Origin of the sequence: Parabacteroides acidifaciens, from assembly GCF_003363715.1 — a bacterium.
Taxonomy (GTDB): Bacteria; Bacteroidota; Bacteroidia; order Bacteroidales; family Tannerellaceae; genus Parabacteroides; species Parabacteroides acidifaciens.
The window spans coordinates 1-47,329 of the sequence record NZ_QREV01000039.1; the positions used below are offsets into that span (position 1 = coordinate 1).

Annotated in this window: 31 protein-coding genes; 14 read left to right on the forward strand and 17 right to left on the reverse strand. The window is 47.3% G+C overall.

What is annotated here, in order from left to right; translation table 11 throughout:
- Positions 1–356: 356 nt before the first annotated feature.
- Genes DWU89_RS14450 through DWU89_RS14460 form a run of 3 tightly spaced genes read left to right on the forward strand, consistent with a single transcriptional unit; the run spans position 357 to position 4,185 of the window.
- Positions 357–680 (forward strand): DUF6922 domain-containing protein, encoded by a 324-nt coding sequence (locus DWU89_RS14450; RefSeq protein ID WP_115500344.1) that lies wholly within the window; start codon positions 357–359, stop codon positions 678–680.
- Between the two features lie 33 nt (positions 681–713).
- On the forward strand, positions 714–1,697 hold the full coding sequence (locus DWU89_RS14455) for a GSCFA domain-containing protein (RefSeq protein WP_115500345.1): 984 nt from the start codon (positions 714–716) through the stop codon (positions 1,695–1,697).
- 22 nt (positions 1,698–1,719) lie between these two features.
- Complete coding sequence (locus DWU89_RS14460) at positions 1,720–4,185, forward strand: bifunctional UDP-N-acetylmuramoyl-tripeptide:D-alanyl-D-alanine ligase/alanine racemase (protein WP_115500346.1); 2,466 nt, start codon at positions 1,720–1,722, stop codon at positions 4,183–4,185.
- Here the strand turns inward: DWU89_RS14460 and DWU89_RS14465 are convergent, their stop codons facing one another.
- Entirely contained in the window at positions 4,186–5,085 is a 900-nt protein-coding gene (locus DWU89_RS14465; protein ID WP_115500347.1) for a sugar phosphate isomerase/epimerase family protein, read from the reverse strand.
- Between the two features lie 174 nt (positions 5,086–5,259).
- On the opposite strand from DWU89_RS14465, the gene DWU89_RS14470 reads away from it, so the two are divergent.
- The 3 genes from DWU89_RS14470 (at position 5,260) to dgt (ending at position 8,164) form a co-directional block, all read left to right on the forward strand.
- Positions 5,260–6,117, forward strand: coding sequence for an enoyl-ACP reductase FabI (locus DWU89_RS14470; protein WP_115500348.1), 858 nt, complete (start codon positions 5,260–5,262; stop codon positions 6,115–6,117).
- Positions 6,118–6,216: 99 nt separating this feature from the next.
- Positions 6,217–6,825 (forward strand): L-threonylcarbamoyladenylate synthase, encoded by a 609-nt coding sequence (locus DWU89_RS14475; RefSeq protein ID WP_115500349.1) that lies wholly within the window; start codon positions 6,217–6,219, stop codon positions 6,823–6,825.
- Positions 6,826–6,838: 13 nt separating this feature from the next.
- Positions 6,839–8,164 (forward strand): dGTP triphosphohydrolase, encoded by a 1,326-nt coding sequence (gene dgt / locus DWU89_RS14480; protein WP_115500350.1) that lies wholly within the window; start codon positions 6,839–6,841, stop codon positions 8,162–8,164.
- Positions 8,165–8,170: 6 nt separating this feature from the next.
- Here dgt and rsgA read toward each other — a convergent pair whose 3' ends face one another.
- From rsgA to pyrH, 8 genes are all read right to left on the reverse strand, one after another.
- Positions 8,171–9,103: a ribosome small subunit-dependent GTPase A gene (rsgA, locus tag DWU89_RS14485; protein WP_115500351.1), complete on the reverse strand. Its 933-nt coding sequence runs from the start codon at positions 9,101–9,103 to the stop codon at positions 8,171–8,173.
- Positions 9,104–9,110: 7 nt separating this feature from the next.
- A complete protein-coding gene (gene frr, locus DWU89_RS14490) occupies positions 9,111–9,674 on the reverse strand; it encodes a ribosome recycling factor (RefSeq protein WP_115500352.1) in 564 nt (187 codons plus the stop codon).
- A gap of 105 nt (positions 9,675–9,779) precedes the next feature.
- A complete protein-coding gene (locus tag DWU89_RS14495; RefSeq protein ID WP_115500353.1) occupies positions 9,780–10,949 on the reverse strand; it encodes an MFS transporter in 1,170 nt (389 codons plus the stop codon).
- A gap of 1 nt (position 10,950) precedes the next feature.
- Positions 10,951–11,820: a carbohydrate kinase family protein gene (locus DWU89_RS14500; protein ID WP_115500354.1), complete on the reverse strand. Its 870-nt coding sequence runs from the start codon at positions 11,818–11,820 to the stop codon at positions 10,951–10,953.
- A gap of 216 nt (positions 11,821–12,036) precedes the next feature.
- Positions 12,037–13,920, reverse strand: coding sequence for a DUF4980 domain-containing protein (locus DWU89_RS14505; protein ID WP_115500355.1), 1,884 nt, complete (start codon positions 13,918–13,920; stop codon positions 12,037–12,039).
- A 21-nt stretch (positions 13,921–13,941) separates the two neighbouring features.
- Complete coding sequence (locus DWU89_RS14510; RefSeq protein WP_244205920.1) at positions 13,942–16,260, reverse strand: TonB-dependent receptor; 2,319 nt, start codon at positions 16,258–16,260, stop codon at positions 13,942–13,944.
- A gap of 360 nt (positions 16,261–16,620) precedes the next feature.
- Positions 16,621–19,326, reverse strand: coding sequence for a substrate-binding domain-containing protein (locus DWU89_RS14515; RefSeq protein ID WP_115500357.1), 2,706 nt, complete (start codon positions 19,324–19,326; stop codon positions 16,621–16,623).
- A 154-nt stretch (positions 19,327–19,480) separates the two neighbouring features.
- Entirely contained in the window at positions 19,481–20,191 is a 711-nt protein-coding gene (gene pyrH, locus DWU89_RS14520) for a UMP kinase (protein WP_005867363.1), read from the reverse strand.
- A 339-nt stretch (positions 20,192–20,530) separates the two neighbouring features.
- On the opposite strand from pyrH, the gene DWU89_RS14525 reads away from it, so the two are divergent.
- From DWU89_RS14525 to DWU89_RS14560, 8 genes are all read left to right on the forward strand, one after another.
- Positions 20,531–20,758: a hypothetical protein gene (locus DWU89_RS14525; RefSeq protein ID WP_115500358.1), complete on the forward strand. Its 228-nt coding sequence runs from the start codon at positions 20,531–20,533 to the stop codon at positions 20,756–20,758.
- A gap of 299 nt (positions 20,759–21,057) precedes the next feature.
- A complete protein-coding gene (locus tag DWU89_RS14530; protein WP_115500359.1) occupies positions 21,058–22,707 on the forward strand; it encodes a trypsin-like peptidase domain-containing protein in 1,650 nt (549 codons plus the stop codon).
- A 305-nt stretch (positions 22,708–23,012) separates the two neighbouring features.
- Complete coding sequence (locus DWU89_RS14535) at positions 23,013–24,704, forward strand: tetratricopeptide repeat protein (protein ID WP_115500360.1); 1,692 nt, start codon at positions 23,013–23,015, stop codon at positions 24,702–24,704.
- A gap of 112 nt (positions 24,705–24,816) precedes the next feature.
- Entirely contained in the window at positions 24,817–25,965 is a 1,149-nt protein-coding gene (locus DWU89_RS14540) for a 6-bladed beta-propeller (protein ID WP_158543387.1), read from the forward strand.
- 38 nt (positions 25,966–26,003) lie between these two features.
- Positions 26,004–26,666, forward strand: coding sequence for a hypothetical protein (locus DWU89_RS14545; RefSeq protein WP_147292122.1), 663 nt, complete (start codon positions 26,004–26,006; stop codon positions 26,664–26,666).
- Between the two features lie 122 nt (positions 26,667–26,788).
- Complete coding sequence (locus DWU89_RS14550) at positions 26,789–29,104, forward strand: GH92 family glycosyl hydrolase (RefSeq protein WP_392391935.1); 2,316 nt, start codon at positions 26,789–26,791, stop codon at positions 29,102–29,104.
- A 16-nt stretch (positions 29,105–29,120) separates the two neighbouring features.
- Entirely contained in the window at positions 29,121–30,770 is a 1,650-nt protein-coding gene (locus DWU89_RS14555; protein WP_115500363.1) for a glycoside hydrolase family 10 protein, read from the forward strand.
- A gap of 91 nt (positions 30,771–30,861) precedes the next feature.
- On the forward strand, positions 30,862–31,101 hold the full coding sequence (locus tag DWU89_RS14560) for a DUF6722 family protein (protein ID WP_115500364.1): 240 nt from the start codon (positions 30,862–30,864) through the stop codon (positions 31,099–31,101).
- Between the two features lie 283 nt (positions 31,102–31,384).
- On the opposite strand, the gene DWU89_RS14565 is transcribed toward DWU89_RS14560, so the two are convergent.
- The 8 genes from DWU89_RS14565 to DWU89_RS14600 all read right to left on the reverse strand — a co-directional run bounded on the left by DWU89_RS14565 (position 31,385) and on the right by DWU89_RS14600 (position 46,772).
- The gene (locus tag DWU89_RS14565) at positions 31,385–32,854 is read right to left on the reverse strand and encodes a glycoside hydrolase family 28 protein (RefSeq protein WP_115500365.1); all 1,470 of its coding nucleotides are present in this window, start codon (positions 32,852–32,854) and stop codon (positions 31,385–31,387) included.
- A gap of 28 nt (positions 32,855–32,882) precedes the next feature.
- Positions 32,883–35,765 carry a glycosyl hydrolase gene (locus DWU89_RS14570; protein WP_115500366.1) on the reverse strand — a complete coding sequence of 961 codons (2,883 nt, stop codon included), beginning with the start codon at positions 35,763–35,765 and terminating at the stop codon, positions 32,883–32,885.
- Between the two features lie 14 nt (positions 35,766–35,779).
- Positions 35,780–36,532: a glycosyl hydrolase family 28 protein gene (locus DWU89_RS14575; RefSeq protein WP_115500367.1), complete on the reverse strand. Its 753-nt coding sequence runs from the start codon at positions 36,530–36,532 to the stop codon at positions 35,780–35,782.
- A gap of 17 nt (positions 36,533–36,549) precedes the next feature.
- A complete protein-coding gene (locus DWU89_RS14580; protein WP_115500373.1) occupies positions 36,550–38,043 on the reverse strand; it encodes a glycoside hydrolase family 28 protein in 1,494 nt (497 codons plus the stop codon).
- A gap of 154 nt (positions 38,044–38,197) precedes the next feature.
- Positions 38,198–39,670 (reverse strand): TolB family protein, encoded by a 1,473-nt coding sequence (locus DWU89_RS14585; protein ID WP_115500368.1) that lies wholly within the window; start codon positions 39,668–39,670, stop codon positions 38,198–38,200.
- A 1-nt stretch (position 39,671) separates the two neighbouring features.
- Positions 39,672–41,507 carry a DUF6057 family protein gene (locus DWU89_RS14590; RefSeq protein ID WP_147292123.1) on the reverse strand — a complete coding sequence of 612 codons (1,836 nt, stop codon included), beginning with the start codon at positions 41,505–41,507 and terminating at the stop codon, positions 39,672–39,674.
- Positions 41,508–41,600: 93 nt separating this feature from the next.
- On the reverse strand, positions 41,601–43,565 hold the full coding sequence (locus DWU89_RS14595; protein ID WP_115500370.1) for a RagB/SusD family nutrient uptake outer membrane protein: 1,965 nt from the start codon (positions 43,563–43,565) through the stop codon (positions 41,601–41,603).
- Between the two features lie 24 nt (positions 43,566–43,589).
- Positions 43,590–46,772, reverse strand: coding sequence for a SusC/RagA family TonB-linked outer membrane protein (locus tag DWU89_RS14600; RefSeq protein ID WP_115500371.1), 3,183 nt, complete (start codon positions 46,770–46,772; stop codon positions 43,590–43,592).
- Positions 46,773–47,329 lie beyond the last annotated feature (557 nt).

The following is a 47,329-nucleotide window of genomic DNA, read 5'->3' on the forward strand; positions in this document are numbered from 1 at the left end:
AAGGATTGCAGGTTTAAAAAGTATGCGTAAATTTGTGACGAATTTAAACGTACGTTTTTTTTCGTCATTTTGCTTTTGCCTCCTATCTTTTTTATTATCAATCAGTTACAAGTCAAAAACAGGTCGTTTTTACCCCTAAAAAACGGGCTTTTCCGCGTTCTCCCGTCTTCGCTCATATATTTCTTATTTATAATCACTTACACCCCTTTCGTTCAAGCAGTGCTCGAAGTACAAATTTGTTGTTTTTGAAGGGATAGGGCGAAAAAGGGGGGAAAAGAGGGAATAAAAACAATGGCGAGATTGTCTGTTCCGGCAAAATATAGTAAATTTGTATAGGCATACAAAAAGGATGTAAGATGACTATATTTGATGAATATAAGACATATACAGGCGACTCTTCGATCTCACCTTCTTTGCTTTGGGAATATGACTTATCCCATTTCGACTGGTGGAAGTCAAGGAAAATCGTGGTTCAACGGGTCATCGAAAGAGGATGGCTAAAGGATTTTTATGCAGCATTCAAGCTGTATGGCGGCATAGAAGGGTTCAGGGAAATAATAAAGGAAGTCCCCAACTTGTCACCTATCGATATAAACTTTGTCTGCATCGTTTTTAATCTAAAAAAGGAAGAACTAAAATGCTACACACGGAAACTGTTGCGGGACCAAAATCTAATATAAACACAAGAGGGCAATTACAAAAGTACTGACAATATGGACCTTTATACCCGTATATCCATCCCCAAAGCTCCGTTTGCATTTTCCTATATGGAACAAACGGTTTTGTTAGGTTCCTGTTTTGCCGAGAATATCGGGAAGAAGTTGGAGGAGAATAAATTCAAGACGGACCTGAATCCGTTCGGTACGCTCTACAACCCTTCCTCCATAGCCGAAGCGATCCGTATGCTGTTACATCCGGAACGTTTTACGGGCGACGATCTTTTCCGGCACGAAGGCGTTTACCATAGCTTCAGCCACCACAGCCGCTTTTCTTCCCCGTCGGAAACGGAATGCCTGGAAAACATCAACGGGAGACTGTTCAGTTCAGCCAAAATAATCAGGAAAGCACGGCGGATGATCATTACGCTCGGAACGGCTTGGGTGTACAGGCTGGGAAGCACGGGGAAAATCGTTTCCAACTGCCACAAACTGCCGGAGAAAATGTTCGATCGCCAAATGCTGTCGGTCGACGAGATTACGACGGAATGGAAAAGCCTCCTTCTCTCGCTATGGGAACAGAATCCGGAACTGAAAATACTGTTTACCGTCAGCCCGATCCGCCACTGGAAGGACGGGGCGCACGGAAACCAGTTGAGCAAAGCGACCCTGTTGTTAGCCGTCGAACAACTGCAAAAGGACTTTCCGGAACAGACCGCCAACTTCCCTGCTTACGAGATCATGATGGACGAATTGCGGGATTACCGTTTCTATGCGGACGATATGCTGCATCCCTCTCTGCAGGCGGTCGAATATATCTGGGAACGGTTCACGGAAACGATGCTCTCCCGCGAGACTCAGGCAATCCTTAAAGAATGGAAGGATATACAAAAGGCCATTAATCATAAGCCTTTCCAACCGGAAAGCGAAGCCTATAAGCACTTCATCTCGCAAACTTTGTTAAAGATGGAACGACTTAACGAGAAATTCCCTTACTTTGATATGACAAATGAGATAGCAGTGATTAAAAAGAAGTTCTAAACCTAATTATAGAGATAGAAGAATGGAATACTCAATAAAAGAAATCGCCGGAATCATCGGAGCTGACGCCAAGAAGTTACATGACGACCGCATCAGCATTTTGCTTACCGATAGCCGTCGCCTTTCATTCCCGGAACAAAGTCTTTTCTTTGCCCTCCAGACTAAAAGCAACGACGGGCACAATTATATACAAGGATTATACAAACTGCGCGTACGCAACTTTGTTGTCAGCGAGGTATTGCCGGAATTCGAGTCGATGCCCGAGGCCAACTTCCTGGTTGTAAAAGACTCGATGAAAGCTCTCCAGAAGCTGGCCATCCACCATCGGAAACGTTTCAACATCCCGGTGATCGGCATTACCGGAAGCAACGGCAAGACGATTGTAAAAGAGTTCCTCTACCAGCTGTTGCATAATGAGTTCAACATTGTCCGTTCACCCCGCAGCTATAACTCACAGTTGGGTGTGCCGCTGTCCGTATGGCAGATGAACGACAAAAACACGTTAGGCATTTTCGAGGCGGGTATCTCGCAGCCGGACGAGATGGAGCGCCTGCAACCGATCATTGCGCCGACCATCGGTGTGATCACGAATATCGGGGAGGCGCATCAGGAGAACTTCATCTCTTCCACACAGAAATGCCTGGAGAAACTCATGCTGTTCAACGATTGCGAGGCTATTATCTATGATGGAGACGACGCCTTCATCGCCAACTGTATCGAATCGGCTTGTTTGTCCCATAAGGCAATCACCTGGAGCCGGAAAGACTCGGAAGCCCCGTTATACATCGAATCGATCAAGAAAAAGGAGTCGGAAACGATTATCCGCTGCACCCTCTTAGGCTTCGACCGTACTTATACGATCCCGTTTACGGATGATGCTTCCATCGAGAATGTGATCCATTGCATGGCCGTGATGTTGTATCTGAAACCGACCAGTGTAAACGACGCCGAGAAGTTCAAGCAACTGGAACCGGTCGCCATGCGGTTGGATGTAAAGCAGGGCATCAACAACTGCCTGTTGATAAACGACACTTACAATTCGGACATCAACTCACTGGACATCGCGCTCGATTTCCAACAGAGCCGGCGCGTAGGCAAAGATATGAAATGCACGCTGATCCTTTCGGACATCCTGCAGTCGGGCACATTGCCCAAATCCCTTTATAAGAAGGTAGCGGACTTGGTAGGCCGAAAGAAGATCGACCGTATCATCGGCATCGGGCGCGACCTGAAAGAATACGGGAACGTGTTCGATATAGAAAAGGAATTCTACCTCTCGACGGAGGACTTTATCCAATCCGCGTCGTTCAAGAAGTTCAAGAACGAACTGATCCTGATAAAAGGCTCCCGCCAGTTCCATTTCGAACGCATCTCCGAACTGTTGGAGAAGAAGGTGCACGAGACGATTCTGGAGGTCAACCTGGACGCCATCGTCCATAACTTCAACTATTACCGTTCGAAGCTGAAACCGGAAACTAAAATGGTCTGCATGGTGAAAGCCTTCGGATATGGAGCCGGCTCCTATGAGTTGGCCAAGACGTTGCAGGAGCATCGTTGCGACTATCTGGCCGTCGCTGTTGCCGACGAAGGAGCGGAGTTGCGCAAAGAGGGGATTTCTATCCCCCTGATCGTGATGAACCCGGAATTCAGCAGTTTCAATGTCCTGTTCGAGAACCAGCTCGAACCGGAGGTGTATAGTTTCCGCCTGCTCGACGCAATGATAAAAGAGACGGAGCGCAGGGGCATTACCTCCTACCCGATTCATATCAAGATCGACACCGGCATGCACCGTCTGGGATTCCAGCCGAAAGACGTGCCCGAGATATGTGAACGCCTGAAGAAACAGAGCGGTGTTGTAGCCCGCTCGGTATTCTCGCATCTGGTGGGCAGCGATTCTTATGTATTCGACGACTTCACAAAGAAGCAGTTGGAGACATTCACCAAGGCGGCTGGCGAGCTTGAAGCGGGATTGGAATACAAGGTGATCAAACATATCCTGAACTCGGCCGGCATCGAACGCTTTACCGATTATCAGATGGATATGGTGCGCCTCGGCATCGGCCTGTACGGTGTCAGTGCGTCCGGCCAGAAAGGGTTGCGCAACGTCAGCACGCTGAAAACAACTATCCTGCAGATACAGAACGTTCCGGCGGGCGACTCGATCGGCTACAGCCGGATGAGTTACGTGAAACGCGACTCCCGCATAGCCATCATCCCGATCGGATATGCCGACGGCCTGGACCGCCATTTCAGTAACGGAGGCGGAGAGGTTTCGATCAACGGGCAGCGTTGCCCGATTATCGGCAATATTTGTATGGATGCCTGCATGATAGATGTCACCGACATCGATGCGAACGAAGGCGACACCGTTATCATTTTCGGCGAGGAGCTTCCGGTCAGCGAACTGTCCGACAAACTGAAGACCATACCGTATGAGATACTGACCTCGATATCGCCCCGTGTAAAGAGGGTGTATTACAGAGAATAGTTATTTGATTTCCGCCCAGGGATATTTACGGAGGAAATCAAAGTCTACTTTACAGCAGGCAAAGCGATCGTCACCGGACTCTTGTTCAACCACCAGTTCTTCGAGGCCCGATTGCTTTGCCAGCGCAAACAAGGCATCGAAATCGACATCTCCCTTTCCCAACTCGCGGCTACCGGAGTTTATCTTATGGTCAGTCGCGTGCCAGCAGGTAAAACGGCCCGGATATTTCTTCAGGTAGGCGACACAATCGGCGCCTGCCTCCAAAGCATGTCCGAGGTCGAACTGGAAAAAGACAAGGGAAGGATCGGTGTTCTGGATCAGGTAATCGAAGATAACATTTCCCTCGACCGTCTTCATCTCGGCGGAATGGTTATGGTGTCCGAACTTGATGCCCGACTTCTTGCAGACTTCCCCTACCCGGTTGTAATGGTCGGCCAGTCGCTTCAGATCGTCAGTCGTTTTTGTTGCCGGCAACCAGGACTGGATGGCACGTTTTCCTCCCGCAGCCTTCAGCTCGTCACAACATTTCTTCCAGGAGTCCCATTCTTTGGCTCCCGTATCAGCAGAAAGGATAGCCGACCCAGTATGGGTTCCGGACAGGGCCATTCCCATCCCGTCCAGGATAGAAGAGACCTCTTTCAGCCTTTTCCCTAAGAACAGATTGCCATCAAAACCGTATGTTTCGACAGAGGAGAAGCCGATGTCCGACAGTTTCTGCAGGCTACCGGTAAAGTCTTTGGCAAGGTCGTCTTTGACACTGTACAGCTGTATGCCGACCCGGTTACGGTTTTTCTTCATCGATTCATTCACAACCGGCATCGCCGACAACGGCAACTTCTGCAATAAACAACAGGAAGCAAAGAGGGAAGCACCTTTCCCGATAAAATCACGTCTTTTCATGGTCTAAATAATTATTTAATATATGGATAATGTTGTATTAGAGACGACTGTACGAGTAGACAAATATAAAGAATTATTTGGAAACGCGCTTTCCCAAGCCGTCGAAATAAGGCAAACCTTTGGGTATCTTGCACATTTTGCGTACTTTTGTGCCGTAATATATAAATAAAAGGTATGAGTCATAATTTATTGAAAGGCAAGCGAGGCATCATATTCGGAGCACTGAATGACATGTCCATCGCCTGGAAGGTGGCTGAAAGAGCCGTAGAAGAAGGAGCGACAATCACGCTGAGTAACACGCCTATCGCTGTCCGCATGGGACAGGTGGACGCCTTGGCTGAAAAGTTGCACGCCGAAGTTATTCCGGCAGATGCTACGAGCGTAGAAGATCTGGAAACTGTATTCTCTAAATCAGTAGAAATATTAGGAGGTAAAGTAGATTTCGTTTTACATTCCATCGGTATGAGCCCGAACGTGCGCAAGAAACGGACGTACGACGACCTGGACTACGGAATGTTGGAAAAGACACTGGATATCTCCGCCCTCTCTTTCCACAAGATGTTGCAGGTAGCCAAGAAGCAGGATGCCATTGCCGAATACGGTTCGGTAGTCGCCCTCTCTTATGTGGCTGCCCAGCGTACATTCTTCGGATACAACGACATGGCGGATGCAAAGAGCCTGTTAGAATCTATCGCCCGCAGTTTCGGTTACATCTACGGCCGCGAAAAGAACGTACGTATCAACACCATCTCACAGTCTCCGACGCTGACAACAGCCGGTAGCGGTGTGAAGGGCATGGATCACCTGTTGGACTTCGCCGAAAAGATGAGTCCGTTAGGTAATGCCACGGCCGACGAATGTGCTGACTATTGCGTCATGATGTTCTCCGACCTCACCCGCAAGGTAACGATGCAGAACCTCTACCACGACGGTGGCTTCTCGAGCATGGGCATGAGCCTTCGCGCCATGAACCAATACAGCAAAGGTTTAGAAGAATATACCGACGAAAACGGACACATTATTTACGGGTAAACCGTAAATGAGTTGAAAGGTAAAAGTTGAAAGTTAAGAGTTAACCTCACGTCCTCTTAAACTTTCAACTCTTAACTTTCAACTTTCAACTATAAAGCCATGCTTGTAAAAATATATCCCGAAAACCCCAACCTCAGGGAAATAGACAAGGTAGTCGGCATCCTGCGCGACGGCGGTCTTGTGATTTATCCGACCGATACGGTCTATGCCATCGGTTGTGATGCGCTGAATGTACGTGCAGTCGAAAAGATCTGCCAGATGAAAGGCGTCAATCCGCAGAAAAGCAACCTCTCCATTATCTGTTACGACCTGTCCAACCTCAGCGAATATGCCAAGGTGAGCAATGCCGCGTTCAAGCTGATGAAGAAAAACCTGCCGGGCGCTTTCACCTTCATCCTGCCTACCAGTAGCGAGCTGCCGAAGATTTACAAGAACAGGAAAGAAGTCGGAATCCGTGTGCCGGACAACAACATCATCCGCACGTTAGTGGGAGAATTGGGAAATCCGATCCTGACCATGTCCGTGCACGACGAAGACGACATCATCGAATACAGTACCGACCCGGAACTGATCGAAGAGAAATATGAGAACCAGGTGGATGTCGTGATCGACGGCGGTTACGGGGGGACAGAAGCCTCGACCGTTGTGGACTGCACGACCGACGACTTCGAAATCATCCGCCAGGGAAAAGGGGAATTAATCTATTAAGCAACAAAACAAGATGAACTGGAACCAATTACTCTCCGGCAAACGCTTCGGCATGGAGGAATATCACGAACGCAAACACGAACGTACCGACTTTCAGCGGGATTACGACCGCCTGATCTTCTCCTCCCCTTTCCGCCGCTTGCAGAACAAGACGCAGGTCTTCCCGCTACCGGGCAGTATCTTCGTGCACAACCGTCTGACGCATAGTCTTGAGGTGTCCTGCGTTGGTCGCTCTTTAGGCAACAATGTAGCCAAAGGGCTGATGCAGAAATACCCCGACGGGAGCGTCAACTTCCCGGAAATAGGCTCCATCGTTTCTGCCGCCTGCCTGGCGCACGACATGGGTAATCCGCCGTTCGGACACTCCGGCGAACGGGCGATCTCGGCTTACTTCTCCGAGGGAAACGGACGGAAATTAAAGGAACAGATACTTGAAGAGGGCGGGCGTTACGACGACTTCCTCCACTTCGAAGGCAACGCCAATGCCATGCGCCTGCTCACCCACCAGTTCATCGGACGCCGCAAGGGCGGTTTCGCCCTTACCTACAGCACGCTTGCTTCCATCATCAAATATCCCTATTCTTCTGTCTATGCCGGGAAGAAAGGCAAGTTCGGTTTCTTCCAGTCGGAGGAAGATGCCTATCTGCGCATTGCCGCCGAATTAGGCATTTGCCGGAACCCGGAAGACGCCAATAAATTCGTCCGCTACCCGCTTGTCTACCTGGTGGAAGCGGCCGACGATATCTGCTACCAGATCATGGATATCGAGGATGCCTGCAAACTGCATATCCTGACAACAGAAGAGGCCATCAACCTGCTCCTGAACTTCTTCGAAAGCGAGCGGCTCGATCATATCACCCGCGTCATGAAGATGGTGGACGATACAAACGAGCAGATCGCCTATCTCCGCTCCTGCATCATCGGACTGCTGGTCGACGAATGTTCCCGCATCTTCCTGGAAAACGAAGAGGATATCCTGAAAGGGACCTATAACACGCCGCTTATCGACAACATCTGCGACCAGGCGAAGAAAGCCTATCAGACCTGTTCGGACACCGCCTATAAAAAGATATACCGCGCTAAAGAAGTGTTAGACATCGAACTGGCCGGTTACCACATCTTCAGCCACCTGATCGACACCCTGACAGAAGCCGTCATGAACCAGGACCACGCCTACAGTAAACTCCTGCTCCAGCGCATCCCGGAACAATACAACACGAACGCACCCACCGTCTACGGCAAAGTGCAGTGTGTACTCGATTATATTTCAGGTATGACGGACGTTTACGCCCTCGATTTGTACAGGAAGATCACAGGTATGAGCTTGCCGGCGGTATAAAGCCGATCAATATTCTTCCCTGTATTTGCTTTCCTGTTTATCATCCAGGATGCTCAGGTAACTCTTGTAGCGCGATTCGCTGATATAATGGTCTTCCACGGCACGCAGCACGGCACAACCCGGTTCGTGGCGGTGGGAACAGTTATTGAATTTGCAGTCGGCGGAGAATTTGAATATCTCGGGGAAGTAATGGGCGATTTCAGCACCTTCCATCTCGATCGTCCCGAAGCCTTTAATACCCGGCGTGTCGATCAGATAACCGCCGTCGGGCAACGGGATCATCTCGGAGAAAGTCGTCGTATGCATTCCCTTGTTATGATATTCGGAGATATCGCCGGTACGAAGGTTAACGCCCGGCACTAATTTGTTGATAATCGTTGATTTCCCTACACCGGAATGGCCGGACAGAAGGGTTATCTTGCCTTGCAGATCGGCTTTCAGCGCGTCCAGTCCTTCTTCCGAACGGGCACAAAGATTCGAGCAGGGATACCCGATCGTCGTATAAAGATTAGTCAACGCATCCAGCAACTCCATATCCTCGGCATTGTAACGGTCTATCTTGTTGAACACCAGTTTTACAGGAACACGGTAAGCCTCGGCGGTCGCCAGAAAACGGTCGATAAAGACAGTGGTGGTAATCGGATAGTTGACAGTCACGATCAGCATGGCCTGGTCCACATTGGCGGCAATGATATGTGACTGCTTGGAAAGGTTGGAGGCACGGCGGATGATGTAATTCTTCCGGTCCTCGATCTCGGTAATGAAAGCGGTCCCTTCCGGATTAATGTCGATATCGACCCGGTCTCCGACCGCGACAGGATTGGTTGTTCGAATATCTTTGAGACGGAAATTCCCCTTGATCTTACTTTCAACATCGCGGCCGTCATCGGTGCGAACGGTATACCAGCTACCGGTATTCTTAACAACCAATCCTCTCATGCTATTACTATACGGTCATTATTTCTTTTTCTTTAGCTGCGTAGAGTTCATCTACTTTCTTGATATATTTGTCATGGATCTTCTGCACTTCCGCTTCTGCATCTTTTTCTACATCTTCGGGAGTACCATCGGTCTTGATGCTCTTCTTCAACTGTTCGATTGCATCGCGACGGGCGTTACGGACGCTGATCTTGGCAGCTTCGGCTTCCTGCTTGGACTGTTTAGCCAGCTGGCGGCGACGTTCTTCCGTCAAAGGAGGAATACCTAAACGAATCACTTCGCCATTGTTTTCAGGCGTGATGCCGACATCAGAATCCATGATTCCTTTCTCAATGTCTTTGATGATCTTCTTCTCCCAGGGAGTGATCATGATCGTCCTTGCATCCGGAATCGTTACGGTAGCTACATTTGTCAGAGGAACAGGAGCACCGTAATACATAACTCTCACGCAATCCAAAATCTTCGGATTTGCCTTACCGGCACGGATATGAGACAACTGCTCGTCGAGATACTCGATTGCAAACGTCATCTTCTCTTCTGCCGCCTTTACATACTCTTTTATATCTGCCATAAGTGATTGTATATTTTTGTTTTCTGTTTTTTGGATAAACAAAAGTAGTAAAGTTTTCTTATTCAGCAAAGAGTTTGCGCCGTATCTATCAAAAAAACAGCCTTATCAATGCTGTTCCCTCAACTTCGGAAACAGAAGAAGCAGATAAAGCACTCCTACAGCCAGAACCAACAGGGCGCCCGTCTGCGAATGGAGCGCATCGGAGGCAACCCCCATCAGCAACGGGAAGACCGTTCCGCCGAACAAGCCCATGATCATCAGCCCGGAGACTTCGTTCTGTCGCTGCGGCATCGAAAGCAACGCCTGCGAGAACAGAATGGAGAACACATTCGAGTTGCCGTAACCGACCAAAGCAATGCTGACGTACAACAGGACTTTGGAATCGAACAACAGGAATCCCGCCATCGACGCAACCATCAGCACGACACTGACAACAAAGAACTTCTTAGGCGACCAGTGCGCCAGGATCAGCGAACCGGTCAGGCAACCGATCGTACGGAAGATAAAGTACAGGCTGGTGGCAAACGACGCCGCGTGTATATCCATTCCCAACCGCTCCATCAGAATCTTCGGCGCCGTCGTATTCGTACCGACATCGATCCCGACATGGCACATGATACCGATGAACATCAGCAAGATGAACGGATTACCTAACAAGGCTATACATTCGGCAAAAGTAGACGGCTTCCCTTCCAGCGCCTCTTCCTTAATATGCGTCGCACCCAACAGGAAAATCGCAATCACGGCAACCACCATATAGACCGGGAAAAGCACACGCCATCCCATTCCTAACGAAGGAATAGCCTGCGTCGCCCCCCACATCGCAATATAAGGGGCCAGGAAAGAGGCGATCGCCTTGACAAACTGCCCGAAGGTCAGGCTGCTCGCCAACTTATCCCCGGTGATAATATTCGACAAAAGCGGATTCAGGGAAGTCTGCATCAACGCATTCCCGATTCCCAACAGGGAGAAGGATGCCAACATCACCACATAGCCATCTCCGAAACAAGGGATCAACAACGACACGAAAGTAACAATCAGACTCAGCATAACCGTCTTTTTACGCCCGATCTTATTCATCAGCATCCCTGTCGGAACGGAGAAGATCAGGAACCAGAAGAACACTAAGGAAGGAAAGATATTGGCTTCCGAGTCAGTCAGCCCCAAATCCAGCTTCACATAGTTGGAAGCAATCCCCACCAAATCCACAAATCCCATCGTGAAGAACACAAGCATCACCGGGATTAACTTCAGATATAAACTCTTCTCTTTCATGTCAGTTCTTATTTGGATAGGCTGGCCATGCACCCTCTTTCGTACAAACGAAAGCCGCCGTCTCGACAGCGATCTGATGGGCTTCGTGCAAGGATTTGCCGGTTAATATGGAATAAACGAATGCACCGGAGAAGGAGTCACCCGCTCCCACCGTATCGGCGACTTCCACCTTTGGAGTGAGGATAGTCGACTGTTCGTCGGGCGAATAGATCGAACTGAATGCCGATCCGGCAGTCAGGATTACATATTTCAGGTTATATTTCCGGAGCATCTGGCGGCAGACTTCCTCGTCCGAACCATCCAGGTCGCACATTCCGCGCAGCAAGACCAGTTCCTCATCGTTTACCTTAAACACATTGGCCTTGTGCAGCAACGTCTCGATCAGATCCTTTGAATAATAAGACTGGCGGATATTGATATCGAAAAAGCGCAACGCATCTTCGCGGGCATACGACAAGAGGGTAAGAATCGTCTCCCTCGAACCTTGCGCACGCAAAGCCAACGTCCCATAACAAACCGCATCCGCTTTCTTCACTAACTCTATCGCCTCCTGCGTCAAAGGGATGTGATCCCAGGCGACACCTTCAATGATCGTGTAGGTGGGAATGCCGTCTTTCAGCTCCACCATTACGTTTCCAGTAGGATATTCGACCGTTCCCAACGAATGGCAGATGCCGTTCTTGTCTAATTCCTGAACTATTTCCGCCCCGAACACGTCGTTTCCGACCGCACTGATCGCATATCCTTCCGCTCCCAACCGGGTGGCATGATATACAAAATTGATTGGAGCACCTCCGGCACGCTTCCCGGTGGGCAAAACATCCCACAGGAGTTCCCCGATGCCGACAACTACTGGTTTCTTATTTTCCATGATATATTGATTTTATTGTTATAAATATAATTATTCCTTTAAGTATCTCTTCATAAACATAGCTTGTTCTTAAAAGTTTCATGCCGGGGAAACAAAAGTTTCTCCACGACGGAACAAAAGTTCCATGCCGATGAAACTAAAGTTTCACGCCCGAGAATATTTGGAACAAAAGTTTCACCTTTTTCTTGGAGTGAAACTTTTTGCAGTTTCCCTTTCCTACAAGCCTAATGCGTACAGCTTGCAAGCGTTGACCTTTGTCGAACCGTTCCGGCTGTAAAAAGACAGACTGTTGTACGGTTCATTCGGGAATACGAGGTTTGTCATGGCGACCTTTCCGCCATCCAGGAAGATTTCGATGGAGCATTTATCGACGAACAGCTGCAACCGATGTTGCTTGTCTTTGGAAAGCGGACCCCAGGTGGCGAGGGCGAAGTCGTCCACATAGTTGATGGAGTTCTTCACGCGGTTGTCATGCGCTTCCTTCTCGTGCGGGATGGCGTTCTTGCCGAAGTCGACTATTCCGCTGTGTACGCGGTCCATCACCAGCTTGCCGTCCTTCATGTCTAAATAGATATCGATATATTCGCCTTTGCTGTTCATCAGTTTGAAGCCGGAACAGTCGGCATTGGTCGTCAGGTCTATGTTCATCTCGAAAGCGCCGTCGCCTCCGTCAAACAGGGTTTCGATAGTAAATTCCTTTCCGTTATCGACCGTGAAGGCGGGTATTTCTTTCGTTTCCTTCCGCAAAGCCTCCAGCTCTTTTACCGGGTTGACGGCCATATAGATATCTTTTCCTTCGGAATACATCGTCAGTTCGCGGGGCAGGGCGTTGGCACTGCGGTATTGCTGGGTCGGGATGATATTGGCGTACTGCCAGTTGCTCATCCAGGGCACGGCAATCACACGTTCGCCGGTGTTCGAGAAACAAACGGTTGCGTAGTGGTCTTTGCCCCAGTCCATCCATTTGACGACTTCGGGTTTCGTGTCGCAAGTGAAGTTCGTGCCGTCGAAGTCTCCTATAAAATATTGTGTGGCGGAACCGCCGAACAGGCAACCGGGATTGATATTGACGATCAGCGCCCACTTCTTATGATTCCCGTCGCCATCGACGGCGAGCTGCACCATATCCGGACATTCGAACTGGCTCGGCTGCATGCCGTAACCTTTGCCGAAAGCGCTCATGTAGGTCCAATCCTTCAGGTCTTTGGAGGAGAAGAAACGCATCTCCTTATCGGCGGATACAATCATCACCCACTTCTGCTGGGGTTCGTACCAGAAGACTTTCGGGTCACGGAAATCCTTCAGCCCGTCGAACGGGGTCAGGACCGGGTTCTTTTCATACTTGGTGAATGTGCGGCCGTTGTCTTTGCTATACGCCATACATTCGATCTGTCCGTTGCGGTCGCTGGCGGAGGTGTAGAAAGAGACGATCGTGCCGTCGCCATATCCTGCCGTATTCGCCAGGTCGACCACCGAGCTGCCGGAGAAGATATGTCCCATCGTGTCGCGCGCCAAGGCAACCGGAAGATGTTCCCAATGAACAAGGTCGCGACTGACGGAATGCCCCCAGTGCATATTGCCCCATACGGAACCGTAAGGATTGTATTGGAAGTAGAGATGATATTCGCCGTCTTTATACACCAGCCCGTTGGCGTCGTTCATCCAGCCGTAAAGCGGCGTATGGTGATAGAGGGGGCGGAACTTGTCGCGGTTTGTAGTGTCGAACGTATCGGACAACTGAATCCGGCTCCAGCAAACGGCGTCCTTCGGTGTCTTGCGAATGCGTACAAGCGCTTTCTTTGCGCCCGCAGGCAATTCGAACGGCACGAAATAGTCGACACGCTGCTTTGCCAGGCGGACATCCATATCCGTATCGGCGGCATCGCCAGTCACGAGGCAGACTTGTCCTTCCAGTGTCTTCTCCTCGACCGGAAGCAGGAGGTATTTGGTCGGATTCGTGATGTGGACAAGCGTCAGGGTGTCGCCCTGCTGTTCCAGTTTAAACTCACTCTTGCCGGACGGCTGGCAGGATACCAGACCGAACGAAACGGCCGCACTCATGACGAGGCTCTTGCTGATGTTTGAAATCGATGCTTTCATATTATGTAATAGTCTTTATTGTTAAAAAGTAATTGTTGCACTGAACTCCACTGTGAACGGGCGGATATAGCTGCCTGCCATCCATGCCCCGTTGTACTTGTCGGCATCTTTCTTCTCGACCAGTTCGGCGCCGGAGATGCTGCCCTTCGCACCGGTCTGGTTCAGGAAGTTGATGACCGTTCCGCTCAACGCCAGATGCTTGTTTACCTGCCAGTTCAGTCCGCCGAAGGTTTCCCACCGTCCGTTGAAGTAATAGGCATCGTTGATGTTGGCATACGTCTTGCTAAAGTAACGGAAACTTGCCCAGACTTTCAAATCTTTCGTAATCATATAGCTCGGGTCGAGTTCAATCAGGACCTTCGGTATTTCGGCCACGATATTGCCTGTCGCATTGATGCTGGAGACGCTTCCGTCGGGAAATGTGACGCCTGTCTCATACTTCTTGTACTTCGGGACCTGGTAGGTGAACAGGAAGTGGAAGTCGAAACCCTTGAACGGCTTAAAGACCGCATCCGTCGTCCATCCCATCGTCTTGATGTCGTAACTCAGCGGAGCCGCCTTGATGTCCTTGCCTGTCGGGTCGTTCGGATTAATCAGGTTCAACGTCGAGTTGTTGTTTGTCTTCGCAATGTAGGAGAACAGGGAAGTCAGGCTCACCCAATCCGTGTTATAATACAGTCCGGCACGTCCTAAAGGTACGGTTATTTTATCTACATTCGGCATATCCGCCGGAGAGAAATTCGACAGGTTCGGACGCTGTGTGATATAGGTGAAGTCACCGGTCAGGCCGAACTGCCCGGTCATCTTATAGGTCAGGGCGGCGGTCAGGGCCGTGTTCAGCCAGTCGTAGCTGAAGTTGCGCGGTGCGATCACCGTCCCGTCGGCAGCGACAGCGCCGATATGGTAATTGTTGAAACGTCCAACCGCATTCCCGTCGGCATTGTAGACGGCGAGGTTCTCCCCTTCCAGGCGCTGGTATTCGAGGCGAGCGCCGTAATAGGCGTTCAGCTTGTCCGTGATATCCCAGTCGTGCGTGGCATAAAGCGCCAGTTTGTTTTCATGCCCCTTATAATATTCGGAGGCGTTCTGGTTGAAGTTATAATAGGGCGTATCGCCGTAATAGTGCACCTTGTCGGAGCCTGTGTTATAGAGCATCTGCGGGTACGCCTCGACCGTGTGGTCGTACATCGTCGTGTTGGAGGCATAGTCCACATCGTAATACCATTCGTTCAGCCCGACGCGCCAGGTCTGGTTGCCGTACTTACGCGACAGTTCGGTTGTGAAGAACACCTCGTCTACCTTGCCCCGGTTGAAGCAGGACATACGGCTCTGCACGTATCCGCTGTAAGGCTGGAACGCGCCGTCCGCCTGCCGGGTCTGATAGCCGGCGGAGGCATCCTGTTCTTTCATGTCCATCGGCGTCTGGTAGAGGTATGAGCCTTGCGAGTGGTCGTACTTCATATTGACCTTCCATTCCAGCCCGTTATCCCATTTGTAGGAATGAAGGAGCGTCACCTGGTTGCCCCGGCTGGCGGTCGCATCATAGAGGTTGACGGTCCCGACTTTTCCCGTCCGGATATCCAGGTAAGGGATTGTTCCGACATTGGGCAGGTAAGAAGATGTTCCGAGGCTGAAGCCGGGAATCTCTTTCACGCTTCCGTCGCCGACATAGATGAAGGGAGCGCCGGTGGTCGCGTTGGATAGCCAATGACTGTTACTGTAATGATAGATGACGGAGAACTGTCCGCGCCCTTCGTTGTAAAGCTTGCTCAGGGCGAACTTATAGATTTCCGTCCGGTCCTGATACTGGGCGAAGCGCAGCTTGAACGAGCCCGGGTCGAAATTCTGGTAGATGCTTCCGCTGTAGAACCAGCCTTTCCCCAATCCTCCGTTCAGGTTCAGGTCGAACTGCTGCCGGCCGAAATGGTTGGTGTTGTAGTTCAGCGTGCCGTTGAAGGCTTTCTTCCCGTCGAGCCCCAGTTGGGTGAACGAGTTGACGGCATAGCCGATGTTACCGGTCGTGATGGCTGTCTCGGATATCTTCATCAGTCCGATATGCGAGAGGCTGCCGTCGCCGCGCCAATGCGTGTTTACGTTATGGGGATTCGAATTATAGACGACCGGAAGGCCGTTCTCGAGTACGTTGACATCTCCGCCGGGCAGGCCGATCGAGATCTCGCGGGGACCATTTGCACTTGCTGCGTTCAGCATGACGTTACGGCTGTTCGTCTCCCCCTTCTTTTCGCTACCGGAAGGGATCGTATCCTTTACAGCTTCTTGTGCATAAAGAGCAGATGTAAGGAAACAGCCGGCAAGGGACGCGATAAAATACCTTTTCATGGCAACAGTTTTCATATAGATTGTTTTAAAATGTTTTCGTGGCAATGCGTTTTTACGGAGGCAAAAGTAGGGTACTCCGGACAGGCGGGCGATAACAAATGAAGCAGGAAGTATGACAAATGTCTCATCCCATAAAAAAGTTTCGGGTCTTGTCAAATCCGTCCTGTTTATGTGACAAATGTAATAGGCCGTATTGCTTCTAAGCAATAGGGTACATATGGTTCTAAGCAATCAGTCGTATTGGTTCTAAGCAATAGGGTACCTGTGGTTCTAAGCAATCGGGTACGATTAGTTATAAGTAATCGGGTATGTGTCCTTACCAGTAATCGGGTGCGATTACTTATAAGCAATCGCATCCGATTAATTCCCCTGGTATTCGGTAGGCGTCACGTTATAGGCCGCCTTGAAGCATTTGGCGAAATAGGCGGAGGAGGAAAAGCCGGTCTGGTAGGCGATTTCGCTTACGTTATATTGCCTCTGTTTCAGCAGGACGGCGGCTTTCTTCAAGCGGTAGTTGCGAAGGAAGTCGACGGGGCTCGTACCCGTCAGGTCTTTGATCTTCCGGTGAAGATGTCCGCGGGAGAGTCCGAGCGTGTCGCTCAGCCGTTCGATGTTATATTCGGGGTCGGCATAAACCTGTTCGATCTGGATCAGGAACTTACGCAGGAAGAAGTCGTCCATGTTCTCGACCTTCTCCGGCTCGCCCATCAACAGGTTGCTGCTTTGCAGCTTTTGCAGCAATGTTTCGCGGAGCTTCTTGCGTTCTTCGAGGATACGGATGATGCGGAGCTTGACGAAGTCCATCCGGAAGGGTTTCTGTATATAGCCGTCCGCACCGCCGGAGATGCCGTACATACGCTGGCGTTCGTCGGTCAGCGCCGTCAGGAGGATAAGCGGGATGTGGCTGGTGGCGAGGTTTGTCTTGACAGCCTTGCAGAGTTCGAAGCCATTCATTTCGGGCATCATGACGTCGCTCAAGACAAGGGATATCTCTTCCGAGTTCAGCAGTTCCAACGCCTCTTTCCCGTTCGCGGCTGTCAAGCAGCGGAAGTTGGCCGTCAGTTCTTGGCAGAGGAACGTGCGGACCTCGTCATCGTCCTCGACAACCAGGACGGTGTAGGGATATTCTTTCGCAAGCAACTCCTTCTGTCCGGAATCGTCGAGGCAGGAGGCGTCGTAGGCAAGGGGTGAAACGGGTATCTCGGTGATGTATTCGCCTTTCAGCTGCGTCTTGTCGCGGTGGAGGCTGAAGGTGAAGGCGCTGCCTTTGCCGGGCATGCTCTCCACGTCTATCCGGCCGTTGTGCATCCGGATGTATTCGTTCACCAGATGGAGGCCGATGCCCGTCCCCGTCCGGCTGTTCTCGGAGTAGAAACGGTTGAACAGATAGGGGATGTTTTCAGGCTGGATGCCGGAGCCGTTATCTTCGACGACAATCGTCACCCAGGCTTCGGAGGCGGAGAGCTTCACCGCGATGCGCCCTCCTTCCGGCGTGAACTTGAAGGCGTTGGAGAGCAGGTTGACGATTACCTTCTCGATCATATCGGGGTCGAGCCAGACACGGCATTCTTTCGTATCGGCGGTAAAGAGGTAGTCGATGTTGCGTACCTTCGCCATGCTGTTGAAATAGGATTTTACTTCGCCGGTGAAGGAGACGATCTCCGTCTCGCGTATCTTCAGTTTCTCCTGCTTGTTCTCGACCTTGCGGAAGTCGAGTATCTGGTTGATCACCCGGAGCAGGCGACCGGCATTCTTATGGACCAGCTCGAGGTCCGGCAGGTAGGGCGAGTCGTGGAGCAGGCCGATCAACTTGTCCAGCGGTCCCAGGATCAGGGTGAGCGGCGTACGCACCTCGTGGGAGATGTTCGTGAAGAACTGGAGCTTGGAGGCGGTCACCTCTTCTATCTCGGCATTGAGGGAGATCAGCTTGCGGCGCTGCTCCTCCTCTTTCTTGTTTATCTCGCGCAGTTCGCGGTTGGCGAGCCGTATCTTCCGGTTGATATAAAAGACATAGACCGACAGGGAGATAAAGCCGATCATCAACAACGTAATCACCCAGACGGAGCTCCGGAGGAAGAGGAAACGGTTCAGCAGCTCGTCCATACGGGTACGCTGTGTCTCGATACGCTGCTGGTAATTCAGCAACCGTTCGGTTTGCAGCAGGAGGCTACGGGCGGCTTCCTTATCGACGATGCCGCTATGCAAGGGGATAAAGGGGTCGACCGTTTCGCCGTTGATCAGCCGCATGGCGGTACGTACAACCTGTTCGCCTCCGGTCGGATAGAGGAAAGAGGCGTCGATACGTCCGTCGGCTATTGCTTGCAAACCGGCTTCGGCTACGGCGTCCATGCCGATAACCGGCAGGCGTTTCCCTTGGGCGGAGTCTGTCGAGAGGAAATACTCGCGGGCGGCGATCGCCATGACATCGTTATGGGCAAACACAAAGTCGACCGGCCCGTCAAACGTCGTTTCCCGGAGGTGTCCGGCGGCTATCTCCTGTTTCCATTCGCCTTCCACCGGGACGAAAGTCAGGTCCTTGCGCTCTGAGAGGGCATCCCGGAAACCGTTGTGACGCTCTTGTGCCGGGGAAGAGCCTTTCGCACCCCATATTTCGAGGATAGTGGCATTGGGCGGCAGGTAACGGGCGGCATATTTCCCGGCGGTAACGCCTAATTCGTAGTTGTTGGCTCCCACAAAAGTGGTGTATTGGCTGGTGTTGACTTTCCGGTCGGTAATGATTGTCGGAATACCGGCGCGGTAGGCCTCTTCGGCAACAGCCGTCAGCGGGGCTGATTCCAGGGGGGAGATGACCAGGACGTCGACCTTCTGCCTGATCAGTTCGCGTATCTGTTCGATCTGGCGGTCATTGTTGCTGTCGGCATCTTTAATAATGACTTTCAGATTATCATAGTTGGATGCCTCGATCCCTACTTCCCGGATCATGGCTTGCCGCCAATCATCGTCGGTCATGCATTGCGAAATACCTATCACATACGTCTTTTCCTTCCCGCCACAGGCAGAAAGGAGTAAAGAGAGAAGGAGCGCTATGTAATAGATGTGTTTCATGTATTTGCAGAACTGAACTATCCCGTTCCCGCGCTCCGACGCGGGATCGCAAGGAAACAGGCGTTATCCTGAACCTATAAATGAAGATTAAGGATGTGGCAGGCTATTTTGCGATCCCGCGTCGGAGCGCGGGAACAAGATAGCTCATTATTTCTTAATTATGCACCAACGTCCCAATGTTCTCACCGCTCATGACCTTTTTCAGGTTACCGTTGGTGTCCATGTCGAAGACGATGATCGGGAGGTTATTTTCCTTGCACATCGTTGTGGCTGTCAGGTCCATGACCTTCAGACCGCGTGTATAGATTTCGTCATAGGTGATGTCGGAGAACTTGGTTGCCGTCGGGTCTTTCTCCGGATCGGCCGTGTAGATACCGTCGACGCGGGTTCCTTTCAACATCACGTCCGCTTCGATCTCGATACCGCGCAGGGAAGAGCCTGTATCAGTCGTAAAGAACGGGTTGCCTGTTCCGCCGGACATGATCACGACATTGCCCTGTTCCAGCAGCTCGATAGCCCGCCATTTATTGTAGAACTCGCCGATCGGTTCCATGCGGATAGCCGTCAGCACTTTCGCCTTCACCCCCTGGGCTACGAGCGCAGAACTCAAGGCCAAGCTATTGATGACGGTAGCCAGCATCCCCATCTGATCGCCTTTCACCCGGTCGAAGCCTTTGGAAGCCCCGCTCAGCCCCCGGAATATATTACCGCCACCGATCACAATACCGATCTGGACACCCATTTCGGCAATCTCCTTGATCTGTGCCGCATATTCATTCAGACGCACTTCGTCTATACCATATTGTTTTCCTCCCATAAGCGACTCACCGCTTAACTTTAACAGGATACGTTTGTACTGAGCCATAATTATCTTTATCGTTTGATTGTTATACCCACAAAAATACAGCATTTAAATGATCCTACAATACTCGTTCCCTGTTTTAGTAAAAGATTTTAATATTACTGTATACCGATTGTAACAGCTTTGTAACATTGCAACCCTACCTTTGTTACTTACCAGGACCTTATTCCTAACTTTTTATGCGGCAACCCTCTTTCAGCGGAAAGAAACGGGTTGCCGTATATTTTTCCTAAACAATGCCGCAATACTTATAAATACTTTAAAAACCGCAACAATACGGATTCGCCCCTTGTTTTCAATGCACGAAACTAAATTATAGTAATCATTTAAAATGTATTCAGTATGAAAGATTTATTAATCGGTATGGTAGTCGGAGTGGTAACAGGTTATGTACTCCGCAAAATGGAAGACGACGGGAAATTCCACTGCATGCACGAACATATGCACAAATTTGCATCGAGAATGAAAGACGAAGCCGAAAGCCTGAAAGATGCCGGCCTGAATAAAGTCGAATATGTAGCCGACCGTGTCCACCAGGCAGCCGAACAGGAAAAGAGCAAAAAGAATTAAAGTTCGCCATTACGACCGTCTTAATCTTTGCGAGGTGCCGAGTGCATACCTCCATTAGGAGGGGATGTGTCAAAATAGCCCTATTCCCGCGCTTGACGCGGGATCGCATTAAAACCGACCGTATAAACAACTGATTGATAAAGTCTGTTCTTTTGCGGCCCCGCATCAAGCGCGGGGACAAGGGACTTTTGACACATCCCCTTATGCCTAAAAACCACAAAAGGCAGACATCAGATACGATTTTAAAATGGAGTTGAAATAAGTATATTATTTCTTTAAAATCGTATATTTGTGCCATTATGATAAAGGATTCTATTATTTACATCGGGTTATGCCTGCTTCTTTGTGTTTCCGGCAAGGCACAGATCAGTCATGGCGGACAGCCATTGCCTCTTTCTGCCACAAAAAGCCAGACGGACGAGATGTTCATACAAATGCCGGAATTCGACCTGTCGGAACAACTCCGCCTCGATTCGCTCGAAGCGACCGACCTGCGCAGCGGCTATCGTTTCGCCTATAAGTTTATGACAGATTATACTCCAGATAATTCAGGTGTCCACTTTACCCTGCCTGACGGCACAAAAGTCTGGAGGCTCGGAATCCGTTCCCGTAACGCTCTTTCCATTAATATAATGTTTAGCGAATACCATTTGCCCGAAGGCAGCCGCCTGTTTCTATACAACAGCGACCAGACGGAAGTATTGGGTTCTTTCAATCATCTGAATAACTCCGAATTGGGATTATTGCCTGTCGCCCCGATTACGGGAGACGAACTGATCGTCGAATATCAGGAACCGGCCGATGCCGCTTTTCCCGGCAGACTCATCGTCGGCGAAGTGAATCATGGCTACCGCGACTTCCGGGTGTCCGAACCGATACCCGACCAGCCTTCCTATTGGTGCATGCCGCCTGTAGCCTGCTATCAGGATACGACAACACGGTACGATGATATCGAGCGCAGCGTCCTCCTGCTGATCATCAACGGGACAATAGGGTGCACCGGCACACTCGTCAACAATACGGCAAACGATGGAAAGCCCTACCTGCTCACGGCGTCTCATTGCCTGAACAATCAGTTCAGTATAGAAAACCCCGATTATGAGGAGGTTGCCGGCAACATCGTCTGCTATTTCAACTACAACAGCCCGCAATGCGATCCGGTAGAGCCAGGGCGCACCGACCAGACTTTGGCATCGGCCCATTTCCGGGCGGTGAATGAAAAGACCGACATGACGCTGCTGGAATTGTTGGATACGCCTCCTGCCGACTACCGGGCTTACTATGCCGGTTGGAATGCACAGGACGCAGGCGCAGCTCCTTACGTATGCATCCACCATCCGGGCGGATCGCTGAAACGGTTGAATCTCGTCGAGGGAGACGTGGAACTTACAACCTATAAGATACCCGTTACCGAATTTAACGAGAATACCCATTGGAAAGTAAACCGTTGGGCGACCGGCTGTACTGCCGGAGGTTCGTCGGGCTCTCCCCTCTTCGACGGAGACAACCTTCTCATCGGAGGGCTGACCGGAGGGGCATCGCAATGCGGGAAGCCGGTCGAAGACTATTTCTTCTCCATACAAAAAAGCTGGTCCGATCCGGAAGACAGCAGCCGGCAGCTCAAATACTGGCTCGATCCCATCGGACTCGACTCTCCTGTCTGCGAAGGGTTAGACCCGAATAATACGGGAACAGCCAATGAGCGGATAAAGGCTGAAAGCGGTGTAATCCTGTTTGCCGACAAGTACCACCGGACAATCCGTATCGACTTTGCAACGCCTGTAAGCCATGCTTCGCTTGCCCTGGTGTCGTTCGACGGAAGGACTGTCAGACAGTACCCGCTCGACGGACAACAAACAACCCTGAAAATAGGTTCCATCCCTGCCGGAGCGTACATTGCGAAAGTTGTTTATAATAACAAACTTTATACTCAAAAGGTGCTGTTTTGATTAAAATTTGACAATAACCCCTGCCTGAATAGCAGAAAGATTGCAGTCATAACAGAGCGGTCAAAAGGTATATTTGCATAAGAGATTTTACTCGAACAACCGCATTTAGCCCAATTTATCGTATATTTAGGTTACTAAAACCGCTAAACGATCCTCATAATTCATTAATAAGTATTAATTAGAAAGATTTTATTTCTTCTTTGCTCTTCATAACAAAAAAATGCTTTAGTTTTGCACTTTGATGGCTAAGGAATGATTGAAAGTGAATATATAAACATAGTAACATTTTAAACTTACATCAAATTATGAACAAAAAGTATTTATTGCCTTTCCTTGTATTGGCAGCAATTCTGACTTTTTCTTCTTGTTCTAACAAGTTGAAACCGTTAGCTGAAGAGTACATCAAAGCTGAACCGCAGCCGCTTGAGGCCATCGGAGGCAAAGTTCCTGTGACTATTAATGCCACATTCCCTGCAAAATGGTTCAACAAGAAAGCAACTGTAACCGTAACTCCGGTTCTGCGTTATGCCGGTGGTGAAGCATGGGGAACATCTTACACTTACCAAGGTGAAAAAGTAAAGGGTAACAACCAAGTTATCCCGCAGAAAGAAGGTGCTAACGTAACCATGAAATCTGCTTTCACTTACAAACCGGAAATGAAGAAATCCGAATTGTATCTGACTTTCGACGCAAAGATCAAGAACAAAACAGTTAAATTGCCGGATGTAAAAATCGGCGAAGGCGTGATCGCTACTTCCGAATTGGCTGATGCAGCTACTGCTAACGCAGCTATCGCAGCAGACAAATTCCAGCGTATCATCAAAGAAGCTCACGATGCTAACATCATGTTCCTTATCCAGCAGGCTAACCTGCGTGCACAAGAGTTGAACTCTGATGCTATCAAAGAATGGAAAGAACTTGTTAAGAATGCTGACGAAGCTCCTAACCAGAATGTAGCAATCGAAATTTCTGCTTACGCTTCTCCTGATGGTGGTGTTAAGTTGAACACTGGTCTGGCTGAAAATCGTGAAGGCAACACAAGCAAATATCTGTCTAAAGAGTTGAAGAAAATGAAAGTTGACGCTCCGGTTGACGCTCGTTACACAGCTCAGGACTGGGAAGGTTTCAAAGAATTGGTACAGGCTTCCAACCTGCAGGATAAAGACCTCGTACTGAGAGTTCTCTCTATGTACCAGGATCCTGAAACAAGAGAAAAAGAAATCAAAAACATCTCTGCTGTTTACTCTGACCTGGCTGAAACAATCCTGCCGCAACTTCGTCGTTCTCGTTTGACTGCCAATATCGAAATCATCGGTAAGTCTGACGACGAAATCAGTGCTTTGGCTAAGAGCAATCCTAAAGAACTGAACATCGAAGAAATTCTGTACGCTGCTACTCTGACTAACAACGACGCTGAAAAGATGGCTATCTATACAAAAGCTTCTGAACTGTATCCGAACTGCTACCGTGCTTGGAACAACGTAGGTATGATGGCATTCCGCGCTGGTGACCTGGCTAAGGCAGAACAGATGTTCAACAAATCAAACTCAGTAAAAGCTAATCCGGAAGCTAACATGAACTTAGGTTTGATCGCTCTGACTAAGGGTGACCAGGCTAAGGCTCAGCAGTTGTTCGGTAGCGCATCAGGCGTTGCTGAATTAGGCGAAGCTCTGGGTGTTCTGTATCTGGAACAGGGCGAATGGGCTAAGGCTGCCAACTCTTTCGGTTCAGTTAAGTCTAACAACGCTGCTCTGGCTCAGATCCTGACAAAGGATTACAGCAAAGCATCTCAGACTTTGAACGCAGTTGCTAAACCTGACGCAACAACTTCTTACCTGAAAGCTGTCGTAGCTGCTCGTACAAACGATGCTAACGGTGTTATCAGCAACCTGAAAGCTGCTATCGCTGCCGACAAATCTATGGCTAAAGAAGCTGCTATCGATCTGGAATTTGCTAAATATGCAACTAACAGCGAATTTGCATCTTTGGTTAAGTAATAACAAACTTATTCCATATACTTTAAAAGCCGCCTCCGTAAAAAGAGGCGGCTTTTTTTGTTATATCCAAAACAATACGTATCTTTCGGAGCACATTATAACACAATGTAATATGACAAAGAATATACTGTATCTCCTTATTCTTTACTTATTGCCGGCTTGTTCAGGTAAGCAACAAGAGCAAAGCGAACCCGCTCCGCAGAAAGAAGACAAGACCGAATTGCCGGTATTGGATCTGGCAAGTGTTATCGACAAGCAAATGCCGGATACGTTTACATGGAACAGCCTTGCTAAAAACATCCGCCTCGTCCCTATTTCGACTAATAGCCGTACTTTAATGGGCATGTCCAGGGAATTGATTTATTGGGGTGATAACTTCTACATTGCAACAGACCTCCAAACCCAGACCATCTACAAAATAGATAAAGACGGTACTATCTTGAAAGCATTCCGCCATGTCGGAAACGGCCCTGGCGAATATGTATATCTCTCACGTATCGACTACAGTCCGCAAGACTCGCTGATTCAGGTTTTCGACAATGGAAACAAAAAATGGATTTTTTACAACACTGACGGAAAGTTGATAAAAGAAATATCTTTTTCGGAATCTGAAATAAGCCACCCCCTCCTGTTCAAAGAGGATTATGTAATCTGCCGGGGGACTTCGGAAGCTCCTAACCAGTTATATATTACAGATAAGAACTTAAACATTCTTCAACGATTATGTCCGTTCGACACCTCATGGACAACTTGGGAAAAAGCAGCCACTATATTACAAACAAGCCGGTGCAATAACCGGGATATACTATTGGTTAACCATGCTACCTCAGACAGTGTCTTTTCCGTAACGGACAAAGGACTTATCCCGCAGTTTATCCTGAGCAAAGGAAAAAATACGATTCCAGCCGATGAAGTAAAGAAATTCATAGAACTGGTACAACAGGGAAGCCCCTACATCCTGCAATTGAGAATCCACTCTTTACCAGGATACTATCTGATTTGTTATGCCCGGGATAAACAAGGGATCGAAGAGATCTGGAGCAAATCAGACAATCGGCTCGTCTCCCGGTTCTTCAATACAAAAGAGGGAGTTGGCATTCCTTTCATACTGCCTTCCGGTAAAAAGATACGAATCGAGGATTTTGCCCTATACACCAACGGGAACCGTATCGCCTTGTTCATCCCGGCAGAAGACCTGGTCGGAGAGATCGAAGGGGTGAAAGAAGATGACAATCCGGTTTTATTACTCATTGAGACATAAGATAAGACACAGAAATTCTAAATTTAATAGATTGAATTATGAAAACAGTCCTATACATATTATCAACCTGTTTACTCAGTATGGTATTCACGTTGTCCGTACACGCCCAGGGAGGCGAATCGGAATATTTGTTCAAAGACTTCCAGCAAAGCCTGGTCTATTACAAGGATGGCAGGGTGTTCAAAGTAAAACTCAACTACAGCTTGGCAAGGAATGCTTTTATGTTTATTGACGAGAACGATAAGAATAATGTCAAGCTTTTTGCCGAACCGGAGATGGTACGGGTACTGAAAATAGACAACCGTACCTTCCAGTTAACACCAAAAGGGCTGGCACAGGAACATCTAAACCAGGATCCTTACCTGGCAGTCACCTATAGAGGAAGATCCCGCCCACAAGGGAAACAGGTCGGCTACGGAGGACGTTCGGAAACAGCTTCCGTCGATTCCTATTCCAGCATCCAATCAGCCGGACATATATTCAAGCTCGAAACGGAGAAAATCATCATTGCCGATGTCCAAAAGCGGTACACAACAAAGAGAAACGGAAAAGAAAAAGCATTTGAGACAAGCAAGCAGTTCCTCAAACTATATCCGAAAGAGCAACAAGAAACAATACAGAAATATATCAAAGCGCAAAAGACGAACTTCGACGATCCGCAACAGGTTCTCGAGCTGGTCAAATATGCAGAGGCTTTATAAACGCCCCTCCATATTAGCCAAATATCTATAGAAATCCGACAAAAAGCACATTTGCATATCCGTTACTTTTCCTATTTTTGGACATCTCTGGAAATAAGAAGAACAAGCATATGCAAAAACAAATGAAATCGCTGATTCTCGCCTTTGCGTGCATGGCTTTACCGGTTATGGCGCAAAAGACCGATTTGGTAAACCCAATCATCGGAACAAACGGAATGGGACATACATTTCCCGGCGCTTGTGCCCCTTTTGGGATTGTACAGGTTAGTCCGGACACTGATACCATTCCCCACAACATCGATGGTGTATATCAACCCCGTGCCTACGAATATTGTGCCGGATACCAGCATAAGGATAGCTCCATTGTTGGTTTCAGCCATACCCATTTCAGCGGTACAGGCCATTCCGACCTGGGGGATATCCTCCTGATGCCTTTCACCGGGAAATTACAGCTAAATCCGGGCACAGCCGACAATCCGGATAGCGGCTATCGTTCCCGTTTCAGCCATAACACGGAAATATCCCGTCCAGGCTATTACGAAGTATTCCTGGCCGACGACCGGATCAAAGTCCAGCTGACAGCGACCGAGCGGACCGGCATCCACAAATATACCTACCCCGCCGACCAGAAAAAGCAATTGATCCTCGACCTCAATCATGGCATTTATAATTACGACGGCAAAGTACTGTGGGCAAACCTCCGGGTCGAAAACGACACGTTGCTGACCGGTTACCGTATTACCAACGGATGGAGCCGTGTGAACTACACCTATTTTGCGATTTCGTTCTCACAACCGATTACACATTATGGCTACACGGACCGGGAGAAGGTCAATTATCCGGGAGGTTTCCGCCGTTTCAACACAGCCGAGAACTTTCCTGAGATCGGCGGTCGTAAAGTGGTCTCTTACTTTGAATTCAAGGAAGGCGCAGCCCCGCTCGAAATCAAGGTTGCCCTTTCGGCTGTCGGGACAGATGGAGCCGTGAAGAACCTGCAGGCGGAAGCAAGCGGCAAATCGTTCGATTCGATCCGCCGGGAGACAAACGGCAAATGGGAAAAGGCCCTTTCCGTAATCGATGCAGAAGGAAGCAACGACCAGCTGACAATGCTCTACACCTCGTTATACCATACCATGATCAACCCGTCCGTTTATATGGATGTGGACGGCAAGTACAGAGGAATCGACCATAATATCCACCAGGCTGACGGATTCACCAACTATACGGTATTCTCGGTCTGGGATACTTACCGGGCTTTGCATCCGTTGTTTAACATCATCAAACGGGATGTCAGTACGGATATAGTCAAATCGATGCTCGCCCATTATAACCAAAGTGTGCATCATCTGCTACCGGTCTGGTCGCATATGGGAAATGAGAACTGGTGCATGATCGGATACCATTCCGTTTCCGTCCTTGCCGATGCCATTGCCAAAGGTTTGCCGATCGACAGGCAAGAAGCTGTCAAAGCCATGATCAGCAGTTCGAACGTTCCCTACTACGACCACACGGACGAGTACAAACAATTGGGTTATGTGCCTTTTGATAATTCCCCGATATCGGCATCCATCACGTTGGAAAATGCCTATGAAGACTGGACGATCTACCACACGGCCCTTTTGACAGGAGACAAGCAAACGGCAGAGACATACCGGAAGCGTGCCCTCTCCTACCGGAACGTATTCAAACCGGACTTGGGTTTTGCCTGTCCCCGCTATAAAGACGGTAGCTGGAAAGAAGATATCGATCTGTTGAGCACCCACGGACAAGGTTTTATCGAAGGAAATGCTTGGAACTATTCGTTCTATGTACCGCAGGCACCGTCCGACCAGATCCGCCTGATGGGTGGCAACCGCAGCTTTATCAACAAGCTGGACTCCCTGTTCACCATGCATCTCCCGGATGAATTCTTTGCCCAGACGGAAGATGTCACCCGCGAAGGTTTGCTCGGCACATACGTACACGGGAACGAACCCAGCCATCACATTCCTTACTTATATACTTGGACTTCCGAGCCCTGGAAAACACAATATTGGGTTCGTGAAATCATGAACCGTATGTACCGGAACAACATCGACGGCTTGTGCGGAAACGACGATTGCGGTCAGATGTCCGCCTGGTATATCTTCTCGGCAATGGGTTTCTACCCGGTATGCCCCGGAACAGACCAGTATGTAATCGGAACTCCCTATCTTCCATACATGAAAGTAAACCTGGAAAACGGGAAAACGTTTGTAATCAAAGCAGACAAGGTCAACGACAAGAACCGCTATATCAAATCTGTCACCCTGAACGGCAAGCCCTATAAAAAGGCTTACATCACCCAGCAGGACATCATGAACGGTGGCGAACTCGTCTTCCAAATGACCTCAACCCCCAATAAGAAAAGGCTGTTCACGGAGGAGGAAAAGCCTTATTCGTTAACATCAGCAGAATAAAAAAAAACAACACACCATGAGATCACTTATAATTAACTATCTCTCAATCCTTTTATGTGCACAGGCTTTTTTTGCCTGTGCACCCAATGTACAAAAGACTTCCGAACGCACGTTCAGGATCATTCATAACAATGATGGCTCCGACCTTTTAGGGAACCGTTGGTTCAAACAGCGTCCACTGACACTGGCCGATCTGGATTCGTGCGTGGATATGGTCGCAAACTCGCAAGTCACGACTTACATGATGTGCTCTGGAAGCGACTTCTTCTATGTACGCTCCAAATACGGGCATGTAATGGGGGACGACCTGAACGGCACACTGGATTGTGGCTGTGATACCGCCCAATATAATTCGTTCCGCAAGTATTACCGCAATCACCTGAATCTGGAAAAAGAGGGGACCGATCTCGTTGCCCACACACTTACGCGGGCAAAAGAGAAGGGGATGGAAGCCTTTATCACTTACCGGATGAATGACCTGCACTTTAATGACACAACCACTCATTGCCCGATCTGGTACACCGACTTCTGGATCGAGCATCCCGAATACTGGCTGAACGACACGACACAAGGCTATAACAGCGGAGGTGCCCTGGACTTTGCCATCAAGGAGGTACGCGACCGTAAGCTGGCGATTATCACCGAACAACTCGAAAGGTATGACATGATAGACGGTTACGACCTGGACTTCATGCGTTTTATAGTCTATTTCAAATCGGGTACGGGACCGCAGAACGCACCGCTTATGACCCAGTTGGTAAAAGATATCCGCAAAAAGGTAGACGAAGTATCGGCCAAAAGGGGGAAAAAGATCCTGCTATCGGCGCGTGTGGCCCCGACAGTTGAACAAAATATGATGAAGGGTCTGGATATACGCGAATGGCTCCGCTTAGGGTTACTGGATTTTATCAGTACGGGTGTCCACTGGCGGGGAGATCCGGCAATGCCCGTAGCCAAATTCCGGGAAGAGTTGGGAGACGACCTGAACATACCATTCTACAGTTCCATTGACGACGGCGGCTATCGTCCGAGAGAATTCTGGTCGCATGGCATGCACCGGGGCATGTGCTCGCATATACTCTCGCAGGGGGCAGACGGCATTTATTTGTTCAATTACTATTTCGGCGAGTACTATTCCGATTATGACGGAAAACTGCACTTGGAAGACGGGGGACAGGTCTGCCGTGTCAGAATACCCGAATTGCTCCAGGAATTAGGTTCTCTGGAAACATTGAAAGGCCGGAACAAAGTATATGCTTTATCGGACGGTGTTGTCCAGTATAATATAAAGCCAGACTCTCCCCTCCCTCTCAAAATCAACAAGGAGGAACGGAAAGAGGTGAATATCTATATCGGCGATGCCGTAGAAGAAGGCTATCCGGAGGAAGCAATCCTGTTTATCCGCACCAGCCGCCCGGCAACCTGCCGGCTGACAATCAACGGACAGACAATCGAAAAAGAAATGCCGTCTTATACCCACCTCTACGACAAAGAACGTGGCTTGGAGGGGGACGAGAAGGAGTATGCTTTCATTCTGCCTGCAAATGTCCTCAAACAGGGTTATAACAGCATCGGTTTCCAATCTGAAGACAAAGATGCGTTTACGGTTAAACGGGTAGAAGTCGCGCTAAAGTACGGGGATGTAGAAACACACGGATACTTCTGATTTGAAATAGACCTAAATAAAATATTTAAAGATAGGAAAGCTCATAAAATATTTCCTATCTTTGTTCTTGATATAACTAAATTCATTGGCTATGAGAAAAAGACAGAATGTAAATTTTCATCTGCTACCGATTAAGGAAGAGAGTATAAGCATCCCGAAAGAGGTTGCAAGGTATTTATTGGATATATCCAAGTTGATTATCGGAGGTGCTGTTATCACGGCGGCACTGGATATGATTCCCGATAAAATAACAGTGATATATATAGCTGGAGTAGCGGCTACTGTGATAGCCATTGGTGCTTTTATTACATTAATAACTTATAAAAAATAATGACAATGAGTGCAGCAATTTTATTATACAGCATTTTAGGCGGATTAGGCTTAGCCTATCTTATCTTTATTCTGACCCCGGCCGGAAAACGTTGGATAAGATCTTGGGATAAATAAACGTAAGTTTTTCAAATAAAAAGCGTACGTCTTTCGGGGAAAAGACGTACGCTTTTTTTCATAATTTTCCGCATAACCCAATAAGGCACTTTTCAATATAACAAACTATAATTCAGCATATTTCATGTACAAAATAGTGTATAGTGCGGAATATGCGGAAAGGATTCTTATTTCTTTATATTCGTCGATTTGTAAGCATGGATCTTTTCTTTCTTCCCGGCAGACGGTTCCGTTATCTTGATCTTTGTAAATGTGCCGTTGTTCACATCATCCAACACGATAGCCGGACGATAGTCTTTCTTTAAGGCTGTCAACTTCACATTTTTGAATGTGACCCCATCTGCATGGCGTACATAGAATCCCCAGGCAGGTAACTCTTTATGCTGGGAAAACTCAGGATAAGCCTTCGGCATTTCAGGCACTTTGTCCAACTCGTCCAGACCAACCTTCGCATACAAAGGATTACCGCCACCCGGATATACGATCTCTACATTCTCGATCGATACATTGGTTATCTTATTATCCTTCAAACCGACAATCCCGGAGGGAGAGATATTACGGGGATTATCTTCCGTCGGTCCTTCATACTCATATCCGGCATCCGGCTTTGTGGCAGGGACCTCCGCATAGACATTCGAGATATGTACGTTATCCATCCGGCTACGACGGCCCTCACGGCGCTCCCCTACAACCAGGTAAATAGGATTACCCGTATTGATGGAACGCAGGCTATCCACTATCACATTTTCAACCAGCCCACCATCGACCGCCTGGATCGTTATAGCCGAACGGAACGTATCAAACACCGTATTATTGATAATCTTTATATTCTTAAAACCGCCTGTAGAAGCTGTCCCGAACTTGATACCGCTCGCACTGGAGCAAGCCGTATTGTTACGTACCTCGATATTCTGGCAGATTGCGTCAGCGCTATGTGACTTCAAACAAATCGCGTCGTCGGTAGCATCCACATAGCAGTTCTGGATCAAAGCGCCGTTACAATCGACGATATCCATACCGTCATTGTTCCAATAAGCGCGGCTGTGGACGGTAATACCATCGATCAGCAGATTCTCGCACTGGTCGTAGGTCTGCGTCCAGAAAGCCGGATTCATCAGCGTAATCCCTTTTACCTCCACGTTCTTGCACTCGCGGAAGTAAACTAATTTCGGACGGTTGGCGACACGTCCCAACTGTAATTTGTCATTAATGACACCGGAATAGACCTGGTTGACGTAATTATTAGCAAGCTCACGTCCTCGTCCGTCGATCACGCCTTTGCCGGTAATCCCGATATTATCCTGTTTATTCGCCAGAATCAGACCATACCAGGCATTCAACTCCATATCATAATCGTACGGATTAGTGGAACCGACCAGCACCGCCCCTTCTCCCAGATGAATGGTCACATTCGACTTCAAGTGGATACTTCCGGTCAGATAACGTCCGACACTAAACACCAGTCGTCCGCCTCCGTTCTCAGAGATAAAATCAATCGCCTTCTGTATGGAACGGGTGTTCATGGTAGTCCCATCCGATTTAATCCCGAACATGGTCATCTGATAATCCTTTGCCCAAACCGGAACCACAGCCCCGATCAAAAAGCACATCATCACGATCTTCTTCAATATCTTCATATCTTCGTTATTTTTCAACTTTTAATTTTCAACTTTCAACTCTATACATAGTGACCGGTCCGACCAATCCCGCCGGCTGGACAACATCCTGTCGCTTGGTCCATGCCTGGGCAATCTTATTATCCGTCAGTGTCTTCATATAATTACCCATAACAGTTACCACATGTATCTCAATTGTATTTTCCCCCTGTTTTAATTGGGTGGCTATCGGATGAATACGGCGACCATACCATTTGACGCCACAATTCTGCCCGTTTACGAATACTTCCGACACGCCATGCACCAATCCGAGATTTAGCGTCATACTGGCTGGCGAGGAAACATTGATTTTCTTCTTATAAACAACCGTTCCACAGAAGTCCACATAGTCCGTTTCCTTCAAATCCTTCAGTTTGTCGAAATGTGCATTCTGCACCGTATTCTCACGGCTGTGGCGGAACTCGACATCCCAGTCGGACGAGAAGTCTTTCAAGTCTGTACCGGAGACAGGTAGCGGTTTATAGTCATTCCCTCTTTTCTGCTTATCGAATACGATCAGGAGAGAATCGGCAGGCCCAAAATCAAACAAGTAACTATTGTTCACATCCAACGGCAGACGATAACGCTCGCCCGTTTCCAGATCCCATACCCATCCCTGGCGACCTTTCACGATCTCGTTGCTGAAAGTGATGCGCGTCTGGTGGGAATCATAGCGATGAGCATAACTAAAGAAGAATATTTCTTCCTTGTTATCACCCTGATAACGGTTTTGCATCAGATAAAGATCAGGCTTTTCGATTGTCAGATAAGGAGCCAGGCCATACTCTTTCTGCACACCCTGATACCAGCCGACAAAGTCTTTCTCCGGTTTATGGAGCAGCACGAAACGGCCGTCCATCTGTTTCATCTTTTCGACATATTCCTGTACTTCCCTGTCGTGCTTGTCATGGTCCCGCAGTCCGACTGACTTATGCGGATAGGCTTCGATGCAGAAGATACGGCCACCACATGCCACAAAGTCGTATAGTTTGCGGGCTGTTGCAGGTTCCATGCTTTCTACTTCGATCAGGAAAAGCGTCTTATATTTACGAGGCCCGTAACACAGATATCCGTCTTTCATCTCGGCATCCCGGATAATCGATTCGGACAGGTAATCGCAGCCACTGCCGTTCTTGCTGATCGCTTCCCATACCAGCGTCTTATACTTCACATTGGTCGTAGCGGGGAACGGTTCGTTCTGCATACCCAACGTGCTCCACATATCGGCTATCGGATTCAGGATAGCAATATCCGCATACATGGTTCCATGCTGCAAGGCGGAAGCTAAACGTCCTTTATAAGCCGTATAATATTTGAAGTAGGGCCACCAGTTATTATTCTCATTGTAATAAGCCCCGTAACGTATCCATCCGGGGAACGGCGCCTCTTTCGGAGAATAGTTGAAGCCGTGGAAGATAGAATGCGTCACACCGGAGATAGCAGTCTGGTCACCGCCGATCTTCAGCAGTTCCAGTGTCATATTGAAGACCGTATAGGTATTCGTCATCTCTTCGCAGCTTACCAGGCGTTTCCCCCGCAGGTGGGCGGCAGAGGAGACATATTTATTGACCATCGTATAGGCACGGCCCCGACGGTAATCTTCTTCCGACATTTCTTCACCCAGACGGTGGCGCAGCCAGGTCATGGTCCACGATTCACATTCGGGAATATCATAATCTAAGCTACTTTCAAGCGGGAAGAAACCACGCCCGTAAGCTTGTGCACGCGATTTCACGTTCAGGCTCTTGCACCAGTCCAGATAGGTCTGCGTAAAGCGTTCACGCAGCAGTTCGGCTTTCGTGTATTCAAAGTCGTACCGCACGCGCTGGATCGTATCGTCGAGTTCAGGAGTAAACTCGACTTTCGGTTCATAGGTCAGTACATTCCCCATACTACCCATCTTAAAGAGGATGAAAGGCAGGTAAGGCTGCACGTCATACCCCCGGCGTTTCTTGAATTCCTCCGCCATGTCGTACGACCAGTTCGAGCCTTCCAGCTCCATACTGTCGGTGAAAAGGCTGCGGATATTACCGGACAACGGGCCTAAGCGGTTCTGTATCTTGTCGGACATATTATTCAAGTATTTCTGCACGGCCGGCTTATTGAAGTGGTTCAACACAGGACCGGTCGCACCGGGAGCTCCATTGATCACTTCAAGGAAACCACGTATCTTGACAAGGGCAAAAAGAACATACTTGCCATCGGGCACTTTAAATTTGAACGTTCCGTCCACCTCATTCTTCATCAGATCGATCGCCTGGTCAAGGCTGCCGAAAGGTTCAGGAACCAATTGCAGGGAAACCAGCTCCATTTTCTTACCCAAGAAAGGGGAACTGATAGCCGGATCGGCCGCACAGAACAGACCATCGCGGGAAACCTCATAGTCGATCGGGCCACTGAGCTTCTCGGAATAGTTCACCACCACATCCGCCCGCTCGTCTCCTGTCAGAAACTCCGCCCCGAAAGGCCATCCTGAACCGACAATCAGGTCGCAAGTCATATCAAGAGATTTTGCCTCATCGAAAGTCACCTGCAACATGTCGATCCATTCGTCGCTCAACCAGTGCAGGGATTTCTTTCCCAGGTCGTCCGTATCATTTCCCGGAAACTTAACCGGATTGATTTCCACTCCGCCTATACCGGCATCCTTCAATAAGTGCAGCTCACGCTTCAACTCGTCGGCCTCAACCTTATCGCCGTTCCACCACCAACGGACAAACGGGCGATAGATGGATTGCGGATTACGGAACAACTTATATAATTCGCCGGAACGCAATGTTGCGCCCGTCGCTTCATCAGTCCCACTGACAGCACCCCAGAGTGGCATGCGGCTACCTACCGCACATCCGGCTGTCCACAAAACACTTTGCTTGATAAAAGATCTCCTTTGCATATTTTTCCTCCCTTTTATTTATCGGTCGAAACAGCTTTGCCGTCCGGTGTAAGACAATTAGTAAATGTTAGATTTCGGGATGTACCGGCTGTTTGCAACGGCTCCACCACCATATTAAAATAGCAATCAGTCATCTTCATGCCGTCGCAGCCGGAGATAGAGACCGCATTGCTCTCCGAAGTCTGTGCGTTTACAACCACCTTGTCGATTGTCACATTCCGGCAATCCTTATAAATCCCGGCCGTATTGCAAGCATCCTGAAGCGTGATTTGTTCAACCTTCACATCCTCGCAACCGTCCAGACAGATAAGGGCCGGGGCATAATCGGATACATTCCCTTTGATATGTCCTTTCTGCAACTGTTCTTCTATACTGGTTCTGACCGCTTTGTTACGACCTTCGATAATGCCTTTCCCGCCGATCCCGATATTCTTCTGCTTATTGGCATAGATCAGAGCATTACAACCGTTAGTCCCTTTAAAATCATATACGGACGGGACAGCCACTAAGGCCGCTCCTTCTTCAATACGGATCGTCACATTCGATTTCAACTCGATCGAACCGGTCAGGTAACGGCCAACGTAAAAGACCAGCCGGCCACCTCCCTGCCCACTGATATAATCGACGGCCCGTTGAATGGAACGAGTGTTAAGCGTCACTCCGTCCGACTTGATGCCGAACATAGAGACTTGATAATCTTTCGCCGAAAGGCTCGCCACAAAAACCAGCAAACCGATCACACTTACAAATAATTTATTTCTATTCATCTTGTTATCCTGTTCTTTTATTTTAATCCTGTCTGTTTCACTTCTGATTTATAGGGGAATATCTGTTGCTTTTCCTCACTTTCCGGCTCTATGAACCTGACATCTTTAAACGTCACCCCCTGCGCATCGTCGGTAACAATTGCCGGACGGTAATCCTTCTTCAAAGCCTTAAATGTCACATTATCGAAAGTGATGCCCTCCGCATGGCGGATATAGAAACCCCAGGCAGGCAGTTCCTTGAACTGCGAAAACTCCGGATAGGATGTAACCATTTCGGGAATGCTATCCAACTCGGCCGGGGTCAGTCCACGATACGCGTAGTAGGGATTGCCACCGCCGGGAGAAACGATCTCTATATTCTGGAGCGTCACATTCTGAATCTTATAGTCCGGCAGCCCGACGATACTGGCCGGAGAAATATTACGGGGAAGGTCTTCGATCGGACCTTCATAGTTATAACCCGCATCCGGCTTATCCATAGGAATTTCGGCATAGACGTTCTTTATCGTAATGTTTTTCATGACCGGTCTCTTTCCGGCACTCCAACGGTCGCCGATGCGGAGATAAATCACATTGCCGGTATGAATGGAACGTACGCCGTCTACTTCGATATTCTCGATCAGAGCCCCATCGACTGCCGCAAATGTAATGGCCGAACGATAGGTATCGTATATTTTGATATCTTTTACCTTGAAATTGCGAAATCCGCCCCGGGACACCGTTCCGAACTTCAGACCACTGGCGCTCGACCGACCGACGCAGTTCTCCACCACCACGTTCTGGCACATACTGTTCGCATCGTGCGATTTGAAACAAAGTGCATCATCCGCCGCATCGATAAAGGAGTTTTTCAGCACGACACCGTCACAGTCGACTATATCGATCCCATCGTTATTCCAATAGGATTTACTGTCGACATGAATCCCGTCGACATAGAGGTTCTTACATTGGTCGTACGTCTGGTTCCAACTTGCCGGATCCCTTAGCGTTATATCTTTGATTGTCACATTCTCGCACTCGCGGAAGTAGATGTTCTGCGGACGGTTTGTCTCATTCGGTCGACTCAATTTCAACGGGTCTTCATAGATGCCCCGTTGGATATAGTCCACCATATTATTGGCAGTCTGAAAACCGCGTCCGTTAATCGTCCCCTTTCCCGTAATACCGATATTCTGCTGTTTGACTGCAAAGATCATAGACATCCAGCGAATATACGAATCTTTTTCATAATCCCAGGGATTAGTCGATCCTAACAATGTAGCCCCTTCCTCAAGATGAAGCGTCACATTCGATTTCAGGTAGATCGTCCCGGTCAGGTAGTTGCCTGTGGTAAAAACCAAACGGCCTCCCCCCTGTTCGTTCACAAAGTCGATCCCTTTCTGGATGGAGTTCGTATTCAGTGTCCTACCATCCGCTTTTACACCAAAGTCTGTCGCATAATAATCCTTGGCCGACAGGTGCATACCACACAACAGGCCAACACACAAAAAGAAAAATTTATATCTGTTCATCATAATACGGTATTTACAAAAATAAGATTAATCCATGTTCCCATGTGTCTTTCATGTTGGACAAAAATATTGATGTTCACATATACTTTACCTATGCTTTTGATATTTATAATTAAAAATTTGGCAAAAAGGAAAGATATATGCCGAAGACTGATTACTTCACAGTAACATTTATCTCTTTCGAGTATCTTAACGTTTTTGCGATCTCATGCTCACTCACCTCAACCTTTTTCACCATCAATTCCGGAATATTATATGAAAACATCAACTGCTTATAATACACCAACGGATTTTCCTGAGGGAGTAAAAATGGTTTGTGAGCTTTCCCTTTTTCATCAATATAAGTAATAAAAGGCCTGGTATATAATCCGTTTGTCCTTCTACTGCTGAATACCATCCAACGGCTATTCTCACTCCAGGAATGATAGCTATCCACATCATCCGAATTAGCTTCGGACAGAGGATAAACTTGCTTTGTCTGCAGATTAACCATGTATAAATCCGCATCTTTATGCCAAATGGAAAAGTTACCAAATTCATGTAACGTAAATGCCAAGAACTTTCCATCGGGCGATATGCGTGGAAACGATACGCTTTTCCCATTTAAAGGGGCATTGTACAAAGTATCCACCTTATCTCCGAAAGTCATATCCTCTGGATTGAAATCTATTCTCAAAAGACTATATTTCACTTTTTTATAACTCTTCGGCATCGAGTCGACAGCATGAGCAGAACAATAATACAAACTCCGCCCATCCGGCGAAAACGTAGGAAAAGTCTCAAATGCCTGATTCGATTTAGTCAGTGGAGAGTATGTGATTTGATGTGTATGGACATTATAGACAACAACATCCGAGGCTAAATCATATACCTCTACACGATTGGGATGGTGATTAAAAAAACTTTGCTTCGTCTTATTGACCGAAAATGCGATATAATCTCCCGATGGATGCCAATAGGGGTAAACCAAGGCACTCATCGTCGAATCTGTTTTCGTATTCAACTTCTCGATAACTTTGTCCCGGATCAATACCGTACCTCCGAACTCCGCCCTTGCATGAAACATCATTTTATCCGGATTCCGATTACAATAAGAATGGCAATTCACGCAATTACCATTCGTCAATTTGTTCTCATAAATAGCTGTTTGCGTATAGTTTTCCAAATTACGTTGATAAAGACCCATTTCTTTCCAACCTTCATATCCGGGAGGAATTAAGCGATATGAAAGATAAGCGTCGATAGGCTCCGGTGCGACATGTATGAAAAAAGATTTATAACCGACCCATTCATTTCCTGTCTGAATAGCAACCGCCAGTTCAATCGTCCCGCCTTTATTACGTTCCATCAGTTTCTTCCAAGCAGAACCGGAAAAAGAAAAAAGCCCATTCTCTCCTTCTATCTGCATCTCATCGTCCACTCCTGCTACAATCAGGCGACACGCCTCTTTCCCCATATAGGAAAAATTCAGAGGCGCTATATTATAAGGGACTGTCACATCCTTATAATCCGGGAATATTACAGGAACTTCGTCTATTGTTCTTGATATTTTTATATCATTCTTTCCACAAGTAATGCAACAGAACACAAGACTTAACACCCATATATATTTGTAGATATTCTTCATATTATATTTGTACAAAAAGTAAATAATGCCAAAACGTATTTTTATATTGAGTCAAAGATTGTGCAGATTGGCTCTGCCGAACCTTCCCATACGCCTCTTTAAAGATTGCAAAGCGGTCAAACGTTTCTTGCGTTACTCCGTGATTTTTACAATAGTCCAGATCCACACGCTGATAATCGGCCAATTGCTCTTTAGTTATGCCATGTTGCACGGCATAAGCTTCATCCAACGTATGGTAATAGTCATAAAAGAAAACCAAGGCTTCCTGTGCTGGCACGGGTAATGACTTCAGCCCGGGTGTTCCGTAATACTTTTCAATAAATTCCTTCGTGTGATTAATATCTTTTGCCAGCAACAAGTAAGAGATCGCGTATTGCATAGCTTTTACATCACTTGGATTAGTATCAAGTATTTTATACAAATCATCCATTGGCGAATCGAACAGGACAAACGCTTCCTCATTCGGGAAATCCCTTCTTCCGGTTCCTAAAACGGGATCTTGCTCTACCTGTCCATCGTTAAACAAGAACTTTCTTTGTGAAGTCGCCCATTCTGAGTAATGTAATGTCTTTTCCAATAGTTCTATATATTTCAATGCAACAGCATAAGAGCCACGCATCAAATCGATTTGCAATATCATTTTTAACATGGTCGGATTATAACCGTTCAAAGACTGACAGGCATTAAATGCAACATTCTGTGCAGCCCCCATATTTCCCATAGCAAACAATACATGGGCAAGTCTCACATCGGGTGTTTTATCTTTCGGTATATAAACAAGAGAAGCCGGTCCAAACTGCGGATAAAGGAATAAATTTTCCGCAAGTACTCCTTTTTGTATTAAAGAGAAATTCAGATAATTTGCACCATTATAATTCCGCATATTCTTTGCGCTGACAGCTGTCAACTCATCCCATTCCTCATTTACCGTATAGTATTCATACTGATAAAAAGCGCCAAGATTTGCATTCATATTCAAATGATAACTCTTCCAGAAAGACCAGAATCCGGTAATTACAATAACCAGGCAGACCACGGTTTGCAAATAACGGCTCCTTTCTGCAAAGTAGCCGACAAGCCCGGTTATCAACATACAGGCCGGTAATGTTATCCAACCGATATAATGGACAAACGGAGCTGTAACCGTTGCCTCATAATAACATAACGGGGTATAAGCATAAGTATATATCCCCAACCAACCGCCTTGTACGGCGACGAGACCCATGGCAAAAGCAAATATCACATATAAAGAAGAAAGTAAAGCCCACTCCCGCTTTTTCAGACAATCAAACAAAAAAGCACTAATCGCAAACAAAAGCGCCACCGACCCGGCCAGATAAAATAAAACAATTGTGAATATACAACCCAGAACCAACCTCAGACGCTTATTTCGCTTAAAAACCGTACTATATATGAACAGAAACAACAGCATCAAAAGATAAGCCGTTACACCCTCATAATGATAATTATTATCGAGCAGTGATGCCGCAAAAAACAAACCGGGAATGAAAGAGAGCGGGAATGCATACCAATAATCTCCTATCTTGCGAAGGATAAGCCAAACGGATAAAGTTATCAAAGCCAGAAGAAGTGTGGTAAGAACAATACTCGACCAAAGCGAGTAGAAGAATTGGACAAGAAACCTGGCCATTAGAATAGCAAAGCCTCCGGGTTGCCTAAAAAGCTCTCCTATATAAATCAAATCAAACAAAAATAACTGTTGTTGCTCCCGATAAAATAAAGCATACTGCTGAGTCTCTTTGATATAACATCCTAATACAAAGAATAATATAAAACCTATTCCCAAAAGTACACTATTTTTATTTCTGAAGCCCATGATCCTAATACTATTACAATTTAAGAACTATATTAAATGACAAGAAAGGACGGTATAAGTACCGTCCTTCCCATATGATTAAAATACATTCTATTAATAACCGTGATTTTGTGGATATTCTACGCCACTATTAGACTGAATAACCTGAATAGGAATCGGATATTGATAGTTGTATGGTGCAAAGTTCGGGATATACCTCTGTTCAGCCTCACTCCATTCACGTACCTGGTTAGATCCTGATAAGTTTTCGTATCCGAAACCATATTTACGAACACGATCATACATCGTATTACCGGTTTGTTCATCCTGAATCGGGTGGCAATCACTGATATAAGTCGCATTCGGGTTAACCGACAGACGGTTTAATGTAACCCAACGATGTTCCTCACCCAATAACTCACGTGTACGTTCATCCAGAATATAATCTATGTTGATATCAGCAGCAGAGCAAAGCGGTGCATTTGCACGATCGCGCAAAACGTTGATATCATCGGCTGCTTTACCCTTATCACCCAATGCCAGATAAGCTTCGGCACGGATAAGGTAGGTTTCAGCAACACGAAGCATATACCAGTCGCAATCGTAAGCTCTATTATCCCCATTAGGATGCTTGTCATCCGTAAATTTCCACAAACGCGGGAAAATAGAGATTGTATCACTTGCCGTGATTCGAAGATTTTCTTCGTCCGGTGTACCGACTGCGGCGGCAGCTCTTGCATAAGCAGCAGCTTTTTCTTCCAACCAACGGGTTCCTCCGGGAGTGTACCAATTCTTCTGGATCATCGTTTCGGAACCACGGAAATCTTCTCTGCTACCCTGCTTGGAATTATCCCACAAACCATTATATACATATCGTGTCGGATACATAATATTTCCGATATAAGGGACATTGCCTCCTATAGAGTCACGCGCAATATTGGCTTCATAGCGTCCATTTGCATCCGGGACTGTAGAAACGGCACTACCTACGACACCGTCTGCGAAACAAGCAGTATTTACACCAAATAAATAAACCTGAGTTCCGTCGGCCAAGGTACGTCTTGTATTGTTCATACGAACTGTGTTACACAACCAGTTGGCTTCAGTCGTACAACTTTGCACACGCCACCATTCGTCACCACCACCACCGGTAGAATACGTATTATAATTAAACTGGCATACCCAGATAGCCTCTTTGTTATCAGGAGAATTCTGGTTACCGCCTTCGCGGAACAAGTCCCAGTATGCACCAGCAGGAGCAGCCAAAGAATTACCATAACGATCGGTCGCTTCACTGGCACGAGAACCGAAACGGGTTGTCATGACATGATAATCACCGTCTGTTCCATTAAGAACGCGAGTTGCAGCCTCTACCGCACCATTGAAGTCACCTAATGCCAGATTGATTTCTGCCAGATAATGGTCGGCAGCAGCCCGAACAATTTGTCCGGGTTTATCGACTTTAATTGGTAGATTTTGTGCCGCATACGTAAAGTCTTGCTTACAAAACTCCCAAACAGCTTGGCGGTTACTCGGTTCATAACCGGTTTGGATTTCTGTAGCATGATGTTCCAGAATAGGCACATTTCCATACATACTTGCCAATACACGATAAGCCCAACCTCTGAAGAAAACAGCCGTAGCACGAAGTTCTGCTTTCCTTGTCTCTGAAGAATAAGTAATGCTCGTACGCTCATCCATCATATCAATCACCGTATTTGCACGGTTAATCAACGTGTACAAATTATCATACCAGTGACGGGTAAAACCATTACTCGAATTCAAGTTGGCCCAGTTTCCAAAGTCGCCATTACCATTAGTCGGCGCATAAGTATCAAGCCCCAAGCCTTCAATCATCCAGGAGTGCCCACCGTGAGTCTGTCCCATCATTAATGACTGAATCTGCCGATAACACGAGTTCAATCCCATCTCCATATCCGATTCAGAAGTATAGAACGTCTGATCGTTAAAAGTATAAGAGTGTTCGGTCAAGAATTTATCTTCACTTTGGCACCCGGTGAAACCCGCAGCAAGAGAGGCACCGGCAAGCATAGCTAATAAATATTTACTGAATTTCATATTTACTCCTTTTTAATAATGTTATTAGAATGATAAGTTAACACCCAATGAGAACGTTCTATAAGTACCATTACGTCCATAACGGCTTGAAGCAGCGCCGGAAGCAATCGTACCGCCGTCTTCCGGATCAAGTCCGGACCATCCGGTAATTGTAAAGAGATCCGTACCAGACAGGTAAACACGCAAAGAAGAAATGTCTAACTTCTGCAAGAATCTTGGATCCACATTATAAGAGAGCACAAGGTCTTTCAACTTCAAGAATGACCGACTATTCCAATACAAGTAATTCAACGAGTTGTCATAACCGTAACGCGGATATTTGTCTGTATGGTTCGTCTCGGTCCATGGTTCAATTGCATCCAGCTGAGCACCACCGCCCATACTTGTACCGAATGCATTAGGGTCGAATCCTAAGAAATGAGTATCGCTACCCTGCATCCAACGGAAATTGAAATACAAAGAGAAGTTCTTCCAGCTCAACGTATTACCGAAATTAACCGTGAACAACGGATCCATATCTCCGATCCAATGTCTGTCATCTCCGGTAATCTTGCCATCTCCATTGTAATCTTCGAATTTCAAGTCACCCGGAACAGCATTCGGCTGAATCATATTACCTTTGGAATCTACATAATTATTGATTTCTTCCTGGCTCTGGAAAACGCCCAACTTCTTCAGATCATAGGCAGAACCGATTGCATGTCCGATTTGAAGAGCATAATAGGAATCGAAGCCATAAGCAACAGCATTAGCCACATCATCAGCCTCTTCTCCTTTATAATCTTTGCCGTACAAACTCTTAACCGTGTTTCTATTAAGGTCGAATACCAGATTAGAAGTCCAGCGGAGTTTGTCTTTACCGTCACCATCGATATTCACAGAATTCAAGGAAATCTCAATACCTTTATTTGTCACTTTACCGGCATTGTCAAAGGCTTCCTGAAAACCGGTAGGATAAGGAACAGAACGTTTCATCAACATATCAGTCGTCTTACCCACATAGGCATCTACGCTACCATCCAAACGGCCGTTCAATACGCTGAAATCAAGACCTAAATTATATTTCTCCACTGTTGCCCATGTCAAAGCTTTATTCGGAAGGGAAGCAGGAGAGATACCAAATGCACTACCTGAGCTTGTATCGCCAAACCAAGTGTAAGTCGTACTTACGCTTGCTACCGTAGCATACGGATCTACGGAACGACTACCATTCTGTCCCCAAGAAAGACGGAGTTTCAAATAATCCAACCAATTGGCATTATCTTTAATAAAGCTTTCATTACTCAGAACCCATGCGGCAGATGCACCATAGAAGTTACCCCATTTACGACCTGCTGCAAATGCTGAATAACCGTCACGACGGTAGTTGAAAGTTGCATAATATTTGCCATTAAAGTTATAATTAATACGGCCTAAATAAGCGATAGAAGAACTGCTGGTACGTTCACGTCTAACTTGAACAGTACCGGCCAGATCCTGTTTGTAGACGCCCAGAATAGTCGGGACAGAGAAGTTTTCAAAGTCCGTTCTATGGTATTCGTTATTATAGGCTTCACGTGTATATCCAAACAACGCATCGATATGATGATTTTTAATATCCTTTGTATAAGTAAAGATATTATCAACGTTCCATGTTGCTGAACGGGAAGAATAAGAATAACCTCCGGCATTTGCTCCGAACTGTGAAGGATCATCCATCTGAGCCGTGTTATCAGTATTTACCCAAATACGGGGATCGTTAAATAAATCACGTGTACCGGTATTACGTTGACCGTTCAATGTGATGCGATAAGACAGCCCTTCCAAAAATGGGAAATCTACCTGAGTATAAAAGACTCCGTTAACATTATAGCCGCGATCTTGTCTATCCGTCCACAGATACGAGTCATCCGAACCGGTACCCCAAAATGGACTGACTACGTTGCCATCAGGATGAGAGTTATACCAATCTTCATACCCCGGCTGGCGTGCATGCGTATAAGAATAAGGAGTCATCCAAGTCGCATTCTGGATACGAGCCGGAACGCCCCAACTCTTAGTACTCAAAAAATTCCCCTTTAAACCAAAGGTCAACCATTCTTTTGCCTTAATATCCAATTTGGAAAGGACGTTGTATTTTTCATAATCATTTCCTTTCATAATACCTTCTTGGCGATAATAGTCACCGGAGATATAATAGTTGACAGCTTTCGATTTACCGGAAACACTGACATCATACTTCTGTGCAACACCGACACGCGATACTTCATCAATCCAATCCGTGTACATTCCTTCGTTGTAAGCATCCAATTCAACCGTATTCAGCAGCTGTGCTTTGTCGTAATCCATAGACCAAACAGCATCTCCAGGAATGTCACCGCTTGCCTGCTTTGAGTAGAAACGATTTCTAAAGAATTTCTCCTCATTTGAAACCATTTTGGGTTGACGGGTCCAATCTGAAAAACTCCAGTTCGTATTAACATTAATAACAGGCTTTTCACTTTGCCCTCTCTTCGTCGTAATAATGATCACACCATTAGCGGCACGAGAACCGTAGATAGCAGCAGCAGAGGCATCCTTCAACACATCGATACTTTGAATATCATTTGTGTTGATTTCATTGATCGAACCAAAAGAGATAACGCCATCGACAATAAGCAACGGGGCATTGACTCCCTGTTTATCAGACGTTGCAGCAGTAGGAATCGCATTTTTACCACGAAGGGTCATAGATCCCATATTGTCACCTCCGGCGCTGTTCGTCGGAGCATACTTCATACCGGCTACTTTACTTGACAATGCAGCAATTGCATTCGGGTTCGGTAACGCAGTAATTTCACTATCCGAAAATCTTACATTAGAAATGGCACCGGACACATCTCGTTTACGTGCAGTACCATAACCGACAACGACAACCTCATCAAGTTGTTCTGTGTCTTCCAGAAGTGTCACATTAATAATTTTTTGATTGCCGACTTCCACCTCTTGAGTTTTAAACCCGACAAATGAAAATACCAAAACAGCCTTACTACCTCCCGGAACATTCGGAAGTATAAATGTACCATCAGCACCTGTCATCGTACCGATTGTCTGACCCTTAACCGCGATATTTACGCCCGGAAGTTCCAAACCTTCAGCATCAACCACCTTTCCTGAAATAGAAATCTGGGCAAATGCTTGCAATCCTACGCATAGGAAACATAGCAATAATAGAATTCGATTCCTCATAATCTCCAAACTTTATTAGGTTAAACGATATTTATTTTCACAAATATCCGCCTTTGTTATCTTTAAAATCATGAAAAAATGATATTTTTCCCTCGGTTTTTGACAGATACAATAATTTTAGTATAATTGTGCCCCCCTGAGAATATCTGTTCAACTTGATTAGTAGACAATATTATATATGTATAAAAACTCAGTTTACATAATGCCATTCTATGATTTACTAAAATGACCGCAAATGTTAAGGGAAGGAAATCAAGAGTGGCAATATCCCCGACTGCCATATCCTACAAAACAAGTTAAATTTACAATAACCCCCTGTCCCTTCTATTTTTCTATTTCGTCCGAAATCTTGATCGATTTTGAATTGACTCTTTTCACGGTTTTAATCTTCTTTACTGACAACAGATGGAGCGAGGTGCGTAGGCAGTCTGAAAAACCGTGCAATTTGATTGCCGGAAACGGGAAACACCAGCAAAGTGTTAAACCTTAACTCCCGGAGAATCGAATATTTGAAAATAAAACGGACGGCGTTCCAAATATCCCAAGGAAATTTAGGG

Bases quoted from the DNA above. Each gene is read 5' to 3' on its own strand.
- DWU89_RS14595 (WP_115500370.1), bottom strand. From the start codon at position 43,565: ATGAAATTCAGTAAATATTTATTAGCTATGCTTGCCGGTGCCTCTCTT.
- DWU89_RS14505 (WP_115500355.1), bottom strand. From the start codon at position 13,920: ATGAAAGCATCGATTTCAAACATCAGCAAGAGCCTCGTCATGAGTGCG.
- DWU89_RS14545 (WP_147292122.1), top strand. From the start codon at position 26,004: ATGAAAACAGTCCTATACATATTATCAACCTGTTTACTCAGTATGGTA.
- DWU89_RS14555 (WP_115500363.1), top strand. From the start codon at position 29,121: ATGAGATCACTTATAATTAACTATCTCTCAATCCTTTTATGTGCACAG.
- pyrH (WP_005867363.1), bottom strand. From the start codon at position 20,191: ATGGCTCAGTACAAACGTATCCTGTTAAAGTTAAGCGGTGAGTCGCTT.
- DWU89_RS14475 (WP_115500349.1), top strand. From the start codon at position 6,217: ATGCTTGTAAAAATATATCCCGAAAACCCCAACCTCAGGGAAATAGAC.
- DWU89_RS14560 (WP_115500364.1), top strand. From the start codon at position 30,862: ATGAGAAAAAGACAGAATGTAAATTTTCATCTGCTACCGATTAAGGAA.
- DWU89_RS14465 (WP_115500347.1), bottom strand. From the start codon at position 5,085: ATGAAAAGACGTGATTTTATCGGGAAAGGTGCTTCCCTCTTTGCTTCC.
- DWU89_RS14590 (WP_147292123.1), bottom strand. From the start codon at position 41,507: ATGGGCTTCAGAAATAAAAATAGTGTACTTTTGGGAATAGGTTTTATA.
- DWU89_RS14580 (WP_115500373.1), bottom strand. From the start codon at position 38,043: ATGAACAGATATAAATTTTTCTTTTTGTGTGTTGGCCTGTTGTGTGGT.
- DWU89_RS14455 (WP_115500345.1), top strand. From the start codon at position 714: ATGGACCTTTATACCCGTATATCCATCCCCAAAGCTCCGTTTGCATTT.
- DWU89_RS14585 (WP_115500368.1), bottom strand. From the start codon at position 39,670: ATGAAGAATATCTACAAATATATATGGGTGTTAAGTCTTGTGTTCTGT.
- DWU89_RS14600 (WP_115500371.1), bottom strand. From the start codon at position 46,772: ATGAGGAATCGAATTCTATTATTGCTATGTTTCCTATGCGTAGGATTG.
- rsgA (WP_115500351.1), bottom strand. From the start codon at position 9,103: ATGAGAGGATTGGTTGTTAAGAATACCGGTAGCTGGTATACCGTTCGC.
- DWU89_RS14460 (WP_115500346.1), top strand. From the start codon at position 1,720: ATGGAATACTCAATAAAAGAAATCGCCGGAATCATCGGAGCTGACGCC.
- DWU89_RS14535 (WP_115500360.1), top strand. From the start codon at position 23,013: ATGAACAAAAAGTATTTATTGCCTTTCCTTGTATTGGCAGCAATTCTG.
- DWU89_RS14565 (WP_115500365.1), bottom strand. From the start codon at position 32,854: ATGAAGATATTGAAGAAGATCGTGATGATGTGCTTTTTGATCGGGGCT.
- DWU89_RS14530 (WP_115500359.1), top strand. From the start codon at position 21,058: ATGATAAAGGATTCTATTATTTACATCGGGTTATGCCTGCTTCTTTGT.
- DWU89_RS14450 (WP_115500344.1), top strand. From the start codon at position 357: ATGACTATATTTGATGAATATAAGACATATACAGGCGACTCTTCGATC.
- dgt (WP_115500350.1), top strand. From the start codon at position 6,839: ATGAACTGGAACCAATTACTCTCCGGCAAACGCTTCGGCATGGAGGAA.
- DWU89_RS14495 (WP_115500353.1), bottom strand. From the start codon at position 10,949: ATGAAAGAGAAGAGTTTATATCTGAAGTTAATCCCGGTGATGCTTGTG.
- DWU89_RS14575 (WP_115500367.1), bottom strand. From the start codon at position 36,532: ATGAATAGAAATAAATTATTTGTAAGTGTGATCGGTTTGCTGGTTTTT.
- DWU89_RS14470 (WP_115500348.1), top strand. From the start codon at position 5,260: ATGAGTCATAATTTATTGAAAGGCAAGCGAGGCATCATATTCGGAGCA.
- DWU89_RS14500 (WP_115500354.1), bottom strand. From the start codon at position 11,820: ATGGAAAATAAGAAACCAGTAGTTGTCGGCATCGGGGAACTCCTGTGG.
- DWU89_RS14540 (WP_158543387.1), top strand. From the start codon at position 24,817: ATGACAAAGAATATACTGTATCTCCTTATTCTTTACTTATTGCCGGCT.
- DWU89_RS14570 (WP_115500366.1), bottom strand. From the start codon at position 35,765: ATGCAAAGGAGATCTTTTATCAAGCAAAGTGTTTTGTGGACAGCCGGA.
- DWU89_RS14550 (WP_392391935.1), top strand. From the start codon at position 26,789: ATGAAATCGCTGATTCTCGCCTTTGCGTGCATGGCTTTACCGGTTATG.
- DWU89_RS14525 (WP_115500358.1), top strand. From the start codon at position 20,531: ATGAAAGATTTATTAATCGGTATGGTAGTCGGAGTGGTAACAGGTTAT.
- DWU89_RS14510 (WP_244205920.1), bottom strand. From the start codon at position 16,260: ATGAAAAGGTATTTTATCGCGTCCCTTGCCGGCTGTTTCCTTACATCT.
- frr (WP_115500352.1), bottom strand. From the start codon at position 9,674: ATGGCAGATATAAAAGAGTATGTAAAGGCGGCAGAAGAGAAGATGACG.
- DWU89_RS14515 (WP_115500357.1), bottom strand. From the start codon at position 19,326: ATGAAACACATCTATTACATAGCGCTCCTTCTCTCTTTACTCCTTTCT.